Origin of the sequence: Chryseobacterium caseinilyticum, assembly GCF_014837145.1 — a bacterium.
Lineage (GTDB): Bacteria > Bacteroidota > Bacteroidia > Flavobacteriales > Weeksellaceae > Chryseobacterium > Chryseobacterium caseinilyticum.
The window spans coordinates 173,014-228,314 of record NZ_JACYFS010000005.1 but is presented as its reverse complement, the minus strand read 5'-3'; the positions used below and the strand labels follow the sequence as shown (position 1 = coordinate 228,314).

Here is a 55,301-nt window from a genome sequence, read left to right as displayed (position 1 = left end):
TTTTTTCATAGTTTTGTAATGTTTTTAATTAAACGATTCAATCCATTGCTCCTTCCTGAGTCGCCAAACTTATGGGAAGGGGCTTTTTTATTGATCTTTTTTGGTCAGGCTGAGCTGGCCTGTTTCTTATTTCATTGGTTTTGGTTGGTCATATTAATTCGCTGTGATTGGGTTCCTGTTTTTATTCTGAACAGAGGAATCTCTGATGCAATCCCCAACTGTTCAGAAAACAGGGCTTTTATGATACACTGAAAAGAAACAGTAATTAAACTGCTCACTTCAGAGCATACAAAAGCAGTAAATATCAATTAATATGAATGAAAATTTGTCCCGTGAAAGCTTAAAGCCGCAATAGGTTGTACACCCTATTGTATCATATCAAATTTAGGAGAACGAGGTATAATTAATACAACTCTAACCATCTGACTTATGCAGACTAGTAATTTTATTAAACTTTTGAATAAAATCCCTTCGTGCTGAAAATTATTTGGAAAATTGAAAGAAAGCCTGTACTTTTAAGGTGCGAGTTTAAAATGGTACCATGACTTTCCTTTATCTAAATGTAAAGGAATTTCGGAGTGGATTTAGTTGCCCTATACCTCTCCTCATGCATGAGGTGGATTGGTTTAGAGCTGTAAATTTTCCTCTGCTATTCAGGCGGGCAAATAAGCAGAATGATTGAAAATGTCGTTCTCATAAATGTATTTTTATTAATGGAACGATGCTTTTTAGTATGAGAATTACACATGCAAAATAGCATGGAGCGGTCTCGCACTTTCAATCCGTGGGTGTCCTAATACCCTAACAAAGTTAATTGCTTGCAAATGAAAGACGTGAGAACCGCCCACATGCCTTTATACAAAAGTACAAAACTTTTAGGCACGGAGCGATTTCACGATTCTCTCATCTGCTAAATAGGACTTTACGGAATGAGATACATCGTAATTGGCTTTTAAAACCAACCATTATTATAATCGCTTGTACAAATATATAAATTTAATTTGAATGTGGCAATAAAACCACAAAAAAAATTTAACATGGATGAAAAATTTTTAAAAACTTATAGAGATATTGGAGTGACTCTCCGAAAAATAAGAAAGGAAAAAGAATTATCACAAGAACAACTAGGTCAAAAAGCTGGTAATGTTGATCGCTCAAAAATTAGCGATATAGAAAATGGAAAAGAGGATTTTGTCTTTTCTACATTACTAAAACTATGTTTTGCATTGGAAGTAGATGTAAAACAAATATTTAGTAATTCAACAAGTATTAAGCGTCAAGAAGATACTAGGTAAGCTAATTTATGGTAGGACGTTTTCAAAAAAGCGATGTATCGACTGAATCCCAGTGGAGAGCTATTATACTTTTTGGGGTGTCGCCATCGGAGATGGGAATTACCTTTGCTGGTATCTGTGAGAGAAGAATTTTCGTAAAAAAGACTTAATGTCACCAGTAATATTTTCATAAGTGTTTTTACAAATGTATTATAGATTTTTAATTTCAATCATGGTGAGTTGTAATGAATATCGAGTAAAAAGTAAATATTTGTAATATTAAAAAAACACATGTCTAGAGAAAACTTAGAAATTAAATATAATGACGATTACGAAAGATTTGAGTTCTGGGAAATTATATAGGATCCAAAAGATTTACTCTACCCTGTGATTTGGATTTTTTTTCTATGATTTCAGAAGTTCTAGAGCTACAGTAGAGTATATTGCGAAAAAAAAAATTCCCGCATCTTAAAGTGTTTTATTGTATACGGAAAAATTGTAGTATTAGAATATTGGAAATAAATTTATGCAATAAATCAAATTGACTCAAATATTCATAAGGACTTTCTGTAAAAAACACAATAAGATGGTGCCGCTGCAGTTTGAGTATAAATTTTTAGATATGATTTCTAATAGACATCATACTAGTCGTGATCATTTTTTTCAAGTATTCAAAAATGAACAAAATATCGAAACATTTTATAAACGATCTGTTACATAAACTCAATTAGTTTTGTTAGAAGTAAATAATTCTTGATAAACAAAATGGTCACAAATTGAAGAACTATAGTTGGTGATGCATAAATCTTAAAATTTTCTAATTTTAATACTTATATTTGATATATATATATTAATTACTGATGAATATAAAATCATTTAAAGTTTTTAAACTTTTTGGTAAAAAAAACTTTAACCTTCATTTTGAGGATAATAAATTAATTATCGTTGCTGAAAATGGATCAGGAAAAACGATATTGTTAAGGTTATTTTTTTTATTCTTTTCTAAGCAATGGAATGAACTAGTAAAGTATGAATTCGAAGAAATTACTGCTTTAGTTAATGATAAAGAGTTTTCTTTTAAAAAAAGTGAGTATAGATCTACTGAAATTCCTAATTATGTGATAGAAAAGCTCAGTAATCTCTTTCCTACCTACAAGGATTTCATCCGTAAAGGGCTAATAAATTATAAGGTTGAACAAATTATGAATGATGAATTTTTGTTAGGAGATATTGAGGCGAAATATGATGTTCCTCAAAGTCTAATTCTATCAATTCTAAATGAAGTTTCATCAAATAATATAGTTGATAATAAGTATGATTGGTTAGGATCATTTCTTTATCTTCCAACTTATCGCAGAATAGAACGAAGTTATCTTGATTTGTACGGTGATATGGCGAAAAGATTAGAGCAGCATTTGAGACAACTACTTCCAGAAATTGACTTGAAAATTAATGATGAAAAAATATCTAATAATAGTTCTTTTAGCGAAACCGAAAATGATTTACAAAAGGTTTTTGATACTATTTGGTCTAATAGAGATTATGAAAGATGGGCCTTTAGAAAAGAATACTTTAGTATGGAATTGGTCGAATTCGACATGGTTGACATTGAGTATAGAATTTCAAAACTTTTAGAAGATAAAACTTTTTCGTCCTCAGAACTGTTCCAAAGATTTATTGAAAAATCTAATAAATACCTCAGCAATAATAAAATGGTTATTCTTTCAAAAGATGGTAAATCCATTAGAATTAGTATTGACAATAAGACTTTACCCTTAACAGTCTTATCCGCAGGGGAAAAACATATTATATCTCTTTTTAGTTATTTACTGTATAGTCCTCAAAACGTTTGGCTAATTATTGACGAACCAGAAATTTCTCTTTCAATGGGTTGGCAAGAAAATTTGATTAATGATATAATAGACTTTCATATAGATGGAATTGTTGCAGCAACACATTCTCCATTTATAGTTCCTGAAAACTTCAATAATTACACCCATGGACTTAATGAGTTCAAAGAAATTTTATGACAAAGGAATTATTTTTTGCTAAGAAGGAAGCGATAATTCCAAAAGCACGATATTTTATCCTTAAACAAATTTATACGTCATCAGCAAAAGATGTACATGTGTTTACAGAGGATGATGATGATTATGAATTTTATAGAACATCTATCACTAGAATTTATACAGATTACAATCATCATAAATATTTAATGAAGGGTAAGAGTAATTTATTAGAAGTTTATCAATTAATTGATTGGACAAGATATTCAAAATCTAAACTATTATTTTTCGCAGATAAAGATTATGATGATATTATTGGAGTGAAAATGACGTTAGAGCCTAATCTGTTTTACACTAAATATTACTCTATTGAAAATTATTTAGTTACTGAAGAAGTATTTTTAATAATCTTAGATCGATTTTATGTTAATGATATTAGTAAAGAATTACAAAATAAACTGCTTGATTTATACAGAAATTCTTATGAAAAATTTATTATAAAGCTTAGAACTGTGACGTGGTTCATTTTAATAGATAGATTATTATCAAAAAAAGCAGTTTTAGAAGAATTAAAGCTTCAACATTTAATCTATTTCGAAATGATGCAGTTCTGTGAAAAAAAGCTTGTTACAAAAGAAATGTATGAAAGAATAATGCGCTCTGACGATAGTTTAAGAAAATTACAGATTCGTGATGCGACATTAAAGGAAATATTAGTTAATAAATGTGGTGCAGTGAAAAGTGAGTATCATTTCGAAAATATTATGCGAACCAGAGATTTAATTATGCGTATATCCAACCATAAATTTTTTTTAAGAGGAAAATATGATTTATGGTTTCTTATAGAAATTTTGAAAACTGTTGATAAAACTATTGAGAATATTTTTACTACTGAAGGGATTGAGCGATCACAAGAAAATCCTATACCAAGAAAAAAGCTTGATATCACTACTCTGAATATATTTGATTTAGTATGCTCAAAGATGACACAACCTGCTGATATATTAAATTTTTTAACCACTAATTATACTGCTTTAAATGCAAACAATAAAATCAATATTTAATAATAAAATATTTAGAATACCTGATTATCAAAGGGGTTATTCATGGGAGAAAAATAATTTAGACGATTTTTGGCAAGATCTTAATAACCTTCAGCACAAAAAAGTACACTATACAGGTATGATTAGTGTTGAAGAAGTCAGCGAAGAAGAATACATGAATTGGAGTGACGATAAATGGATAATAACAGGAAAGGGTGAAAAACCATATTTTATTGTGGATGGTCAACAGAGGATAACTACAATAATTATTTTGATATGGGTAATATGTCAGAAAATGCCTGAGGGTAGTCAGATTAATTTTAGTAGTAAAGAAGAAATTATTAATAAATATATATTTACAGAAAACAAACAACGACAGGAAAAAAGTTATTTGTTCGGTTATCATCGGGATAATCCAAGCTATGAATTTTTAAAGCGCGAAATATTCGAACAAAATGATTATTCAAACAATGATATTGAAGAAACTGTTTACACTAACAATCTTCTTAATGCAAAACTTTATTTTATCGAGAAGGTTAAAAAAATGTCATTGAATGATTTGGAGATATTATTTAGCAAATTAACACAGCAGCTTAAGTTTGATTTTAAAGAGTTGGAAAAAGAACTTGATATCTTTATTGTTTTCGAAACGATGAATAATAGAGGGAAGCCTCTTTCAAATCTTGAAAAACTTAAAAATAGATTAATATATTTATCAACGCTTTTGAAAGATGAAAGCATCGAGAGAAAAGTAGATCTCAGGGATAAGATTAATGAGAGTTGGAAAACAATTTATAAATATTTAGGTCTAAATAAGGAACGAAAATTAGATGATGATGCTTTTTTGCAAAATCACTGGATCATGTACAAAAGATATGATAGAAGAGAACCCGAATTTTATGCGAATGATGTTTTTGATAGATTTTTTACATCTCACAATGTTCTAAATGGAAAAGAAGATTATGAATCAATACAAAGATATATTAGGAGTTTAACAGAAGGTGTTAAACAATGGTTTTTGATGAATAGTCCAAAACATCCACAAGCAAATGAGATTTGTCAGTCAAAGATTGTGATTAACTGGCTGATGAAACTAAATCAGCTTGGTTTCAAATCCTTTGCTCCTTTGATAATGGGAGCTTTAGTTACAGAAAAGGATAAAGATAAAACTATAAAGCTACTGCAATTAGTTGAATCCTATATATTTTTAATTTTTTCCGTTTCATTTAGACGTTCTAATACTGGAACATATCATTTTTATGCTAAAGCGAGCGAACTATACAATAGTGAAATTGAAATTGAAGATATAATTAAAGACCTTGAACTATGGATATATGGAAAGCAAGATTATAACGGTTATTATGAAATCAGTGGATTTTACTCATTTTTAAGAGATTTATTTTTACGAGAAAATGGAAAAGGTTTTTATGATTGGAAATTTTTGAGATATTTTTTATACGAGTATGATATAGACATAGCCAAAAAAAACAATTTAGAATATGATTCATACGATGACTTAAATAGTGTACAGCATATATTTCCTGAAAAGCCATTACTATTATGTTGGAAAAAAATGGAAGTACAAGATTTCTCTTATCAAGAAATTAAGTCTATTACGGGAAGTCTAGGAAATTTTGTTTTACTTAGAAAAAACGTACATGAACAGGATTGCTTCATTGATAAATTATCTACATACAAAAATTACAATAATGCTAAGAATATAATTGATTTAAATGAATGGAATGAGAAAACAATATTAAATCGTGGGCTTGAGTTGCTAGATTTTATGGAAAAACGATGGAATATTACAATTGGATCTAAAGAGGATAAGATAAAATTGTTATTTTTAGATTTCGTAGAATCATAAAAGAATATCGATGAATGCTAATATAGATAACTAAAAAGAAGTAGATGGCTGTTGATATTATGTGAGATTGGATGGGCAAACAAGAGTTGCTCCTCATTATCTGATTAGTGTATTGATGAAAAGTCAAGATTTCCCAATTATTAGAGGACACATAAGACTTAAAGGCATCTCAATGTCAGAAAATGATGTGTTTGCATATTTTCGATATGTATTGTTCAACACTTCTCAATTTAATAATGAAAAAAATGCCTATTAAAAGATCATAGTTTATCCTGGAAACATCTTTATAAATGAAGATTTTATAGGACATACCTATGAGCATACCGTGCCCATTATCAGTCATGGTCGTCCTATAATGTATAACTTTATGGTACAGATACCATCAAAAGATGCGCACAAGAATTTAGAAATATTATTTCAATTCGGTGGAGAAAAGTCTCTTTCCAAGATTTCGAAATATGAATATAACCTATCAGCAAATTTATTATTAGGTGATGTTACTAACGAATCAATTTATTTAGTAGAAAAACGGGAAAATACGTTGCCTTCAGATTTTTCAAACAATACTGATGATGATCACGTAAACCAACTTTTAGATACGTAAATTATTGTATCCAGAAAATTTAGACACAATCTTCAAAGTCTCCCAACTTTGAAGATTATTAATTCTCAATTTAAGATTAAAGTATTTTCTTTAATTAATTACATAAATTAATTTCTTTGAATATCTAAAAATGTCTCAAGTGAATTACCTTTATAGTACTTCATTATGAGTTTTACAATTCGATCTTGATTTTCCAAGATGGAATTCTGATTCCATTCATCATTTTGCATTAGCACAAAATTTGTGTTAGCTCTAGCTTCAATTGCACCTTTATACTTTGTTTTTTTTGTTTCGTAATTTTTGTTGCTAAGTGAAGAATTTTTGTTTCTATCTATTAATACGAGATTACCAATTTTGTGTAGCCATTCCTTATGAAAACTAATATCAATTGACCATAAAGAATTTTCAATTTTTTGAGGCATTAAATGCTCAATGCTTGATGAATTCTTATTATATTGAATCTGGTTATTTTTACTGCCCATTAAGAGGTCAAGCTTTAACAAAAGATATCTGGTCTTATTAACCTTGGTTCCACTAAATCCACCCCATTTATCATTTTTTAAACTATTTTCCAAATCATCGATATCCAGTGGTTTTTCTGAACTTATACTTTCATCAAAATAATCATACCTTAAACATTCATCACTAATCATCAATTTGCTAGCTTCTTCTTTAGATAGCTCTTTTTTAACAACTTTCTCACTATAGTAATCGATCCTCTTTAAGATAGTAAACGTTCTTGTCATAGATTGTCTGCGGCCTAACAACCACCCTAAGGAAAAAAGATTATCGATTTTTATGATAAATTCTACAATATTATGCTCATCAAAAGATTCTTTGAAATGCATTAGTGGTGTTAAATATTGAGAGCCATATACGCTTGATAATATAAAATTAATATTTGAGAAGAGATATGCTGAGTCCTTTGTTGTAATACTTCCGTTATTTACAGATAAGAAATGGTTAATATATTTCTCAACAATATCTAAAGTTTCGGCACCCTTAACCATTACTCCTTTTTTAAACATATAATCAAATGCCTTTGTAAGCGTTTGGTTATCATCACTTCTGTACTTCATTTTGATAAATACCACTGCCCATAAAAATTCATCAAATGATTTATAAGGGAGATTAATTTTATTCTCAAAGTCAGACCACTTGTTTGCGTATTCACGTCTTATCTTATCGTCAAGAATTACCCGCAGATTCTGAGCTCTTAAAATATCACTGACTTGAAGCTGTAATCCTCTGCTGTTTAGAACAGTAAAGAGATTGTAAGCATCGTCAAGATTATTGGGTGTAGCCAAGTATAGGGCTAATACTTTATTTGATAAATAAGTGTAAAACCTTATTAAAAATTCTTGAAAGTTTTCTGAATCTTCTCTTTCCTTTGCATTAAACCAATTAAGAATAATGCTCATACCATTCGCTAAATTTCTTACTGAAGAGCTATTGTCATAATTGTTTGCTAGCTGTTCAAGTATTTCTGGATTTAGTTCAATCTCATTGGTAATAAACTTATCTATAAAGTTTTTATCATCTCTAATATCGAACTCGATTCTATTTCTAGCAGGTACATTATTAAATTCATCTGCTTCCTGAATAAGTCTATTTTGGACACTGGATTTTAATTTGCTATTAGATGACAGATTTCTTAATACAGCATGTAGTAAAAATAATGTTAAAAATCTCTGTTGACCATCTAAAATATCTTGAAATTTATATTTAATACCGTTAGATTCACTTTCTCGTGTATTCCAAATCATGCAACCTACAAAATATTCCTTTTCTTTATTATTTTCTAAAGCATTGGTGATATCATCTAAAAAATTCTCAATCTGATCAACGCCCCACACGTATGGCCGTTGATATTCAGGTATATTATAGAATTGTTCTTGATTAAAAATATCTTTAATATATTTCTTGCCGGTAAGTAAATTATTATTATCCATTAAATGTTATTATTATATTTTTTTATTTGATGCTGTAGCTTTCTCTAAAAAGTCAATTTCGTAATTCTGTTCCTGCACCACATCTTGGTATAAATTCATCAGACTAATGTTAACTTCATAATGATCTAGTATCTGCCTGTTTTTAAGATGGAGCTGGCGTGTCAGACGGGCAATATACCAAAACACCAAAGTGAAGACAACTAAAGTAATCTGCAAAGTAAGAAGAGCATAGTCAAAGACCTGTGCCACCAGTTTCTCTTTTAGTTCTGTACGGATTTCTTTCACAGATAATGACGTCTGAACATTACTGTCGACCGCTGAGATTTGAGATACAGTGATTTCGGACTTTGTGCCAAAATTATCGTTCAGATACCCTGCCACTATATCGTCATAATGGTTATCAAAATAGTTTCTGTAAGCCTCTTTATCTACAAGAGTACTTATTAAAAAAAGAAATGCAACAGCCGCCAAGGATAGAAAAAGAATCCTCTTACCGATGTAATAGGCGTTGTGATACCAGCGGACGGGTTTTTGCTCTTTTAAATCTGACAGCACCTGCTGAGCGCCACGAATTTCATTTTCAATATAGAGCTTACTTTTTTTCTTTGCGTTGATGTAAGAGATGATCTCGACGTTGTTCATGGTTTGTTAGTTATCCTGATGTTCAAAAAGCTTTCTAACATCAATTTTCAAATATATAAAAAAAAGGTGTTTCACAATTGCGTGATGACGCAAATGGCTAAGAGTATCAGGTAATTTAAAAAAAAATCTTTTTGAAGAGTAAACCCAATAAGAGTAATCATATTATAGTCGATAGACTTCATTTATGTAAGAGTAATTATACGCATTTTACAGCATCTAATTTTTGTGAAGAAATATAAAATATTATATATAGTTTTAATATCAATAAAATATTGACATTAAATGAAAGACTTAGAAGAACTCAATTGGAAAACATATGAATCTATAACTAAATATATCTATGAGACATTGGGCAGAGAATCTAACATAAAAGTTCTAGGACATGGTAACAATTGCAGAGTACAAGGAAGATCGACTGTAGAACATCAGATAGATGTTCTCACTTTTAATTCGGAAACACAAGTTTATACAGCGATTGAGTGCAAATACTGGAACAAAAAAATTAATAAGGATATCGGGATTATCTAAGTAAAGAGACATCAACCACATGACAAAAAGGTGATCTATAGAATTTAAAAATAATTTTATATTACACATTATGTCATTTTCTTAACGTACTCATAACCGTCGACATGTCTGATATATCTACTTCAAATGTAAAATATCATAGACATTGTCAAGATAATGTATCCGCACTCGATAAGTATCTCAACCGCTTTCCCAGCCTCCTCACTTTGGACTTTTTTTAATTTAATGTAAAATCCCGGATTCTGTGAAATCACAACGACGGCTTTACAATTACTCATGCACCGTACCAGATCACAAAAACATATTTATTCAGGAAATAACGATTGCCGAATCTAAATTCATATTACTTCTGCATTATTGGTATTGTGAACCAAAATGTGCTTCCTTCACCGATGTTACTGTCTGCGCCAATTTCACCGCCATGTTGTTTGATAATCTCAGAACAGATATACAACCCAAGTCCCAGGCCTGAATATTCATTTCCTGAATGGCTGGCACGATAATAACGGTCAAAAATTTTCGGAAGAATTTCTTCAGAAATGCCCTCACCGAAATCCTTTACAGAGACTTTAACACAGTTCCCTTCTGTGGATACAGAAAGGTATATCTTATCAGAATCTGATGCGTACTTGACTGCATTGTTTACAAAATTGATAACCACCTGATCTATACGGTGCTCGTCTGCAAATACTCTGATGTCTTTTTCACCTTCAAGAATCAGGCTGTATTTACCCTCAACCCGTATATGATTGCAGGTTACAGAAAGCATATCATACATATTAAACCAGTTTTTCCTGATTTGAAGCTGCCCCTCAGTCAATCTTCTGACATTAAGTAGACCGTCGACCATTTCAGTCATTCTGTCAATACCTGTCAGTGACTGTGAGATCATCTTACGGTGCGGTTCCCCAAAAGGACGGTCTTTAATTCTGTCGAGATACTGTAATGAGGCTTTAAGAATAGTTATTGGTGTTCTCAGTTCGTGACTTGCCACACTCAGGAAATCATCTTTTTGCTGATCAAATAATTTTTTTTCGGTGATGTCCAGCGTCATTCCCACCATTCTGTCTGCATTTCCGTTTTCGTCGTATCTGGGTCTGCCGTGAGCCTGGATCCAGTGCGTACTTCCGTCCCTCCATTTAACAGGATATTCAGCAGTATAAGTTCCGTTTGTTCTGATTGCTTCCTGTACAAGATTTTTCACCCGATCCCGATATTCAGGAAACATAGCTTCAAATAAATCAGAATATTTAAAATCTTCTTCAGGTAAGAATCCGTAATTCTTCTTGAACTGATCTGTGCTTTGCATAGTGCCGGATGCGAGGTGTACCTCTGTAGAACCTAGCTTGCCTGCGTCTAACGCTATTTGAAAACGGGTATTAACATCACTAACAGATTTTCTTGCATTTACCTGTTCTGTGACATCAATAGCCACAATTAAAATATATTTTTCACCATTCTGATCAGGATTTGTAGGTTGGTAGATAAAATTGAGAAAACGTTCTGTGGGAATTCCGTCAACCAGTATAACAGCTCTTAATTCTTTTCCGTGAAAAGGGGTGTCTGTTTCGTATACATTTTTTAGAATTTCAAGAAATCCCTGATCTTTAATTTCCGGTAATGCCTCCTGCAATGGCAGTCCCACAACAGAAATGTTTTTGCCCCAAATTTTCAGTACATGTTCATTTGCAACATCTACAATTAATTCTGAACCTTTTAGAGATGCCATAGCTACCGGTGACTGTTCAACCATAACACGAAACAGATGTTCTTTTTCATTCACAAGCTCCAGCACGCTGTTTAAATTTTCCTCAGAAGTCATCAGTTCTTCATTGGTTGACATTAATTCTTCATTGGTTGCCTGATATTCCTCATTGAGTGCCAGCAGATCTTCAATGAGTTCCTGTTCCTTCAGAGATTTTTCTTCAACTAATCTCCAAGCCTTCATTCTGTCAGAAACTTCGAAAGCAGTATGAAGGATGTATCTGGTTGTACCATCTTCGTTCAGAATAGCTTTATACTCAAAATCAAAGAAAAATTCTTTTACAATACCATCGACTTCCAGCATAGCGGATGTATCTTTAGCATAATAAGTTTTACCAGTTGACCACACTTTTTTAAGTATATCCAGAAAAGGCTGATCCCTGAGTTCAGGAATTGCATCGATGAAGTTTTTTCCGGTTACTGACCTGTCTTTCCCCCAAAGGTTAAGCATCGCCTGATTTGCGGTTAGGATTTTAATGTTCTCACCCTGATACACTGCAGTTGCATTGGGAGAATAGAATAAGACACTGAGCAGTTCTTCAGAATTAATATGTTGGGGAGTGTTCATTCAGTATTGGAAAAAGTATGCAAATTTAAAAATAATTGCCTAAGAATATTTATGAGTGGGATAATAATGCTTTTTTAGCTTCATTTTTAATCTCTTTTAATGTCAGTAAGTTTTGAGAATGTAATAATGTATAAACATGAAGTACGGAAATACAGTCAGCAACTAGCTGAACATATTCTTCAAAGTGATATATAAATTGTCACCTATCCCGACAATTTGTACTTCAGATAATTATTAAGATAAACAATTTTAGCAAACTTACCTTTACTGAAAGACAAAAGCCTGATACAACCTCGTATCAGGCGATATTTGAATCTGACATTAGCATCAGTACCAGTTCAAGGCTGTGTATTAATGTCTGGAAATAAAAGATGTACCTGTGCTCTCACCTTTATCAATTTCTATTACACTATTCTTTAATAATAATGCCGGAAAAAACTGAGATGAATTATCTTTTTCGTAGAATGCACCTTTTGTATTGGAATCATCTGTAAGAGCTTCAGTAATCTGCTCATGAATTTTTATAAAGTCTTCTTCACTTGCAAAGCTGAGGGAAAATTCCTTAAAACTGCTGATAATTTTAATAACCATATTTTTATTTTTCACCCCATGTGAGTGGTGAACCCCAAAAAGCAATTCAAATACGTGCCAAACAACAATCCTTTTTCCTGTCTAGCAGCACAAAATTGGAAGACTTCGTGTAGGGTGTTCAAGATTCAAGATTGCAGATGCGAGATGCGAGGTAAGGGTTGCGGGATTCAAGATTCAAAGTTCAAGATTTAGGACTGAGGTATAGGAGTCATGATACAATATGTTTTGAAAAAATAATTTTTTAAATTTGTTTTATGATCACACTTGAAGAATACCTGAAAGCTTTAACAACAATTAAAGAGTATAAAAAGCAGAAAGAAGCAGATGCTGAAAATTTAAAGAAATCTTTAGATCTAAAGCTACTATCTGATTTTGAAATTCCTTTGCGATTGCGAAGAAAATTCGGAGAAATGTACCTTTAGAATCTTGATAATAAAGCTGCCCATGAGCTTGACTGGCAAGCCTGCTTTAATATGATTAAAATTTCAGATCTTAGAAAGGAACCCTTCACACTGGAAAAATTAAGGCATTACCGTGGTTTTGGTGAGAAAACGATTATGGAGATTAGGAAAATTTATAAAAATATTGGGATTATTAAAAGATGAGAGCGTAAGCCAATGATCCGATTACTATCTCCTTCTTTGAAAAGTACATTATCTGACAAAATTTTCAAATAATAAAGGCAATCATACAGAAAAACTGATTTTGAAAAATAATCAGGGTTTAGCTTGACTTAAAACTTTCATGAAATAAAATTCCGCCCCTTTTCAGAGGCGGAATTATTAATTAAAGGGAAATCTTATTTAATTAAGGTTTCCAGAAAGACCAAACTGTACCGTTGAAAACAGCAAGCTGTCTGCTTACCGTGTCATAAACCATAGTACCTGCTTCCGGACGGATAACGTTCAGATGCGGACTTGGCACTTTAGGCAAAATCATTGCCTGTGTACTGCTTTCCAAAACCAGAATTCCCGGTACATCCGGAGTCGCGGGAGTACCGATACTTGCTTTTGCATTAGGCCCATCAGTCAATGAATTCTGCAAAGAGGTATTCACAGCTCCAGTTGTATTGAAATTGGTGTTAGCACCCACAGTAGTTGTTTCATTTTTAGACAGTGCTTTCCATCCGGTAGTGTCTGTGGACGTGGGAACTTTGTATTTGATGATTTTATCATTTACATCATAAATAATCGTTCCCGAAACAGCGTTGGCAGTTTGGGCGGCAGAATCTACCCATGGAAGCACAATACCTTTACCTTCCTGCGGAACTCCTGAAAAATCCCCAAATTCCAATGAGACAGAAGGGTTAGGGTTACTTGTTGTAGGAATATTTGAAATACTCGCTTTCCCAATAGCTATCTGAGCAAAAGCTAAATTTGCAGCAGCTAACATCAGTATATTTATTGCTTTTTTCATTTTATAACATTTTTAAAATTAATTAGGGCAAGTCTGAGTTCCCATACAATACCATGCGAAAGTAGTTCCTCCATCTGTTGAAGTATACACTTTCAAACAGTTGGCAACTGTATCATACACCATCATCCCTTCAATAAAGTTAGCTACAGGAATACCCACAGGATTTCCTCCTACAAATTCCATTCTGTTGACTACAAAACCTTTTGTTTTGGCTTCAAGAACAGTCCATGCTCCTTGTCTTACTGTTGGCCATTCAGGTGATGCTGTACCCGCTCTGCTTAAAGCTGTAATACCATGTTTTACCGGCTGTAAGGTTGTAGAAGTAGGTGTAGCAGGGGTTCTGTAACAATACGTCTGACCGTCTAACGATGTAAGATAAAGAACTGCTGATGAAGATGCCGTAAGCGCTGCATTACTGATTCTATATGGAACTGCGTAAGTTCCTACGTAAGTTGGCAATGGTGCGAAAGTGTAATTTCCGTTTGCACTGATTGTTACCGTACCAACGTTAGGAACTACAACTACTGTGGGAACAGCTGTAAGGTTATAAGTAACGCCTTCAATTATGGCTTGCGTTGCTGTAACAGCACCACCTGCTGAATTGGTATCATTGGTGATTACTGTACCACTTGCAGGAACACCTTTCAGAGTTGCTTTTGCATCATCGTTTGCAAATACTACAGGCGGTGTAGAGGTTGGTCTTACTTCAATATTTACTGTTGCAGTATTTGTTCCCCCGTTACCATCACTGATTGTATAGGTGATTGGATTTACTGTTCCTGCAAAACCAGCAGCGGGAATAAATGTATAATTTCCTGCTCCGGCACCTGTGCCTGTAAGAGCGAATGTTCCTGCAGTTACTGTTGCACCAGAAGCATTAACACCAGTTACGGTTACAGCAGTTCCTGTATTTCCGATAACAGTTCCCCCTTGAGCTGCACCAGTTACGGCAATAACATTTCCAACATCAGGATCACTGTCATTTCCCAGAACATTAGAATTTAAAGTAATTCCAGTTTTAGTTACTCCGGTATCATTAAGAGCAACAGGAGGGTTATTTCCAGATGAATTTACCGCCGGAAGAACTTTGATCTGCAATGTAGCTGGATCTGTATTTCCTATGGTATTAGTTGCGATGTAATCAACTGTTACCGTACCTACAAATCCTGTTGCAGGCGTAAAGGTATAATTACCTGCTGCATTTAAGGCTAATGTTCCTGCGTTTGGAACAGCTGTTCCTGCGGCATTAACCCCTGAAACCTGAACTGCAGGACCTCCTAAAGTAATAGCAGTAGCTCCCTGAGAAGCAGATGCTACAGTAGCGGTTGTAGAAGAAGCGTCATTTGATGTAACAGATCCTGAAACCGGTCTGTCAATCGGTGTCTGGTTGATATCATTTTTAGCATCTATAAACCCTAAGTCTAATGAGGTAAGGTAAAGCGTTGCAGTAGAAGTATTCCCAAGTCCGTCAGAAATTGTATACACAACAGGAGTTGTACCCACATAGGTTGATAAAGGAACAAAAGTATATGCACCTGTAGTTGGGTTGATAGAAAGTGTTCCTACTCCGGCGATTGTTTGAGCGGTACCATTTACCGTTAATGCTGCACCGTTTACAGTTGCTCCCGTAACTGATAAAGTACCTGTAGATGTTCTAGTATCGTTAGAAAGAATATTCCCGGAAGCCGTAACCCCTTTAGGAGTAGCTTTAGCGTCATCGCTTGCAAAAACTACCGGAGGCGTAGCAGCAGCCTGAACTTCGATGCTTAGATTTGCAGAAGAAGTTCCACCGTTCCCATCGCTAATTGTATAAGTCACCGGATTTACCGTTCCTACGAAATTATTTGCCGGAACAAAAGTATAAGCTCCTGCAGCATTTAGAGTTAATGTTCCAGCATTAGCAACAGCTGTTCCCGCAGCGTTTACTCCTGCAACAGTAACGCCAGTACCAACATTAGCTGCTACACCATTTACAGCACTTACTGTAATTGTATTTCCGTCCGGATCAGAATCGTTTCCTAAAACTGTAGAGGTTAGGTTGGTATTGATCTTAGTAATTCCTGTATCATTCAAGGCAATTGGTGGATTGTTGAAATAGGTATTCACATTCGAAACCACTTTTATTTCTAAAACTGCCGAATCTGTAAAACCAGCACCGTTAACAGCTGTATAATTTACAGGTACAGTTCCGATAAATGTTGCTGTAGGTGTGAAAGTATAAGTTCCGTTTGAGTTGAACGTCATAGAACCTGCCAGTACACCTGCAACAGAATACACGTTAGCAGGGGTTCCGTAAACAAATGCTGTTGCAATACCTGCAGCGTTCAGATAAGTTGGAAGCACTGTAGGAGACACTGCAATTCCTATTGCGATATCATTCGTAAGTACAGAACCGGAAACCGGTGTATTTCTTGGTGTCTCATTAATGTCATTTTTTGCATCTATGTAGCACTCATTTACAGCTGTATTCTGAGAAGTACCAATTGCCTGACCTCCAGCCTGTGTATATCCTGTTGTTCCTGCAGGAACCGCAGGTACACCACTTCCATTTACAGGTGTATTCAATCTGTTTGCTGTGATATATGATGCGCTATTCTGAAAGTTTGCCCCTCCTTCAATTACATCCGGACATCCATCGTTATCTGAATCTAAATCTAAATAATTAAAAATACCATCATTATCAGTATCCAACGTACAGTTCTTATTATAAATCCCGAAAATGATACCATGTGGGTCATTACCCCCGGTAATATTCATTGTAAACGATGCAATATTTTTTGGAACTAAGTAAAATGTATATCCCTGGACAGTATTTGTATTTGTAGAAACAACTGTACCAACCTGACCGGGAGTAACAGACTCAACGCCATCTAACAATGAATAAATATTATTATTTGTAGTATTTACATTACTTACGACAGTTAAAGGGACTGAAAAAGTACTGTTGATTACTCCACCTTCACCTCCTAAACCAGCAATTCCTATTATATACTGGTATTGATTGTTAGCCGTTCCTAAAGACGCAGCTGTAGTTCCGTAATCGATGGTTACGTTTCGAGGTATTCCAGCAGTTGAACCTCCAGCAATAATATCTAAATAAGCTGTCGAAAAACTATTTGACTGTACACCATTCACTGTAATAGTCGCATTTGCTGGTGATGGTGCGAATGTTGCCCAACCATTACCACCTGAAGTTTTTGTTATTCTAACACCTCCGTTAGGTAAAGTTACACCACCAGATGGTACAAGCGGAAAAAGTGCAGTATTAGTACTCGCTAACGTTGATGCAGTTCCACTTGTAATTGATGCAATAGTAACTGTCCCAGCACAACCTTCCTGGTTATCAAGAATTCCGTCATTATCAGAATCATTATCATTCTGATCTGAAACCCCATCGTTATCTGAGTCTGTATCCACCAAAACATGAATTAAACCGGGGGATGATGTTGCCGCAGCACTTATCCCATTTTGCATATAATTGTCATTAATGGTGTAAGGAATAGTTGCTGTACCTTTAAAACCTGTGACTGGCGTAAAAGTTACAAGACCAGTATTAGTTACGGTAAAAGTACCTTGACCAACTACTGTAAATGTTGTCTGAATACCAGCAGTAGCAGGATTTAGATCAACAGTTGCTACATTTATAGTTCCTCCACCCGGGTCTGTATCATTGGTTGAGACATTAAAGGATACAGGAGTAGTACCAATTGTCTGAGCAATATCTGTGTTCGCTACAGGTACAGAATTGATTGCATTTAGCGTAACGGAAATCTGAACAGTTTCTAATCCAATATATGCAGGTGTACTTGAAGCACTGACATTTCCATTAGTACCAGGTCTGATAAGCAAATTATGTGATGTTTCTGTTGCTGTAAATCTCAATTTACTTACTCCCCATGAATTTACATTAACAGAAGCTACTGCTACCGGAGTTACACCACTTCCCACAATTTCTAAAAAAAACTGATCTATATAAGTACCTGCATAATTGACAGATGAGTTTCCGTTGGCACGCGTTACGGCTGTAGCAGAAAAGACAACTAACTCATACGTTCTACCAACAGTTAAGCCTGTAATAGTCGTGGTCACTGATTCCTCAGTAGTTAGTGTACCTACGTCTCTTAAAGAAAGCCATGTTGTATGACCATTCGGCGGATTTGGTAAGGTAAAATTAGTTGTACCCCCTATTGTAGCGGTCCAGTTAGCACCAACTCCTGCACCACCAGCACCACCAGATAAACCAGCTGTTGTACCGTTAGCGATGTCTGGTGTACCTCCATTATTACTCCAACCTGTCGGAGTACAGCTACCACAAGGTGCACTACCTGTAGTAGGTGCGCCATTCGTGGCAGAAATTGCCTGAGCAAACAAATAGTTACAGCTCAGCAAAAAAAGTAAAGAGAATATTATTTTCTCAAATTTTAAATTCATATTTAAAAGTATTAGTTAATAAAATTTAATGAATAACATTTTATAATATCATTCAACAAAAGACTAAACAACTGATACTGGTGGTGGTCTTAATGAATAGGTTTTTGAATATCCGAACGTTTTTGAACGGGTATTAAAATAGAAATTATTCGTTCTAAAAATAAGAATATAGACAGGCGTAATCTCTATTGATTGGGCTATATGACTATTTTGAGAATGATTGTGAGAATCTGGTAGAATAAAATTGATATGCGAAGCATTTCCAGCATTGAAGAATTTATCAGATGCATGGTTTTTAAAAGCAATTCCATTTTCAGCCGCTTTTTTCTCAATTTTTTCAAGCTTTGCTAAAACAGATTTATCTATAGGTGTGATAATCTTCCTTTGAGAAAGTTTTGCATCTTGGGATAAATTTTTTGTCTTTTTTGCTGAAGTAATTAAAATAGCCTGATCATCTGATTTGTAATTGATGACGGCAATAACATTTACTTTTTGACTTGTAAGTATCTTATTAAAAGACTGATCTGAAGAATAAATCCGGGCTTTACCAATGACCGTAATTTGTGTTTCTGACGACTTTTTAGTGAGCAGGCTATCCTGTGCTGAAAAGAAGGAAAAAAGGAAGGAAAAAAATAAAACAAAAAGCCCCCTAAAGGTAGGCAGTTTTTGAGAAGCTACCCAAACTTGAAATTTGAAATCTTTGCAAATGCCTTTCAATACTTTGTTTTTTGGTTTTGCAAAATTAGCAATAAGCAATAAGACAACAATAATTCGTTATTTTTTTCAACAATTAAACATTATTAGGTTATTCTTTTAAAATAAAAAATAAATTCAGTTTAATATTTAAATTAAATCAGTTTATTAATAGAATAATAATTACACAAAAAGCTGTTGAATAAAGGATTTTTATACATTTTTATTTTAAATTATGTTAATATTCACTGCTTTTTACTAAACAATATGGTCCTTGCTTTAATATGAAGAAATAAATTTTATCTATTATATAAAATTAATCTTTTAAAGAATAAAAAAGCGGCAGCAGGCGGCCGTTTTTGTGAAGAAAACATTTTTAAGGTTTAAAGAGATCACCATTATAAACTATAGGCTGATGCTTTACAACATCATTTTAAGATCGTTCCTGCCTTGATCTGCAAATGAAACTTTAAGCTGGAAGATTATGAAGAACTCAGAGGTTACGATAAGCTTCATTTTCCACACAATAGTTTCCGAATTGACAGATAAACCTTTTGCATTTTTATGCCCAGTAATGACACTACTTACTACGAGAATCTAGATTATCAAAAAACTGTAAAAATAAAACAATAACAGATTTAGTAATATCTACAAAAAAAGCGGTAAACTTTCGTTTACCGCTTTCTTATTTTTTTAAACTGAAAATTATTTCAATTCTACTTCAGCACCAGCTTCTTCTAATTGCTTCTTAAGAGCTTCAGCTTCGTCTTTAGAGATTCCTTCTTTAATAGCAGCAGGAGCTCCGTCTACGATATCTTTAGCTTCTTTAAGACCAGCACCAGTTAAATCTTTTACCAATTTAACGATAGCCAATTTAGAAGCACCTGCAGACTTAAGAATTACGTCGAATTCTGTCTTTTCTTCAGCAGCTTCACCAGCACCAGGACCAGCCATTACTACTGCAGCAGCAGCAGGCTCGATTCCGTACTCGTCTTTAAGGATAGTTGCTAATTCGTTTACGTCTTTTACTGTTAAGTTTACTAGCGTTTCAGCTAAATTTTTTAAATCTGACATTGTTGTAATGTTTTTGTTGATTATTGATTGATTTTTTTGAGAGTCTAATTATTCTGCAGCTGGAGCTTCTCCTTCTGCAGCAGCTTCCGGAGCTTCGGTTGCTGGAGTTTCTTCCACTGCTGGAGCAGCAACTTCTTCAGTTGCAGTTTCTGCAGTTTCAGATTTGTTTTGAAGAGCAGAAACAACTCTTTGAATTGGAGACTGAAGTAATCCGATGATTTCACCGATCATTTCTTCTCTAGACTTAATGCTTACTAATGCATCAAGGTTGTTGTCACCAACATAGAATGTTTCCTGTACGAAAGCTGATTTTAAAGCAGGCTTTTCGTCTTTCTTTCTGAAGTCTTTGATTAATTTCGCTGGAGCGTTTGCTGTATCAGCAACCATTAATGCAGAGTTTCCTTTGAAAGTTCCGAACATTTCAGAGAAATCTACTCCGTCAATCTGCTCCATTGCTTTTTGCAAAAGTGTATTTTTCACCACTTTTACTTTGATATTCTGCTTGAAAGCCTGTCTTCTGAAGTCAGAAGATTTAGCAGCGTTCAAACCGTCTAGATCTGCTACATAAACTACTTTAGCATCCTGAAGCAAGTCTTTGATCTCTTGTATTGCTACAACTTTTTGGTCTTTTGTCATTGTCTTAAGGATTATAATTAGTTAACAGATTTACTATCAATTGCAATACCCGGGCTCATTGTAGAAGACAGATAAATGCTCTTCACATAAGTACCTTTAGCAGCAGTTGGCTTCATTTTGATCAAAGTAGAGATCAATTCCTGAGCATTTTCCTTGATTTTGGCAGCATCAAAAGATACTTTACCAATACCAGCGTGGATAATACCGTATTTATCTACTTTAAAGTCAATTTTACCAGCTTTTACTTCAGTTACTGCTTTACCGATTTCCATCGTTACAGTACCTGATTTAGGGTTAGGCATCAAACCTCTTGGTCCTAATACTCTACCCAAAGGTCCTAATTTACCCATAACAGCCGGCATAGTAACGATAACGTCAACATCTGTCCAACCTTCTTTAATTTTCTGTAAATATTCGTCAAGACCTACATAGTCAGCACCAGCTTCTTTCGCTTCAGCTTCTTTATCCGGAGTTACCAAAGCCAAAACTTTAACATCTTTACCGGTACCGTGAGGAAGAGATACAACACCTCTTACCATTTGGTTTGCTTTTCTTGGATCTACACCCAATCTTACAGCGATATCTACAGAAGCATCAAACTTCGTAGTGTTTACTTCTTTCACAAGAGCAGAACCTTCTTCAAGGTTATAGATTCTTCCTTTTTCTACTTTGCTTAAAGCTTCTTTTTGCTTTTTAGTCAATTTTGCCATTTCTTTAAGTATTAAGCGTTAAAAGTTGGTTTAGTTCCTGTTACTCTTAATCCCATAGATCTAGCAGTACCTGCAACCATAGAAACTGCAGAATCCATAGTAAAACAGTTAAGGTCAGTCATCTTGTCTTCAGCGATCTTCTGAACCTGAGCCCAAGACACAGCACCTACCTTGTTTCTGTTTGGTTCTCCGGAACCACCTTTGATTTTAGCCGCATCCATCAACTGGATTGCTGCAGGAGGAGTTTTGATTACGAATTCAAAAGATTTGTCTTCGTACACTGTAATTACTACAGGTAAAACTTGTCCTGGCTTATCTTGGGTTCTTCCGTTAAATTGCTTACAAAACTCCATGATGTTCACACCTGCAGAACCTAATGCCGGACCTACTGGTGGAGATGGGTTTGCTGCTCCTCCTTTTACCTGGAGCTTAACCATTTTAAAGACTTTTTTAGCCATTGTTTGTTTTTTAAATTTGAATAATTAATGAGTTTGGAAGCATTTATTATTCAGCAGGTTACCGCACTCACATAAAGTAAACCTACTTTTCGGACTGCAAAATTATGAAATTATTTTTAATTACCAAATACTTAGCACATTAAAGTTCAGAAATAAAATTAAATTATTTTAATCCCGTCATTTCATTTAATTGTTTACTTTTATCGCAAATCTCCACACCATGAGAAAATTTAAATTTTTAGCATTATTCGCTACATTATCTATGATGCAGTCTTGCTGGCTCTTTAATTTCGAAGACGAGCCTGCAGGCGTGCAACAATCTATATACGAACCCGTATATGCTACAAGAGCTCAACTGTCTGACATCAAGATTCAAAATCCTAAACCTACAACCAAAAATGCTAAAATCTATCTTAAAGATCAGTACATTTTTGTGAATGACAGCCGCGACGGTTTCCATATTGTAGATAATTCTGATCCTGCCAACCCGAAAAAAATAAAGTATCTGAAAGCTTTAGGCTCTACAGATGTAGCAATCCGTAATGATGTACTCTACGTGAATCAAGCTACCGATCTTGTCGCTTTAAAAATAAGTACTTCAACTGATGAAGTGCAGGTTTTAAAAAGAATAGAAAATGTGTTCCCCTCCATTCAGTCTCCTGATGGTTTTATAGGCGAACCACAGACTGATAAAATAATTGTTGACTGGAAACTTAAATAAAACACCATGAAAAAATTTTCTATTTTACTTCTTATATTCTTTCTTTTTGGCTGTAATAATGATTCGGCAGATAAACAGGGCAGTGACGGGAAAGAAGGATCCACAGCAACTTTCATTCTGAAAAACAACAATATGTATGTGGTTGATCATTCTAACCTGAATGTCTTCAGCATTAACAATCCTGAAAATCCTGTAAAAGTACGGACAGTAGAAGTTGGATTTGATATTGAGACCTTATTTTCAAATGGTGATTATCTTTTTATAGGTTCCCGCAACGGTATGTTTATTTACAATATTGCTGCAGAACCTGAAAATCCTAAATATGTGTCTAAGGCGTTACACCTCAGAGCCTGCGATCCGGTGGTTGCCAACGGTACTCATGCTTTTGTTACCTTACATTCCAACACGGTTTGTGGTGCTGCAAATAATGTATTGATGGTGTACGATACTACAAATATTCAGCAGCCAAAGCTTATTACCCAGCGCGACCTTGCTGAACCAAAAGGTTTAGCTTTGAATGGTAATTATCTTTACATCTGCGACAAAAACGATATTGTAATTTTTGACATCAGCAATCCGCAAAACCCGAATGTGGTTAAAACCATAGCCAATGTACCTGCACGGGATCTGATCATCGACAACAATCATCTTTTTGCTTTTACCAATTCAGATGTGAAACAGTACAGCATAGATCCTGCGAATATTCAAAACATCAGTTTAATCAGTTCGTATACTTTATAAATTTTAAAAGAAATTTGGAGTCAGTTTCTTTAATGGAAGCTGCACTCCAAGTCTCACCTGTTCATAAGGGAAGTACCGTATTCCGTGCTGAAACTGGAGAAATAGTAAAGTTCCGTTAGTGGTTTTGAGATTGAGTTTAGATGCCAGAATCATAGGTTTATCACCATAATCTTCCACTCTTGTTATCCAGCCATTGTAGCCTGAAAATGTATTTTCCCAACTGATATTTTTGTGTTTTAAAATCAGTTTCCCTCCGTACATAATGGCATCATCCTGCACATTATTTTGCGGCGTCAGCACATCCCACGAAAAGAATCCAAGGTTTCCAACCAAACGAATTTCATCAATAAAAGCTTTCATTTTAAAAGATTTCCCTAATTCCACATCAAAATAATATCCTGCAGTGTTGAAGAAGCGACGGTTTTTGAAATCACTTCCTGAAGCGGTTTTTAAAGTTGAATTTAAAACTAAATCTGGTTTGAACTGAGTTTCTGTTAATAATTTAATTCTCGTCTGCACATAAAAATCACCTGTAGCCATACCTTTTTTCTTCTGCATCTGTCTTCTTGCAGCGATCTCATCTGACACAGAGTAATGTTCTATAAGAGTTTTCCAGACTTTTACTGAAACTTTTTCAGCAATTAGAGGAACTTCAATTCTGGTAAGATTTGAAAATGTTTCGTCTCCGTGACCGAAATAATAATCCCCTGTAATACTTATCTGGGTAAATTGGGGAATAGTAGCGTCTGTAAATTCTGGAACAGGATTGGCATTTGGACCAAAATAATTGGTGGTGTGGTGAATGAGATTTTGTGCCAGATAAAAATGAGCTGAAAAGAATATCAGCAAATGGAGCTTTTTCACAGTTTTTAGTTTTAGTTTTAGTTTAAACAAATTTAAAAAAAGTGAAAGAACAATAGGGATAAATTATAAAAAATAAGAATAATTTAATCTTAACAAGCAAAAAGACCAACCCTTTCGGATTGGTCTTGTGTATATTTTAAAAAGTAATTAAACTTTCTCAACCTGCATGAAGCTAAGCTCCATTGGTGTTTTTCTTCCGAAGATCAATACAGAAACTTCAATTTTCTTTTTGTCTTCAAGGATTTTTTCTACTGTTCCGTTGAATCCGTTGAAAGGACCATCGATCACTTTTACATTCTCTCCTACGATGAAAGGAATTTCAAGATCAGTAGCAAATTCTGAAAGTTCATCCATTCTTCCGAGCATTCTGTTGATTTCAGATTTCCTCATTGGAACAGGATCACCTCCTTTAGTTAAACTCAGGAAAGAAATAACTCCCGGAATGTTTTTAATGACATGGGGGATCTCTCCCATCAAATCTGCTTCCACCATTAGATAACCAGGATAATATGGTTTTTCTTTTGGAACTTTTTTACCGTTTCTAAGAACGATTACTTTTTCCATAGGAATCACTACCTGAGTAACATACTGCTCAAACCCTAAACGTTTGATTTCTGTCTCAATATAGTTTTTTACTTTATTTTCCTGTCCGCTGATGGCTTTCAGCACATACCATTTCAATTCACTCATTATGGGAAAATCCTTTTTTAGTTGAACATATTGATTAGCATTCCGATGATGTTGCTGATTGCTTTAGAGAAAAGCTCATCAACTCCAAAGGTAAACAATGCAAGAATCACTGTAGCTATAGTCACTACAATTGTAGAAGACTGAAGATCTGACCATTTCGGCCATTCAACTTTATGTCTGAATTCGTTATAAGAACCTTTTATAAAATCAACAAATGAACTCATAAATTATATTTGCACGGGCACAAGGATTCGAACCCTGATCAACGGTGTTGGAGACCGGTATCCTACCATTGGACGATGCCCGTAGATTAAAAAGTTCCGTAAGTTTCCTTACGGAACTTTATTTATTTTAAGATGATTAGTCTAAGATTTCAGTAACCTGACCTGAACCAACTGTTCTACCTCCTTCTCTGATCGCAAATCTAAGACCTACGTTAAGAGCGATTGGCTGTAACAATTCTACAGTGATCTCTAAGTTATCACCAGGCATTACCATTTCTACACCTTCTGGTAAGAAGATCTCACCTGTAACGTCAGTAGTTCTTACGTAGAACTGAGGACGGTACTTGTTGTGGAATGGAGTGTGACGTCCACCTTCTTCCTTAGAAAGGATGTAAACAGAAGCTTTGAATTTCTTGTGAGGCTTCACAGAATCTTTCTTAGCGATTACCATACCTCTCTTGATGTCAGTTTTTTCAATACCTCTCAACAATAGACCTACGTTATCTCCAGCTTCACCTCTATCTAGGATTTTTCTGAACATTTCAACTCCTGTAATAGTAGAAGTTAATTTTTCTTCACCCATACCGATGATATCTACAGGATCTCCTGTGTTGATAATACCAGCTTCGATTCTACCAGTTGCAACAGTACCTCTACCTGTAATAGAGAATACGTCTTCGATTGGCATCAAGAAAGGCTTATCAGTATCTCTTGGTGGTTGCTCGATCCAAGTATCAACAGCATCCATCAATTCTTCAACTGACTTGAACCATTTATCTTCAGTATCAACTGTAGCAGCAGTAGCAGCAGTAAGAGCTCCTAATGCAGAACCTTGAATTACTGGAGAGTTATCTCCGTCGAATTCGTAAGTAGACAACAAGTCTCTTAATTCCATTTCAACAAGCTCTAACAATTCAGCATCGTCTACCATGTCAACTTTGTTCATGAAAACAACGATTCTAGGTACGTTTACCTGACGACAAAGAAGGATGTGCTCTCTAGTTTGAGGCATTGGTCCGTCTGTAGCAGCACATACAACGATAGCACCGTCCATCTGAGCAGCACCAGTTACCATGTTCTTTACGTAATCCGCGTGACCTGGACAGTCAACGTGAGCGTAGTGTCTTTTTTCAGTTTCGTACTCGATGTGAGCAGTATTGATCGTGATACCTCTTTCTTTTTCTTCAGGAGCAGAGTCAATAGCAGAGAAATCTTTTTTCTCAGCAAGACCTTTGCTCGCTAATACAGCAGAAATAGCTGCAGTAAGTGTAGTTTTACCATGGTCAACGTGACCAATAGTACCAATGTTCAAGTGTGGTTTGTTACGATTAAACGTTTCCTTTGCCATGATTTAAATTATTTATTTTATTGTTATTCAAATTTTCGGTGTGCAAATATAACGATTTTTTGAATATCAAAAACTTTTTATTAAAAAAACTTTCAATACTAAACCAAAATACTCGCAAACCATAAGTTTTTCCGCAATGGAAATGCAAATTTAAACAAAAAATTGAATTAAAAAAATCTGTTTCTAAAACCGATTCTAATTTTATCTCGTATATCTGTGTATTATTAAACCAAATATTAAACATTATGAACAAACTTCTCTCTCTGCTCCTTTCTGGAGTAATGGTCGCAACAGTATTATCCTGTAATGACGACGATGTAAACGGAATGGAACCCATGGTACAGGGACCTGATCTTTTGGTATATGGACTGACGGACAGTAATGAAATCACTTCATTCAATGCCAAAAATACCGGAACTTTTATCTCTAAAACTGCAATAACCGGTATCACAGCTGGCGAAAAACTGATGAGCATCGATTTCAGACCTGCAACCGGTGAGCTTTACGCATTATCCAGTGCCAGTAAACTGTATGTTATTAATACCACGAACGCATCGGCACGAGTAGTAAGCACAACAGCTTTTACTCCGGCAATTGCAGGTACGATTGCTTCAATTGATTTCAATCCTACGGTAGACAGAATCCGTTTGGTTACCAGTACCGGACAAAATTTAAGATTACATCCTGAAACCGGAGCAACTGCCGCAACGGACGGCGCTATTGCAACAACTTCATCAATAACTGGAATTGCATACACAAACAGTACATCTGGAGCCACAAGCACTACTTTATATGATATTGATGTAACTTCAGGAAAGTTATTTAAGCAAGACCCACCTAACAACGGTACTTTGGCAGAAGTAGGAAATTTAGGTTTTACTTTTACAGGTCAGGCTGCTTTTGACATCAGTCCAGATAATAAAAATGCATTAATGGCAGTAACAAGTGGCGGACAAAATGCTTTATACAGTGTAGATCTTGCTACAGGAAAAGCTTCAAGCATTGGTGCTTTACCATCAAAAGTAGTTGATATTGCAATCCCAACTAATCCTGTAGCTTATGCTATTAATAACGCAAATGAGTTACAAATCTTTAATCCTAATGATCCTTCACAGGGACTGGTTTCTAAAGCTATTGGAGGTCTGCAAACCGGTGAAGGCATTTTAGGAATTGACTTCAGACCGCTAAACGGGCAACTTTACGCTTTAGGAAGTTCAAGCAGAATTTACACTATTAATCTTGGAACCGGTGCTGCAACTCAGGTTGGTACAGGTACACTTACAACACCTTTAGTAGGAACTGAGTTTGGATTTGATTTTAATCCTACGGTTGATAAAATAAGAGTAGTGAGTAATACAGGACAAAATTTAAGACTGGATCCTGTTACCGGTGCCGTTACCGCGATTGATACTATGCTGAACCCAGGAACGCCAACAGTAAGTTCAGCAGCTTACACAAACAACTTTGCTGGAGCAACAGCTACAGAGCTTTATGTGATTGATCATAATACTGATAAACTGTATCTTCAAAATCCACCAAACGGAGGTGTTTTGGTTGAAAAAGGAGCTTTAGGAATCAACATCACATCAGCGAACGGTTTTGATATCGGTGCGATGTCTCAGAAAGCTTATCTTTTAGCCTCTGTTGGTACTGATAATAAAATCTATGTTGTAAATCTTACAACGGGAGCTACGGCATCTTCAGCAACATTCCCGAATCCTGTAAAAGGATTTACAGTTGGTTTAGGATTCTAATTCAATTCAAAAATAATTCAATAAAAAAATCTCACGGAAATGATCCGTGAGATTTTTGTTTTTTTTAAGACTAAACCTGAACTTAAATTAAATTGTTGTCAGTCTTAAAGTATTTGTCTTGCCTCCTTCGAACGACGGTGTAGCATTGATGTTGATTACAAAATCACCAGACTCGATATAACCGTAATTATGTGTCAACATGTTGACCTGAATAATGGTTTCGTCAGTCGGTTTGTTCATATCATAATAATAGGCTCTTACTCCCCAAAGAAGATTCAGCATATTGATTACTCTTTTATTTCCGCTGTATACGATGATGTGAGAATTTGGTCTGTGTGCAGAAAGCTGGAAAGCTGTATAACCAGAATTCGTTAAAGTTACAATCGCAGAAACGTTTGTTGTTTTGGCAATTCTTACTGCGGCAAGACACACACGGTTGGTTATAAACCTTTCATCAATACAGTTATAATCTTTTTCGATAGGCTCATTTTTGCGCTGATAGAAATTGGTCATTTCTATATTCTTTACAATCTTAGCCATATTTTCAACAACCTGAATAGGATATCTTCCTACCGAAGTTTCACCGGAAAGCATTACGGCATCAGCACCATCCAAAACAGAATTGGCAACATCATTTACCTCTGCCCTTGTTGGAGTAAGGCTGTTGATCATGGTTTCCATCATTTGAGTAGCGATGATTACCGGTTTTGAGAAGAATCTTGCTCTTTCAACCAAATTTTTCTGAATGGCAGGCACTTCTTCCATTGGAACTTCCACACCAAGGTCACCACGCGCAACCATTAATCCGTCACATTCCAATAAAATTTCGTCTATATTTTTTACTCCTTCAGGCTTTTCAATTTTAGCAATAATCGGAGTTTTAAACTTACCGTTAGGGTGAGTCGCAATTAATTCTTTCAAATCAATGATATCCTGAGCATGACGAACGAATGAAAGTGCGATCCAATCAACCTCCATATCCATCATAAAGTTGGCATCCTGAATGTCTTTTTCTGTTAAAGCAGGAAGAGAAACGTTGGTATTCGGAAGGTTAACCCCTTTTTTAGAACTCAAAGGTCCCCCCTGAATAGTTTTTGCTTTTACTGTATCAATCTGGTTAGTCTCAAGAACTTCCAACATCAGTTTACCATCATCGATCAAAATTCTTTCCCCCACTTTTACGTCCATAGGGAATTGCTGATAGGTCATATAAACTCTTGTAGAATCTCCTTCGATTTTTTCGTTGGTAAAGGTCAATACATCACCAGGGTTAAGATAAGAACCCTCTTTTACTACCCCTACTCTCAGTTTCGGGCCCTGAAGATCTCCAAGAATCCCTACTGAATATCCGTATTCTGCATTAAGTTCTCTGATAATATTGATATTACTTCGAACTAAATCGTAATCTGCGTGTGAAAAATTTATTCTGAAAATATCAACACCAGCCTTCATTAATCCCAACATGACTTCTTTTGAAGATGAAGCCGGACCCAGCGTTGCAATAATTTTTGTCTTCTTTAAATACTTATTCATAATACTGTATTATTTGATAAAGTTCTTCTTCAGAACTCAAAATATAATCCTGTATAGGAAATACAAGATTTTCAGGGAGCAAAATTACGGAAAAATCAGCATACTGTTCCGAACTGTGCAGAATATATTCCACATCGGGCTGATTATTTAATAAAAATTTAATGTTATCTTCTTCCGCAAAGAGCTCGGTCTGAATTTTTTTTTGCCTACTTTCAGATGATCTGTTTGATATGAAAGTGTAGCATGTTTTTGTAAATTTGTGATATGCTTCAAAACGGGGAAAGCAGTAATCGTAGTAGGAACCATTAAATATGAGATCCTTTATTCTGGAGAAACTCAGATGAGAATTCCTGTTTATTTTAAAGAAAAACTCGTGATCGTGCATAGACTTTACCAACCTCACCAAGCCAATGGTGATATCTTCGGATTCTATCTCATCAAGATCATAAAGTTTTTGTACTTCCAAGAATATTTTCCTTTTTGTTTAAAATATAAAACGCCCGCTGCGCAGCTTTCTCTTCGGCTTTCTTTTTTGAAGTTTCTGTGGCATTGGCTATTTTTTCGTCACCAAAGCAGACATGACATCTGAAAACCACCGCCTTGTTGGGCTGAATTTCTTCGCAGGTTTCGTATTTTATATTCAGTTTCTTCTTCTGAGCCCATTCTAAAAGAAGACCTTTGTAGCTTACAATTTTGTTTTCAAGCTTGATAATTTCAGACGGAGTCAAAAGTCTTTCCAGCACAATCCTTTTGCAGGTATCATACTGAAAATCAAGATAAACCGCACCAACCAGAGCTTCAAACAGATTTCCGCAGATATTTTCTCCCAAAGCCATTACAGCAGTGTGCTTCTGCAGGAGCTGTGTAAGTTTCAGGTCTTCGCCCAGTTTATTGAGGTTCTTACGGTTGACGATTTTAGATTTCATCTGCGTAAGATATCCTTCATTGGCCTGAGGATAGTTTTGAAATAAATGGCAGGAAATAATAGTTCCCAAAACAGAATCTCCCAAAAACTCAAGTCTTTCGTAATTTCTTTCGCCGTTTTTAGAAGAACTTTTCAGCGAAAAAGCCTCACGGTAAAGGTCGACATTATTCACCTCAGCACCTAAAATTTTGTATAATTCTGTACTGAGGAAAAAGTCTCTCTCTGTGAGTATTCTTTTTCTTTGTTTGAGTAGGAATTTAGAAAAATATTTCTGTAACTCCATTTGTAAATTTAGATTTTCTTAAAAAGAACGCAAGCATTGTGTCCACCAAATCCGAATGTATTGCTCATGGCAACCTTCACATCTTTCTTCGCCGCTTCGTTAAAGGTAAAGTTCAGTCTGCTGTCGATTTTTTCATCATCGGTAAAATGATTGATCGTTGGCGGCACAATACCGTTTATGATCGTTCCGATAGCAGCAATTGCTTCAATTACACCAGCTGCACCCAAAAGGTGACCGGTCATTGATTTTGTAGAATTAATCTGAATATTATAGGCATGCTCGCCGAGTAATCTTGAAATTGCATTGGATTCTGCGATGTCTCCCAATGGCGTAGATGTACCATGCATGTTGATATGATCTACATCATCAGCAGTTAAACCTGCATCTTCCAGACAGTTTTTCATTACAAGATAAGCTCCCAAACCTTCAGGATGTGGCGCAGTCATGTGATGTGCATCAGCACTCATTCCTCCACCCAATAACTCTGCATAAATTGTTGCTCCACGTTTCACAGCGTGCTCATACTCTTCAAGAATAATACATCCCGCCCCTTCGCCCAGTACAAATCCGTCTCTGTCTTTGTCAAAAGGTCTTGAAGCTGTTGTAGGATCATCATTTCTTGTAGAAAGCGCCATCATAGCGTTAAAGCCTCCCACTCCACTTGCAGTAACGGCAGCTTCAGAACCTCCGCACACGATTACATCTGCCTTTCCGAGCTGGATCAGCATTTTAGAATCGATAATAGCGTTGGCAGAAGATGCACATGCTGAAACCGTAGTATAATTCGGACCGTGGAAACCATATTCGATAGAAATATGTCCCGGTGTGATGTCCGCAATCATTTTAGGAATAAAGAAAGGATTAAATCTTGGAATATCCGTATTTGCCCAACCCAAAACTTCTGTTTCGAAAGTTTCAAGACCGCCAATTCCGGAGCCCCAGATTACTCCTACCCTCAGTTTATCTACGTTATCTTCAATAATTCGTGAATGAGCTACAGCCTCTCTGGCTGCAACCATTCCGAATTGTGTGTTTCTATCCATCTTTTTAGCTTCCTTCTTGTCGAAGTGCTGAAGAGGATCGAAGTTTTTTACCTCGCAGGCAAATTTTGTTTTAAAATTTGTGGCATCAAAAAGAGTAATCGGAGCGGCACCGCTCTCACCTTTTACAAGATTTTCCCAGTATTCCTGTGCATTGTTGCCTATTGGCGTTAATGCTCCGAAACCAGTTACAACTACTCTTTTTAATTCCATAAATTTTCTTTAAAGTTCTTTGTTGAAGAATATTATTTATTTACTACTTCTTCGATATAAGCGATAGCGTGACCTACAGTAGTAATTTTTTCAGCCTGATCATCAGGGATTTGAATATTGAATTCTTTTTCAAATTCCATGATTAACTCAACTGTATCTAGTGAGTCTGCTCCTAAATCGTTTGTGAAGCTAGCCTCAGGAGTCACTTCTGTTTCTTCAACGTCAAGCTTATCAGCGATGATAGCTTTTACTCTTGATGCAATGTCTGACATAGTAAATATTTTTTTTATTGTTAGATGGTGCAAATATATAAAATTCTTTACGATAAAACATTTTTTTAGTCTTTTTTGTCGGTAGACTATGCTTATTTTATCACCATGGGTTTTAGTGTTTTCGTAATCAAGGGATTAGAATTATTGTTTTTTTTCCTACATAACGAAATTAAAACATTCACATAATTCGTAAAATGAATTAGAACTAGTTTAATATTTCCTATTTTACATATAAATACACTTGGCAATTTATCATACTTTGTAAACAAATTGAGGCACTTAGGTTTTTATAAAATAATTGCTAAGCAAAATGCCTCAAATTTTTCTACATTGCATTCTATTGAGTCCTTTATTTATTAATTAATGGGAGATTTAAATGTAAATAAAAACTATGAATCAGGGAATTTATGAGGAGTTAGTGACGCAACTCATCAGTACAAAATTAAATGCGCTTGAGAAAGATCATTTTCAGGTGAAGAAAATTTCGATTGACAAAGCAGAGGCAGCTCACTTATTATCTCAGCATATTGGTAAAACAATTAAACAGGCCTTTAATTTGATAAAAGGCGAAGACATTCTAGAAATTCAAATTGAGATTGCAAACAAAATCATTCTATTTTTAAAAGAAGAACTGAAAAAAGAAGAGTTTGAAGATGATTTAATTGAAACTGAAGGTAAGATTCTGAAAGCAGTTTTTACAAACGTTGATGCTCATTTTACAGACTTAGATCTTCATTTAAAAGAAATTACTCCGTATACCAGATTAGTTCACAGCGAACTTTTTACTGGCGGAAACTCAGGCACAACTTTGGAAAGTGAGCTACGAAAAGAAATACTATCGTCGGATAAAATTGATCTTTTAGTTTCATTCATAAAGTGGAAAGGTATAAGAATTCTTGAGCGTGAGTTGAGAGAGTTTACTGACAGAGGTGGAATCTTGAGAGTCATTACTACAACTTATATAGGAGCAACAGATGCAAAGGCAGTAGAATTCCTTTCATCGTTAAAAAATACAGAAGTCAAAGTTTCTTACAATACGGGAAATGAAAGATTGCACGCGAAAGCTTATTTGTTTCAACGTAATACAGGTTTTCATACAGGTTACATCGGCTCATCTAATTTTTCGCGCTCAGCATTAACTGATGGCTTGGAGTGGAACTTAAAAATCACAACCAGAGAAGTTAGCCATATCATCGATAAATTTAAAAAGACTTTTGAAGCATATTGGCAAAATTCAGAGTTTGAATCTTATCAACAAGACACTCATTCTGTAAAATTAGTTGATGCATTGAAGGAAGGAAAATTTTCAAAAGAATATAATTTTACAACATCATATTTCGATATTAAACCTTTTCATTATCAAAGAGAAATACTTGAAAAGCTGGAAGTTGAACGTACTGTACAAAACAGAAACAGAAATTTATTAGTTGCTGCTACAGGTACTGGAAAAACTGTTATTTCGGCATTTGATTACAAAAACTTCAGAAAAAATAATACATCGGCAAAACTGCTTTTTGTTGCACATCGAAAAGAAATCTTGCAACAGGCAAGAGCAACATTTCAAGGTGTGTTGAAGGATAATAATTTTGGTGATTTGTGGGTTGACGGCCTCGAGCCAAGATCGCATGAGTATTTATTTGTTTCTGTACAGACTTTAAATAATAGGTTAAAAGATCTAAATCTTTCAAAGGATTATTTTGATTTTATCATCTTAGATGAAGCACATCATGGTCCAGCTTCCAGTTACAGACCATTTTTAAATTACTTCCAGCCCAAAGTCTTGCTTGGATTGACAGCTACACCAGAAAGAATGGATAATGAAAATATTCTTGAAGATTTTTGTAACCGTGTGGCAGCGGAAATTAGACTTCCCGAGGCTCTGAATAAAAAATTATTAACTCCTTTTCAATATTTTGGTATTACGGACAGTATCGATTTAACAAATGTGAAATGGGAGAAAGGAAAATATGCAGTCAGTGAGCTCGCTGGTTTGTATATAAAAAATGAAACGCGAGTAGGCGAAATCATTAATAATCTTCAGAAGTATACAACAGATTTGAAGGATGTTCAGGCAATAGGTTTTTGTGTAAATATTGATCATGCTGAGTATATGTCTCAAAAATTCAATCAAGCTGATCTAAAATCTGAATTTCTAACTTCTAAAAATGCTAGCGACAGAGATGTACTTCGAGAAAGATTTAGAAAAAAAGAGTTCAACTACTTGTTTGTAGTTGATATATTCAATGAAGGTGTTGATATTCCGGAAATTGATACTGTTTTCTTTTTGAGACCTACTGAAAGCTTAACTGTTTTTCTTCAGCAGTTAGGTCGTGGTCTCCGCTTAGCAGAAGGAAAAGATTGTTTAACAGTATTAGATTTTGTTGGAAACGCAAGACCTGAATATGATTTTGAAAGTAAATTCCGGGCTCTGATAGGGAAGACCACAACTTCCGTACAAAAGGAAATTGAAGACGATTTCCCACATTTGCCCTTAGGTTGCTCAATAGTTTTAGAGAAAAAAACGAAAGAAGTGATTCTTACAAATATCAGGAAAGCCACTTCTCTCAATGTTAATCAAATAATTACCAAAATAATAAATTTTCAGCATCAGACTACTTTGCCATTGACACTTAGGCACTTTACAGAACTGTATCATATTCCGCTTGAAGTTATTTATAAAAAAGGAAGTTGGTACAGACTCTGCCAAAGAGCTGGTGTCATCGAAGATTTTGAGGATGAGGATGAGAAACAAATTTACTCAGCAATTAGCAAGAAATGGTTATCAACCAATTCTGTGAGTTACTTTAATTTTATTTTAGAAATTGCAAAAAGGTCCTTTGATATACGAATTGAGGATTTTACTGAGAAAGAAAAAACAATGCTTTTAATGCTTCATTACGACATTTGGCAAAACGCAGGAGGTTTCGGAAGTTTAGAAGAAAGTATCAGACAAATAGGAAAAAATCAGACTTTGATAAATGAAATTATAGAAGTTCTGGAAATTTTAATTGATAATATTGGGTTCAAGGAACTCGACATTGATTTGCCTTATGAACAACCTTTAAAGTTACATTCGCGATATACCAGAGATCAAATTTTAGTTGCATTTAAAATGTCAACATTTGAAAAAAAATCTTCAAATAGAGAGGGAGCGGCAGAGAATAAAAATTTGAATACAGAAATACTATTTATTAATCTCATCAAATCTGAAGAGGATTTCTCACCTACTACAATGTATGATGATTACGCAATTAGCGAGACACTGTTTCATTGGCAATCTCACAATGCATACGGTCCGGAAACTACTAAAGGAAAATCATACGTCAGTCATGTAGAAAATGAAAAAATAATTTTGCTTTTTATAAGAGAGCGAGCAAATGACGAAAATGGTAATACACTTGGATATGTATTTATAGGAGAAGGTACTTTTAAAGAAACAGAAGGCTCAAAGCCAATGAGTATCAAATGGGAGCTAAATGAGCCTATACCTAACTATTTATGGAAGGAATCTGCAAAAATGTCTGTTGATTAAAAATTTAACTGCAGATCTCGTTATAAATCAGAAATTGATACAAAATTAACATAATTAGTTCACCGATTATTGGAATTAGAAATAAAAAATTTACAATTTAAAGGATATTTATACTTTTCATATTCAAAAACTTATTAGATAAACAAAAATAAACCACTGAAATTCGGTGGTTTATTTTATTCCTGTGGAGTTGGAGGGATTCGAACCCTCGTCCAAACAAGCAATACATAAGATTTCTACATGCTTATTTTACTGTTGGTTTTCGACTGGAGGCAGAGAGCAAACACCCAACTTCCAGCTTATCTTCTGAGGTTTTCGAGTCTTGGTCAAAGCTCCCAAAACCTTATTTCTGCATTACTATATCTCAGAATCAAACGCCGCAGAACAGAGCATTTGTGAGACATCTTGCTTCCTTACTATCTTCGGGAAAGCGCTTGAAATCTTACTTTATTCGGATTAAGCTGCAAGAGCGAACTCTTCGTTGCCAGTTAAAATTGTGTAGCAAGGGATTTAAGAGATCGCGCTACGGTTCTCTGCATGCTTACTTACCCATTGACCTTGCTGTCGAAACCAGTCAACCCCATGTTTAAGTGAAGGCAAAGATACAAAAATCAAACTAACATTATACTTTGCCTGAAAAATTTATTTTTTGAAGAATTTCCACATACTTTCAAGCACATTTTGCTAAAGTTAAGTGATCCGGCAAAACTGAAATCAACCCGGTGAAATAGTGAAAAGAATTTTAAACAACCAAAATTACTTCCCGAAAATCCGGAAAAATAATTTTGGTTTAAAGCATTTATACTCAAAGTAAAATCAATCTCTGTTTTTAAGCAAAATCCATCCTGAAAACATAACATTTTTACGGGATAAGCGATCCTGCCAGGAAATTTTATACCAGTAGGTACCCGTAGGAAGCGGAGAACCTAAATATTTGCCATTCCAGATAAAGTTTTTAGGATTAATTTTATAAACTACTTTGCCGTAACGGTCTGCAATTTCACCTTCAAAATCCTTATTGGAACTTACCTGGGTAAAATCCAAAACATCATTCAGCCCATCGTGATTTGGAGTAATGGTATTAGACATAAAAAAAGTGTAATATTCAACTTCCGAATTACAGCTGTTATTTTTATTTCTTACCCGCACAGAATACTGTGCATTTCGCATCACGGTAAAAACATTTGAAGCCTGCCAAACCACTCCCCCGTCTATCGAATATTCGAGTGCACTGTTCCCGTAGTTGACTGCATTTATGGTAAGGAACGGATCTTTATAGGTTACTTCTTTGATTTCCGGAGGAGAAATATAGCTCACCACAGCAGAAAATGTTTTTGTACAGGTTCCGTTATTGATGACAACAGAATAATTTCCGGCATTTGTTACGTAGATATTCTGAGTAGTTTCACCCGTATTCCACAGATAAGTGTATCCTGCACCGGCACCGGCATTCAGTATTCCGCGGTCCCCTTTGCAGATCTGTATATCATTCAGAGAAGACTCTATTTCCGGAACAACAATGACTGTTACATTTGCCGGTGTAAGCGAAACACATCCGTTGGCACTTGTACCTGTAACAGAATATGTTGTAGTAACTGCCGGTGAAACGATTTGTGTACTTCCGTTACCTGAAAGTCCCTGCCACGTATATGTTGCAGCACCTAAAGCTGTAAGAACTGTGCTTTCTCCTTTGCATATTTTCAATTTTGCTGAAATTAAAGATACGTCAGGATATACTGTATTAGCAGTTACATTTACTGATGCCTGCTTTACACAACCCTGTGGCGTCGCACTTGTAATTGTCAAAGTGTAAGTACCGGCACTGCTGACTGTAGGCGTAAGTGTATATCCTCCCGAAACAATATTTCCTCCTGCAGATGCCGTCCAGCTTAAAGTAGCCCCTGCAGCATATACTGAACTGGATGCATCCAGAATTACCTGAGGTGTTGTGCAGGTAATCTGCCCGGGTGCCGCAACAGAAACCACAATAAGAGGATCCATGATGACATTTACTGATTTTTGATACTGGCATCCCTGGCTGGTAGTAACCGTTACAGAATAAGAACCTCCCACGGTAACATTATTAGCAGCTGTTGTTACGCCATTGGACCATAAATAGGTATTTCCTGTTCCCGCTGCTACTGCAGTAAGAATATTTGAAGAGCCCTGACAGAAAGTAAGATTTCCGGTAATCTGCAAGTTCGGATCTACACCAGCCTGAACAGTATAAGAAACCTGGTCGCCCGTACAAATACCATCATTATTGGTAAGTGAATAAACACCTGGAGTTGATACAACAATACTTTGTGATGTCTGCCCCGTAGACCAAAGATTTCCGTTAGGCAAACTTGAAGTTAAAGTAACAGGATTTCCACTGCAGATTGCAATTCCTGTGGATGAAATTGTTGGTGCAGGTTTTACGTTTACAGTAAGCTGAAGCTGAGCAATTTTAAAGCAGGCAGAAGATTTAATTCTTACATAAATAACTGCCGATCCGGAAGAATGTGCAGCAGGATTGGCAATTACATTCGTATTTCCCGCTAAGGCATCAGACTGATTGAGATAATAAGCGAAAGTCACTCCCGAAGTAGCACTCAGATTAGCCTGAGCTGAAGTTAAATTAAAGACAGCAGTTGAACCGTTTGAGCAAATACTTAAGGAAGCATTCTGAACTGCCGGAATCACTCCTTGACTTACTACAACTGATTGAGTATATTCGCAGTTTGAAGGTGTCTTTACAGTGACAGTGTAAGTTCCGGCGGTCGAAACTGTAATATGATCTGCCACAGATCCGGTAGACCACAAATAAGTATTTCCTGAACCAGATGATGAAGCCGTTAAAACTGACGGCGTTTCACAAATTATTAAATTTCCACTGATCTGAACATTTGGATTGGCTTCAGGTACAATTGTGACAGAAGCCGGCGCACCCGAACACTGTCCGTTGACAGAAGATAATGTATAGGTTCCTGCCGCAGTAACAGTGATAGACTGAGATGTAGCTCCTGTAGACCATAAATTGCCTGATGCAAGATTAGAAGTAAGTGTTACATTGCCACCAAAGCAGATGGTATTTGACGACGCGGTAATGACAGGAGCCGCTACTACAGTTACATTTAACTGAAGCTGAGCGATTCTAAAGCACGTTCCTGTTTTTACCCTTACATAAACTAAAGCATTCCCAGAAGAATAAGAACTGGGATTAGGAATAAAATTAGTATTTCCCGCAATTGCATCTGCCTGATTCAAATAAAAATCAAAACCCGTACCTGAAGTTGTGCTGATATCAGACTGTGCCGATACGAGATTAAACAGTGCCGTACTTGTTGCTGAACATTGATCTAAAATACTGTTTTGTACTGTCGGAACAACACCATCAACTACCGTTACGGATTGCATGTATGAACAGTTGGCTGTAGTTTTTACTGTAACCGTGTATGTTCCTGCATTAGAAACTGAAATTGAGCTGGCAGTAGAGCCGGTGGACCAAAGATAAGTATTTCCTGTTCCGTTTGCAGTAGCAGTCAGTTGAGTCGGGGCACCACATACAATGAGATTTCCTGCAATCTGAACATTTGGATCACTTTCTTTGGTAACAGTGATTGAAGCCGGCAAACTTGTACAAATTCCATTATTAGTAGTAACAGTATAAGTTCCAGCATTCGTGACTGTGATTGAGGCTGTTGTTTCTCCTGTAGACCAGATATTTCCTGTAGAACTGCTTGACGTCAGAATGATACCCGATCCAAAACAGATTTTGTTTGAGGGAGTACTGATTGTTACAACAGGCCTTTTATTCCTAAAAACAATACTTCCGGTCTGTTTACAGCCGTTGATTGAAGAATTAGGATTTGCCGGATCAATGTAAGTGATATTATAATAATAAGTATTTGTGGTATTTACAGTTACAGGAGCTGTAATAGGATTTGTACCCGAAGCCGCATTGTTTGCTGTAGTATAATAAGTTACAGCAAAATTTGAATTTCCATTCAGAATACCGGCAGAAAGACTGCTGAAGTTAAATGTTGAAGTCGTTCCGCAAATAGAAATTTCTCTTGGTGCTGTAGCGGTTGCACCTGGACTTCCCGGAGGAATAAAAGGATTTGGCGCAGTCGTTGAGTTTGCAAAAGGAGAAGCCAAAGTCGCCGTTCCGCCCCAAGTTAAATTAAAAGTATACACCGTGGACGAAAAATTATCAATATAAAGATAATAGGTCTGCCCCGCAGTCACGTCAAGATACCTGCAATACGGACTGTCACTATAGGTAGATGAAGTGTTGGTATTCGTCATATTCAGTCCGGTACTTCCTGTAGTTTCAGCATAGTTGCATCTCACAGGAGCTCCCCGGTTTGCACATGTTTTATTGGGACCATACACTGCCCAGTCATAATCAACAGCTCCGGTGGGCGTGATATTAAACGTTAATGTTCCGCTTGTTGAAACAGTAAATTTGTACCAGACAGAGTGATGTTCGCCCAAAAGCAGACAGCCGCCAAGAGCCTCATTGCTGTTTCCCACACCAGATGGAGTGTAGTTGATAGCAGAATTCCCGCAGGCATTGATTGCAGTAGCACAATCTTCCTGCGCAAACAACGAAATATGAAAAATTATTAAAAAAGAAAACAGTAGCTTTTTCATCATATGTAAGTAAAAAAAAGGGATTTATTATGAGTGGAGACATGCAAAGCACAGCTGAAATCAACCATTAATGGCTAATAAATGCTTTTTGACTAAGCTGAACGTAAATTATTTTGAAAATAACAACCTGACAGAATTATCCAGGTTACTGTAAATAAGCTTCATAGGTATTAGTTTTATCCAGCAAATTTAATAAAAAAAATAATTTGAGTATATTAATTTTAATATATACTGGTGACTGAAAATAAACCGATAAATTTCAAAGTTTAACTTATTCAAAAACAAATATTTTTTATATTTAAATATTTGTCAATTATAAAAAAAGTCATATATTTGCAATCCAAAATGAGATGTAATTTATGTTAATAATTCCAGTAAAAGACGGAGAGTCTATCGACAGAGCACTTAAAAAATATAAGAGAAAATTTGACAAAACAGGTACTGTTCGTCAATTAAGATCAAGACAGGCTTTCATTAAGCCGTCTGTAACTTTAAGACAGGCAAGACTTAAAGCTGCTTACAAGCAAGTAAATCTTAGCAAAGAAGAGCAGGCTTAAGAAATTTTCTTAACACGCATACTAAATTCACTCTTTAAATAGTTATATTTATTGAGTGAATTTTTTGTTTTTACACTTTTTTATGATTGACAAGTTTCTTCAGTACATATCGTTTGAAAAACGCTATTCTTCACACACCGTAACGAGCTATAAAAAAGATCTGGAAGATTTCTATGAATTCTACCTTCGTACTGAAGGTTCAGAAAATCTTTTAAATGCAGATAAAAAAATCATCCGCAACTTCATTGTGGAACTCAGCGAAAAAAACATTGCCAAAAGAAGCATCAACAGGAAGGTTTCTACCCTCCGCAGTTTCTATAAATTTTTACTGAAAATTCAGGAAATTAAAACTTCACCCGTCGAAAATATCAGTTCACTTAAATTTTACGCAGAGAAGCAAATTCCGATTTCAAGTGATGAAATGAAAAATCTTGATGAGAAAATTTCTCTTGAAAAAGACAACCTGCTGGAACACTGCATCATCGAAACACTTTACCAAACCGGCATCCGGAAAGCCGAACTTTGTGGCTTGATATTTGGAAATGTAAATCTGGAATCACAGGAGCTGAAGATCATAGGAAAAGGAAACAAGGAACGCTATGTTCCCATTTCAGAGAAACTTACCCAACTTTTATCTGATTATCTCGGTATCAGAAATCCAAAGGAGGATTTTGATGAATACTTTTTCGTCAACAAAAACGGTAAAAAACTCACAGAAAAATTTGTTTACCTTGCCGTTAATAAGTATCTTAGTCTTGTAACATCCAAAGAGAAAAAGAGTCCTCATATATTAAGACACAGCTTTGCTACACATGTTTTGGATAATGGGGCGGAAATTTCGAAAGTAAAAAAAATATTAGGACATTCAAGTCTTGCCAGTACTCAAGTCTATACGAATGCCAATATAGAGCAACTAAAAAAAGTGTTTAATCTGGCTCATCCAAGAGCCGCAAAAAAAGAAGAATTATGAAGATCACAGTACAGTCAATTGGTTTAACACCACATGCACCATTAGAAGATCACATTGAGAAAAAAGTAAACAAACTTGCTACGTTTTACGACAAAATTCAGGATTGTAAGGTTTTCTTAAAAGTAGAAAACACTTCAGACAGAGAAAACAAAACCACAGAGCTTATTTTAGCCGTTCCGGGTGACGATATCGTTGTAAAAAAGACCTGCTCAAGCTTCGAGGAAAGCTTAGACCAGTGTGTTGATACAGCTAAGAAGCTACTAATCAAGAAAAAAGAACTGGCTTAGTAAAAAAGTCAAAAAAAACATACTAAAAATTTGAGAATTCAAAAAATCCGTTCTATATTTGCACACGCAAAAAAGGAACAGCGATCTTTTGAATTCTTTTTTATTATGCTTCCATAGCTCAGCTGGCCAGAGCACGTGATTTGTAATCTCGGGGTCGTGGGTTCGAATCCCTCTGGAAGCTCATTTTTAATATAAACTCGGGGAGATTCCAGAGTGGCTAAATGGGACTGACTGTAACTCAGTTGCTTCGGCTTCGTAGGTTCGAATCCTGCTCTCCCCACGGTTTATATTGATAAAAAAACTTGCAGGTTTCAGAAGATTTTTCTAGATTTGCAAACCGTTACCAATGATTTTGGAAACAAAATTGCGGAAGTAGCTCAGTTGGTAGAGCGTCAGCCTTCCAAGCTGAATGTCGCGAGTTCGACCCTCGTCTTCCGCTCAAAGAATCACACCTCATCAGGGTGATTTTTTTTTCACTGCTGAATTGTTGCAGAGTAGCTTTTCTCTCAGCCTTCAGTTTAGAATTATTAAATGCTTCCATAGCTCAGCTGGCCAGAGCACGTGATTTGTAATCTCGGGGTCGTGGGTTCGAATCCCTCTGGAAGCTCATTTTAATATAAACCAAGGGGAGATTCCAGAGTGGCTAAATGGGACTGACTGTAACTCAGTTGCTTCGGCTTCGTAGGTTCGAATCCTGCTCTCCCCACAGTTTATATTCAAAAAAAGTTTGCAGATATTGGCCAAAAAGCCTAAGTTTGCAAAGCGTTTACCAATAATTTTGGAAACAAAATTGCGGAAGTAGCTCAGTTGGTAGAGCGTCAGCCTTCCAAGCTGAATGTCGCGAGTTCGACCCTCGTCTTCCGCTCAGTAAAAAATCACGCTTCTGGTGTGATTTTTTGTTTCAGGCCGACTTAGCTCAGCGGTAGAGTGCTTCCTTGGTAAGGAAGAGGTCACGGGTTCAAGTCCCGTAGTTGGCTCACAGCAAATCCCGATTTCTTCGGGATTTTTTTGTTTTCTGAAGGTTTGTAAATGATTTTTTTTGTTCAGATATTGTTCACACATTTTATTTACTTTTAATTTGAATCTACATCCATTTTAAAAAAGTTTTATGAGTTTATTTTAGTTGTAATAGACTTGTCCGGCTTATTTGTCATTCCGCAGGAATCTCAGCACAATGAAATAAGCGGTTTAGATTCCTACGGAACGACAAAACTACTGTGAAATCAGCTTAAAAAAACTTAAATTATTTCTGAAGATTTATAAAAATTTAATCATAATTAAAATTTAATTAAACCTTTCTCTCAAATCCCATTTTCAAGCCACATCAAAATTATTTTTTCTAATTTAGTAAAAAATTAGTTCCAATATGAATATCCTTTTACTGGAAGACGACCTTATCCTTTCTGCAGAGTTGTGTAAATTTTTAGAATCCAATCAGATTACCTGTGCGAAGGTTTTTGATGGAGAGACTTTTCTGAGAGAAATTAAAAATAACACCTACGATCTTTATCTTTTAGACATTAATGTTCCGAAAATGAACGGCCTTGACGTCTGCCAGACTTTAAGAACTTTCGACAAAACCACGCCTATCATTATTCTCTCGGCTTACGGCGACCTTTCAGATAAAAAGGATGCTTTTACAAGACTTGCTGATGATTATCTCGTGAAACCTTTCCAGTTTGAAGAACTTTTACTGAGGATCAACTCGCTTCTCCGCAGAAAAACACAGTCTGATAACATTGAGCTCGACGTTATTACAGTGGAAGACCTCATCATCAACAAAACCGAACAGAAGGTTTTCAGATCCGGGAACGAAATTGCTCTTACTTTGAAAGAATTCCAATTGCTGGTTTATCTTGCCGAAGCGCAGGGCAGAACAGTTTCCAAACAACAGATTACAGAGCACGTATGGGAACATAATTTTAATACCAACACCAACACAGTCGAGGTTTACATCAACTTTTTAAGGAAAAAATTAGATAAAGATTTTCCTGTAAAACTCATTCACACAAGATCGGGTTTTGGGTATTATTTAAGTCCTTTATAAATGTCGTTAAAACGGAAAATTGCGCTTACTTTATGTATTTCATTTTCGATTCTGCTGGGGATCGTGATGGTGATTATTTATATTCTGTTTAATGATTTCAGAAGAGAAGAATTTAAAGAAAGATTTGTTCAGAGACTTGAATTTACCTCACACTTTATTTTAAAATCAAAAGATTTTGAAGAAGAAGCTCCTGTTTTCTTTAATGAAAATTCAGATAACGTTCTTTTAAATGAAAAAATTCTCATTTTCAATTCTGATAAAGAACTCGTTTACTCAACCATAAAAGATCAGAAAGTAACCTGGGACGCCAAACTTCTGAGCGACCTCGACAAAAAAAAGGCTGTCTTCACCGAAAAGACTTTTCCCGAAATTTATGCCGCCAAAAGAAACATCAACGGCGAAAATTACTACATCATCACGAGTGCCTACGACACCAACGGGAAATCTAAACTTGCCTACCTGAAATATCTTCTGATTACCGCCTACATCGCAAGCACCCTCCTGATTGGCTTTTTCAGTTATTATTTCATGGGGAAATTCCTGCATCCTCTGGAACAGCTTAATCAGGAAGTTTCTGAGATAACGGCACACAAGCTTACCACCCAGATTCCGGTGAACAATTCAAAAGATGAAATCAGCATTCTCGCGCAGTCTTTTAATACCATGATCGTAAGGCTGAACGATGTTTTTCAGTCACAGAAGGATTTTACAGCAAGTGCTTCCCACGAAATCCGTACTCCGATCACGAGAATTGCCTTTCAGATTGAAAACCTGATTAAACTCGAAGAACACTCTCCCACTACTCTTTTGGGGCTGCAGCAGATGTTGAGGGACGTTTACCTTCTTTCAGACCTTACCAATTCACTTTTGCTGCTGACGAAATTTGACAAAGAAAATATTCAGACCATTTACGAAGAAGTACGTGTGGATGAAGTTATTTTTGAATCTTTCGACCGTCTCCAGAAAAGTTTCCCAAAACTTAAAATGGATTTCAACATTTCTGAAAAATCTACAGAAGATGCCCTTCTTACCATCAGCAGCGTGCAGTCTTTGCTCGTAATAGTATTTGTAAATCTTCTCAAGAATGCTGCAATCTATTCTGATAATGAAGAAGTGGATGTTCTGCTTAATGAGGATGAGAACAATATCACAGTTGACGTCATTTCCTGTGGAGACACGATCCCCGAAAAAGAACAGCCACGGTTGTTCGACGCTTTTACAAGAGGTAACAATTCTCAGAATATCTCCGGTTCAGGATTGGGTTTAAGAATTGTGAAAAGAATTTTAGAATATCACGGAGCTGCTATTGTGTACTCGTCACCTGCTGAAAATTTAAATAAATTCACCGTTATTTTTAATAAATAATTTACCGCGTATTGATGCACCTTTGCAGCTGCCTGAAAATTTATGCGGATGAATTACTGAATTCATGCAGGTGAATTGACAACTTTATGCGGATGAATTTTTAAGAACAATAATTATTGGCTTCCTCAGAACTATAAATAAGCAATCTGCTTATATCAATTTTAACTGATCCTTAAAATTCTTAATCCTTTAACTGACCTTAATGGTTCAAACTTTTTTTTTAAAACAATTCCCGTCATTTTTATAATTTAATTTTATTTTAAGCATCTTTTAAGTTCCTTTTAATCGTGTAGCCGCACTTTTGTCATCAAAATAATGATAATGAACAAATTTGCAGGGCTGTTGATTGTTGTCTCGTCTTTCGTGGCCGCACAGCAGCAAATGTCGCTTCAGGATTGTGAGGAAGCCTTTCACAACAACAACCTTCAGCTTTTGGCGGAGCAGTATAATATCAACATGGCGGATGCGGATATTATTCAGGCTAAAATCTGGGAACTCCCTCAGCTAAGCGGTTACATCAATGCCTATAACCCCGAAGATAAAAGAGCTTTTGATGCCGGAAGAGCCAAAGGTGCCGAAATTACACAGCTGATCTATCTTGGCGGAAAGAAAAAAAACGAAATCGCTTTTGCCAAGTCCAATAAAGAACTTGCACGCCTGCAGTTTACACAGCTTTTAGCCAGTTTAAAAACAGAACTTCACATGGCTTACTTCAATCTGTACTATCAGAAAGTAAAGCTGGAAAGCATTACCAAACAGCTTGGATACATGAATGAGCTTTTAAAGGCGTACAAAGTACAGTCGGCAAAAGGAAATGTGTCTTTGAAAGATGAAGTAAGGCTTCAAAGCATCGTTGTACAGCTGAATGCAGACAAAACCGACATCAACCGGGAAATTCTTGAAGTACAGCAAAGCCTGCAGATACTCACCGGGATTAATAACACTATCGAACCACAGATCGCTGATTCTGAAGTGAAAGAAATTCTGGCGTCACAGCCGTTTGGAGATCAGGAAACGCTCAAGGAAAAAGCCCTGCAAAATAATGCGGAGTATCAATATAATTTAAAACTGATTGACAACAGTAAACTCTTTGCCCAATGGCAGAAGTCATTAAATGTTCCTGATCTTAATCTGGGTGCGCAATACGATCAGGCCAGCGGAACTTTCAGAAATGAAATCAATCTGATGGTGGGCATCCCGATTCCTCTCTGGAAAAGCAATAAGGGAAATGTGGAGAAAGCAAAATTTGCGATTCAGCAGAATGAGAAGAATGCAGAATTCCAGAAGTTTTCTCTCGAAACAAAAGTGCAGGCCGCGTTCAATATATGGAAAAACAATTATGATCAGCTTTCTGAAATCAGAACCAAAGACCAAAACAATCTTGAACTGGTTTACGACGGGATTCTCAAAAATTTCAGAAACGGAAACATCAGCCTGATAGAGTTTACAGATTTCATGGAAACCTACCGCCAGACTGTTCTGCAGGTTTATGATATGAAAAACGACCTGATTCAGTCTGCCGAAAACCTCAACTTACTTGTACAAACTAAAATCTTCTATTAAAATGAAAAATTTAATTATACCCATATTTTCAATATTTCTTGTATGGTCATGTTCAAAAAAAGAACAGCCAAAAACGCCGGAGCCTAAAGGTTTTGAACTGAGTAACACCATGCTTGAATCTATCTCCACAGCCAAAGTGGAAAATACAGTCATAGAAGATTTTTACAGCTTTTACGGTAAAATTTCTGCCGACAAAAATTCCTATATCGACGTTTTTCCACTCGTTGGAGGAAATGTGATGAGCGTAAATGTTGAACTGGGCGATTATGTAAGAAAAGGTCAGGTTCTGGCGACTATCAGAAGTACCGAACTGGCTGAAGTACAGCGTGAAGTGAGTGATGCAAAAACAGATCTGGTCGTTGCACAGAACAATCTCCGTGTTGCGAAGGAAATGTACGACGGTAAGCTGAATACTGAAAGAGAAGTTCTGGAAGCAAAAAGCCAGCTGCAGAAAGCACAGGATCAGCTGCAGAGAGCAAGTGCGGTGAGTACCGTTTATAATGTGAAAAACGGAAATATCTACAGCGTTCTAGCGCCGATTAACGGTTACATCGTTCATAAAGACATCAACAAAGATATGCAGCTGCGAAGTGACAGAAGCGAGAACATTTTTGATGTTGCCAATACCACCAACGTCTGGGCAATTATGAACATCAACGAATCTGATATTGATAAAATTACGCTCGGAATGCCTGCCCAGGTTTCCACACTATCTTATCCTGACAAAATTTTCAACGGTAAGATTGATAAAATATTTAAAATCATCGATCCTGAAACCAATGCAATGCAGGCGAGAGTTGTTTTAGACAATGCCAACGGATTGCTGATTCCCGACAGTAAGGCGACGGTAAAAGTTTCAAAATCCGACAACAAAACAGCTCTTTCTATCCCTTCGAAAGCGGTCATATTTGATGATAACAGAAGCTATGTTGTGGTTTTTAAATCAAGAAATGATATTAAAATTAAAGAAATTCAGATTTTAAAACAGAACAGAGATGTAACCTATATTTCTGAAGGTCTGAAGGAAGGTGAAAACGTGATTACCAATAATCAGCTGCTCATCTACAGATCTCTGAACAATTGATTTCAAAGCCATTGAGACATTTTACAGTAATTAAGTTTTATAGGTATATCCTTTACTTAACCATTCTCATAGCTTCGATGCTGCTTATTTAATTTAAATACACTTGTTCTCAATGGTTTTTTAATCATTCAGATTTCATTCAACATTTAGTTATTCATTCAATATCTAAAGCTTAACCTTTAATTTCTATCATGAATAAATTCATAAAAAATATTATCTCATTCTCACTGAAAAACAAGGCATTTACCTTTATCTGGGTCGCCGTTTTGGCAGTGGCGGGATTTATCAGTTTCAAGAATATGCCGATTGAGGCGTTTCCTGATGTTACCAATACCCAAATTGTGATTATCACACAGTGGGACGGCCGTAGTGCTGAAGAAGTGGAACGTTTTGTAACGACACCGATCGAGCTGGCGATGAGTCCGGTTCAGAAAAAAACAAGCGTGAGAAGTACCACGATGTTTGGTCTTTCCATTGTGAAGATTCTTTTTGATGACGGTGTTGACGATATGTTTGCCCGGAATATGGTCAACAATCAGCTCAGGAATATCAGTCTTCCTGAAGGGATTGATCCAGAAGTGCAGCCACCTTATGGCCCGACCGGAGAGATTTTCAGATATACATTAGAAAGTAAAAAGAAAGATTCCCGTGAACTTCTGACGTTACAGAACTGGGTGATCGACAGAGCACTTCGTGGCGTTCCGGGAGTGGCAGACATCAATGTTTTCGGTGGTCAGGATAAAGTTTTTGAGCTGAGTATCGACCCAAGAGCTTTGGATAAATACAATTTGACACCACTTCAGGTTTATGAAGCTGTGACGAAAAGTAACCTGAATGTTGGTGGAGATGTTATCGAAAAAAACGGTCAGGCCTATGTCGTTCGTGGAATTGGTTTGGTGCAGTCTACAGATGATATCGCCAATATTACCATCCATAATGACAACGGAAACCCAATTTTGGTAAAAAATGTTGCTGAAGTGAGAGAAAGTTCGAGACCGCGGGTAGGACAGGCCGGATTAAATAATCAGGATGATACCGTAGAAGGAATTGTGGTGATGCGGAAAGGTGAGAATCCCCGTGAAGTTTTGGTAGGTGTAAAAGCTAAAATTGCCGAACTGAACGAGAAGATTCTTCCGAAAGATGTGAAAATGGTAACGTTTTACGACCGTGATCACCTGATGGATTTTACTACAGAAACCGTAATGCATAACTTGCTGGAAGGAATTATCCTTGTGACGGTGATTGTATTAATTTTCATGGCAGACTGGCGTACAACACTTACTGTTTCTATCATTATTCCGCTGTCTTTGCTTTTTGCTTTTTTATGTTTAAAACTCTGCGGGATGAGTGCCAATTTACTGTCACTGGGAGCTGTCGATTTCGGAATTATCATTGACGGAGCCGTCGTAATGGTGGAAGGTATTTTCGTAATGCTTGACCATAAGGCCAAGAAATACGGCCCGGAAAGATTCAACAAAATGGCAAAAGCCGGGTGGATCAAACAAACAGGAACTGGTTTGGGAAAAGCTATTTTCTTCTCAAAATTAATTATCATCACTTCACTGATCCCGATTTTCGCATTCCAGAAAGTGGAAGGTAAAATGTTTTCACCTTTGGCATTTACTCTTGGTTTTGCACTGATGGGCGCTTTGATTTTCACCCTTACTTTGGTTCCGGTTTTGACGCATTTGCTTTTAAATAAAAATGTAAGGGAGAAGAACAATCCGTTTGTGAATTTCTGGGACAGAATTGTTTTAAGAGGTTTCAGATTTACATTTAAAAATAAGAGAATAAGTTTAATTGTTTCCATCTCGGTTGTTGCCGTAACTTTATTTTCAGGAAAATTTTTAGGAACGGAATTCTTACCGCAACTCAATGAAGGTTCACTTTGGATTACTGCCGAAATGCCGATGAGTTCTTCTTTAAATGAATCTTTAAAAACCGCAGATATTTTAAAGAAAGACATTATGAGCGTTCCTGAAGTGACTGATGTTCTGGCTCAAACCGGCCGAAGCAACGACGGAACAGACCCGAATGGATTTGGATTTGTACAGTTCGCTGTTAATCTAAAAGATAAAAGTGAATGGACCCGAAAGATTACTTATGAACAGCTAACGGAAGAAATAGATAAGAAACTGAGCAAATATCAGGGAATCACATTCAATTATTCCCAGCCGATTTCCGATAACGTGGCGGAAGCTGTTGCAGGATTTAAAGCCGAAAACGGAATTAAGATTTACGGTGATAATCTTGAAACTCTGGATGAACTTGCCGATAAAGTTTTAAAATCAATAAAAGATGTTGACGGCGTGCGTGATGCCGGAATCATTAAAAATATCGGTCAGCCGGAAGTCAATGTGGTTTGGGACAGAAATAAAATGGCAGCATACGGCGTAATGCCCGAAGATGCACAGACCGTTCTGGAAATGGCTTTCGGAGGAAAAACGGCTTCAGAAATGTATGACGGCGAAAGAAAATTCCCGATTCGTCTGAGGTATTCCCACGAGTACAGAAAAGATGAAAACGATATGGCGTCCCTGATGATTCCTACGCAGGACGGAACAATGATTCCTCTGAAGGAAGTGGCGACTATCGAAAGAAACAACGGTGCCGCATTTATCTACAGGGATGATATCAAAAGGTATATCGGAATTAAATTTTCGATCCGTGACCGTGATTTGGGTGGAACTATTGCCGATGCCCAGAAAGAAGTTTCAAAAATAAATCTTCCCGAAGGATACAAAGTAGGCTGGACAGGCCAGTTTGAAAACCAGCAGAGAGCAACGGCAAGATTAACGCAGGTTGTTCCGATCAGTATTTTAGGAATATTTTTCCTGCTGTTTATTCTTTTTGGGAATATGAAAGATTCATTTTTGGTTTTGGCGAATGTACCTTTTGCTTTAATCGGAGGAATTATCGCACTGCATCTTACCGGAATGAATTTCGGTATTTCTGCCGGCGTCGGAATGATCGCCTTACTCGGAATATGTATTCAGAACGGAGTCATTCTGATTACCGAATTCCATCAGAACATAAAAGACGGACTGTTGCTTGATGATGCCGTTCTGAGCGGAGTAAAATCCCGGACAAGACCTGTAATTATGACTGCACTGATGGCATCCATCGGACTTTTACCTGCAGCTTTATCCACCGGAATTGGTTCTGAATCTCAAAAGCCTTTAGCCATCGTCATCATCGGCGGATTGATTACAGCAACCGTTCTCACCTTACTTATTTTTCCAATTATATTCTGGATTTTTAACCGAAGTAAAAAATCACAGGAAATTGTATAATTCATTTTTTAACCTAAAAAATCTCCCGATAGTTTCGGGAGATTTTGATTTTTATGACTAAATTTTTGAACCGTTAAGAGCAGTAAGTTGTTAAGAAATTTTGATGCAGATCTAGCAAGTTACCAAGGTAAATCATTAAGCGGAGCGCTTAAACAATTTTCATTGATTCTTAACCAATAATGTCAGCTTACAAATATTAACGGTTTAAATTTTAAATTGTGAGATCTACTTTCCAATGATGGTTTTGATATTTACAAATTCTTTCAAAGCATGTAAAGAAAGCTCAGTCCCATAACCGGAAGTTTTAGTTCCTCCAAATGGAAAACGCGGATCTGAACTCGTCATTCTGTTAATATTCACAGTTCCGGATTCCAATTCGTCAATAAAAAACTGCTGTCGTTCTTTATTATTTGTCCAGACTGAATTAGACAAACCAAACGGAATATTATTGGCCATCTCTAAGGCTTCATCATCATTTTCCGCAATCATGATCATTCCCAAAGGTCCAAATAATTCTTCCTGCAAAATTGGATTTCCTTCTTCCACTCTTATCAGCCCTGGATTAAATTCATTTTCAGAAATTCTTTCTAATGGAATAATCGCTTCTGCACCATGATCCAGAGCTTTCTGATATTGTTTTTCCAGATCATCTGCCAGATCAGGTCTTGCCATTCCACCTAATTTTGTCTCTTTCAGTTTAGGATTAGCCGGAACGTATTTTTTATATTCTTCAATAAATTTCGGGAGGAAATCGAATTCAATATCTCTCAGAATAATAAATCTTTTTGCCGCCACACAGGTTTGTCCGCAATTTTGAAGTCTTGCCAAAGCACCAACTTTTGCAGCTTCATCAAGATCAGCATCATCCAAGACGATGAAAGCATCGCTTCCACCTAATTCCAATAAAGATTTTTTAATATTTTTTCCGGCGATGGCAGCTACTTCTGCTCCGGCTTTTTCGCTTCCGGTAAGACTTACACCTTGAATTGCTTTATGTTCCAAAACTTCCTGAACTTCTCTATGCCCAATTTCAAGATTCTGGAAAACACCTTCCGGAAAACCGGCTTCTGCAAAAACTTCTTCAATAGCATTTCCACTACCGAAACAGATGGATGCGTGTTTTAAAACCACTGTATTTCCAGCCAAAATTGCCGGTGTTGCAAATCTTAGAACCTGCCAGAATGGAAAATTCCACGGCATCACACCGAGAATTACACCTTTGGGAATGTACTTTACTTCTGAAATACTGTATTCGGAATCAATTTTTTCCGGACTTAATATATTTTCTGCTTCTGCATAATAATTCATCATCAGAGCACATTTTTCAACTTCTGCAATGGATTGCGAAATGGGCTTATTCATTTCACCGGTTATGATTTCACCAAATATTTCTGCTTTGGTTTTAAAAATTTCTGCAGCTTTTGCAATAAGTTTCTGCTTTTCTTCAAACGGAACATTTTTCCATTTCTGAAAAGCGTTGTCAGCTTTTAAAAGCTTGTTTTCTATTAAATTTTCCATGTTAGATTTCCATTTTTAAAGATTCGGTTCAGAATCTTCTGCTTTTGGATAAAGCATTTTTAAGGCAACAAATGTTGTTCCTTATACCGTTTTAAATTAATGATAAATTCTATGAAATTGATTTATTATAAAGAAGAAAAATTTAAGTTTAATTAAAATATATCTTCCGCAGATTTAAAAGTTCAGGCAGATTTATTAATGTAAAAAACTGAATCATTTGCCAAATCTGAAAGATCATCGATCCTTAAATCATAAACCACTCATTCGCCAGACTCGCCGCCAGTCTCGCTGTACGCTCCTGAATATCAAAATGCGGATTTACTTCTGCAATATCCAGTGCCAACAGTTTTTTATTTTTGAGAATATGTCTGTAGATTTTCATAAACGCTGCGTCTGCAAAAATTCCATTGTAGGCAGCAGCAGAAACTCCGGGCGCAATTGAAGCATTGAAAACATCCATACAGATTGTTACATACAAAACGTCCACATCATCAATGAGTTCGCTTACTCTTTCGTATACCGACGGTAGATTTTCAAAAAATAATTCGTCTGCCAGAATATATTTCATCCCGAACTGATGTGCCGTATCAAACAGTTTTAAAGTATTTGAATTTTTCTGAATTCCGATATGCAGAGAATTGATTTCACCTTCCTGAGCAATCTGCCAAAAACCTGTTCCAGAGCTGGCTCCTACTCCATTTTCGGGCTGCCTGTTGTCAAAATGGGCATCAAAATTAATAATTCCTATTTTCTGTTCCTGAAAAGCTGTTCTCACACCACGATAATGGGCGAAAGTAACTTCATGGCCACCACCAACAACTAGAGACTTTCCACCTTTCAATAAAACTTTGGAAACATTTTTCGCCAGCTGATTCTGTGTATTTTCCAGATCGCCATCTTCACAGGTAACATTCCCAAAATCAAGCAGTGAAAAATCCGGACGGATTACCGGAAAATTAGACATATTTTTCCGGATAACATCCGGTGCATCTTTAGCACCCTGTCTTCCTTTATTTCTGCGAACACCCTCGTCTACGGCAAATCCATGTAAAACGAAATCGTTAGTTGAAACAGAATCGTAGTTTTTTTCTTCTTTTACTCTTTGAAATATTCTGTGATGCAATAATTCATCACCATCATTTCTTCCCTGCCAAATCATGATAACTGTTTTAAATCTATTCTCTAAACTTCCCTCTCAAAGCAGGAATTATTGTTTTCAAAAATAGTCCTAGAAATAAAGTGGATGCCAAACCAAATTTCAATTGAAGACTACTATTTCGTCCCATACCCAAAGTAACTAAAAGTAATGCACTAAATGCAACACCGTAAAAAACGGAATAAAGATATCCGTTTCTATTTTCGTACTTGAACTCACCTCCATTTGCAGAAAACATCTCATCTATCATGTTGTTAGCTAAATCAGAATCAACATTTCTCACATCAGAGGTTAAGTTATTTATAATAACATCCCTTTTTTTTCCAGCTTTTACGGCTTCAAATGCATAAAGAACATGTTTTTCCTCAATACCTAAAGACAAATACTTTGATTTTATTTCACTTATCTTTTTCATTTTTAATCTAT

The 55,301-nt window shown here is 36.0% G+C and carries 43 protein-coding genes, 8 tRNA genes and 1 other RNA gene; 26 read left to right on the top strand and 26 right to left on the bottom strand.

The window, feature by feature from the left end; translation table 11 throughout:
* The 6 genes from IC610_RS20040 to IC610_RS15760 all read left to right on the top strand — a co-directional run.
* Nucleotides 1–252: hypothetical protein (locus tag IC610_RS20040; protein WP_228462947.1), on the top strand; the 252-nt coding region annotated here is incomplete at its 5' end.
* A gap of 785 nt (nt 253–1,037) precedes the next feature.
* Nucleotides 1,038–1,295 carry a helix-turn-helix transcriptional regulator gene (locus IC610_RS15780; RefSeq protein ID WP_191737699.1) on the top strand — a complete coding sequence of 86 codons (258 nt, stop codon included), beginning with the start codon at nt 1,038–1,040 and terminating at the stop codon, nt 1,293–1,295.
* An 839-nt stretch (nt 1,296–2,134) separates the two neighbouring features.
* Complete coding sequence (locus IC610_RS15775; RefSeq protein WP_191737698.1) at nt 2,135–3,304, top strand: AAA family ATPase; 1,170 nt, start codon at nt 2,135–2,137, stop codon at nt 3,302–3,304.
* The gene (locus IC610_RS15770) at nt 3,301–4,344 is read left to right on the top strand and encodes a DUF4435 domain-containing protein (RefSeq protein WP_191737697.1); all 1,044 of its coding nucleotides are present in this window, start codon (nt 3,301–3,303) and stop codon (nt 4,342–4,344) included. The genes IC610_RS15775 and IC610_RS15770 overlap by 4 nt, the downstream gene beginning before the upstream one ends.
* Nucleotides 4,319–6,190: a DUF262 domain-containing protein gene (locus IC610_RS15765; RefSeq protein ID WP_191737696.1), complete on the top strand. Its 1,872-nt coding sequence runs from the start codon at nt 4,319–4,321 to the stop codon at nt 6,188–6,190. The genes IC610_RS15770 and IC610_RS15765 overlap by 26 nt, the downstream gene beginning before the upstream one ends.
* A gap of 367 nt (nt 6,191–6,557) precedes the next feature.
* Entirely contained in the window at nt 6,558–6,794 is a 237-nt protein-coding gene (locus IC610_RS15760) for a hypothetical protein (protein ID WP_191737695.1), read from the top strand.
* A gap of 107 nt (nt 6,795–6,901) precedes the next feature.
* On the opposite strand, the gene IC610_RS15755 is transcribed toward IC610_RS15760, so the two are convergent.
* From IC610_RS15755 to IC610_RS15740, 4 genes are all read right to left on the bottom strand, one after another.
* On the bottom strand, nt 6,902–8,746 hold the full coding sequence (locus IC610_RS15755) for a DUF262 domain-containing protein (RefSeq protein ID WP_191737694.1): 1,845 nt from the start codon (nt 8,744–8,746) through the stop codon (nt 6,902–6,904).
* 12 nt (nt 8,747–8,758) lie between these two features.
* Complete coding sequence (locus IC610_RS15750; RefSeq protein ID WP_191737693.1) at nt 8,759–9,388, bottom strand: hypothetical protein; 630 nt, start codon at nt 9,386–9,388, stop codon at nt 8,759–8,761.
* 871 nt (nt 9,389–10,259) lie between these two features.
* Nucleotides 10,260–12,248: a PAS domain-containing sensor histidine kinase gene (locus IC610_RS15745; RefSeq protein WP_191737692.1), complete on the bottom strand. Its 1,989-nt coding sequence runs from the start codon at nt 12,246–12,248 to the stop codon at nt 10,260–10,262.
* Nucleotides 12,249–12,599: 351 nt separating this feature from the next.
* Nucleotides 12,600–12,839, bottom strand: coding sequence for a hypothetical protein (locus tag IC610_RS15740; RefSeq protein WP_191737691.1), 240 nt, complete (start codon nt 12,837–12,839; stop codon nt 12,600–12,602).
* 254 nt (nt 12,840–13,093) lie between these two features.
* On the opposite strand from IC610_RS15740, the gene IC610_RS15735 reads away from it, so the two are divergent.
* Nucleotides 13,094–13,261 carry a hypothetical protein gene (locus IC610_RS15735; RefSeq protein WP_191737690.1) on the top strand — a complete coding sequence of 56 codons (168 nt, stop codon included), beginning with the start codon at nt 13,094–13,096 and terminating at the stop codon, nt 13,259–13,261.
* A gap of 385 nt (nt 13,262–13,646) precedes the next feature.
* Here IC610_RS15735 and IC610_RS15730 read toward each other — a convergent pair whose 3' ends face one another.
* The 7 genes from IC610_RS15730 to rplK form a co-directional block, all read right to left on the bottom strand.
* Entirely contained in the window at nt 13,647–14,255 is a 609-nt protein-coding gene (locus IC610_RS15730; protein ID WP_191737689.1) for a hypothetical protein, read from the bottom strand.
* 18 nt (nt 14,256–14,273) lie between these two features.
* Nucleotides 14,274–18,686, bottom strand: coding sequence for a beta strand repeat-containing protein (locus tag IC610_RS15725; protein WP_191737688.1), 4,413 nt, complete (start codon nt 18,684–18,686; stop codon nt 14,274–14,276).
* Nucleotides 18,687–18,749: 63 nt separating this feature from the next.
* Complete coding sequence (locus tag IC610_RS15720) at nt 18,750–19,403, bottom strand: hypothetical protein (RefSeq protein WP_191737687.1); 654 nt, start codon at nt 19,401–19,403, stop codon at nt 18,750–18,752.
* A 681-nt stretch (nt 19,404–20,084) separates the two neighbouring features.
* Nucleotides 20,085–20,453 carry a 50S ribosomal protein L7/L12 gene (gene rplL / locus IC610_RS15715; RefSeq protein ID WP_056074815.1) on the bottom strand — a complete coding sequence of 123 codons (369 nt, stop codon included), beginning with the start codon at nt 20,451–20,453 and terminating at the stop codon, nt 20,085–20,087.
* 48 nt (nt 20,454–20,501) lie between these two features.
* A complete protein-coding gene (rplJ, locus tag IC610_RS15710) occupies nt 20,502–21,089 on the bottom strand; it encodes a 50S ribosomal protein L10 (RefSeq protein ID WP_191737686.1) in 588 nt (195 codons plus the stop codon).
* A 17-nt stretch (nt 21,090–21,106) separates the two neighbouring features.
* Nucleotides 21,107–21,799: a 50S ribosomal protein L1 gene (gene rplA, locus IC610_RS15705; protein WP_056074820.1), complete on the bottom strand. Its 693-nt coding sequence runs from the start codon at nt 21,797–21,799 to the stop codon at nt 21,107–21,109.
* Between the two features lie 11 nt (nt 21,800–21,810).
* A complete protein-coding gene (gene rplK / locus IC610_RS15700; protein WP_034679146.1) occupies nt 21,811–22,257 on the bottom strand; it encodes a 50S ribosomal protein L11 in 447 nt (148 codons plus the stop codon).
* A gap of 220 nt (nt 22,258–22,477) precedes the next feature.
* On the opposite strand from rplK, the gene IC610_RS15695 reads away from it, so the two are divergent.
* Together IC610_RS15695 and IC610_RS15690 are read left to right on the top strand one after the other, a co-directional pair.
* On the top strand, nt 22,478–22,978 hold the full coding sequence (locus tag IC610_RS15695) for a hypothetical protein (RefSeq protein WP_191737685.1): 501 nt from the start codon (nt 22,478–22,480) through the stop codon (nt 22,976–22,978).
* Nucleotides 22,979–22,984: 6 nt separating this feature from the next.
* Nucleotides 22,985–23,719 (top strand): LVIVD repeat-containing protein, encoded by a 735-nt coding sequence (locus IC610_RS15690; protein WP_191737684.1) that lies wholly within the window; start codon nt 22,985–22,987, stop codon nt 23,717–23,719.
* 3 nt (nt 23,720–23,722) lie between these two features.
* Here IC610_RS15690 and IC610_RS15685 read toward each other — a convergent pair whose 3' ends face one another.
* From IC610_RS15685 to tuf, 5 genes are all read right to left on the bottom strand, one after another.
* Complete coding sequence (locus IC610_RS15685; RefSeq protein WP_191737683.1) at nt 23,723–24,583, bottom strand: hypothetical protein; 861 nt, start codon at nt 24,581–24,583, stop codon at nt 23,723–23,725.
* Nucleotides 24,584–24,730: 147 nt separating this feature from the next.
* Entirely contained in the window at nt 24,731–25,273 is a 543-nt protein-coding gene (gene nusG, locus IC610_RS15680; RefSeq protein WP_056034714.1) for a transcription termination/antitermination protein NusG, read from the bottom strand.
* A 17-nt stretch (nt 25,274–25,290) separates the two neighbouring features.
* The gene (gene secE, locus IC610_RS15675) at nt 25,291–25,497 is read right to left on the bottom strand and encodes a preprotein translocase subunit SecE (RefSeq protein WP_056074831.1); all 207 of its coding nucleotides are present in this window, start codon (nt 25,495–25,497) and stop codon (nt 25,291–25,293) included.
* 12 nt (nt 25,498–25,509) lie between these two features.
* Nucleotides 25,510–25,580: transfer RNA gene (locus IC610_RS15670), tRNA-Trp, on the bottom strand.
* Between the two features lie 53 nt (nt 25,581–25,633).
* Complete coding sequence (gene tuf / locus IC610_RS15665) at nt 25,634–26,845, bottom strand: elongation factor Tu (protein WP_055983809.1); 1,212 nt, start codon at nt 26,843–26,845, stop codon at nt 25,634–25,636.
* Between the two features lie 245 nt (nt 26,846–27,090).
* Here tuf and IC610_RS15660 point away from each other — a divergent pair, with 245 nt between their 5' ends.
* On the top strand, nt 27,091–28,599 hold the full coding sequence (locus IC610_RS15660; protein WP_191737682.1) for a DUF4394 domain-containing protein: 1,509 nt from the start codon (nt 27,091–27,093) through the stop codon (nt 28,597–28,599).
* Between the two features lie 87 nt (nt 28,600–28,686).
* Here IC610_RS15660 and pyk read toward each other — a convergent pair whose 3' ends face one another.
* Genes pyk through IC610_RS15635 form a run of 5 tightly spaced genes read right to left on the bottom strand, consistent with a single transcriptional unit; the run spans nt 28,687 to nt 32,865 of the window.
* Nucleotides 28,687–30,132: a pyruvate kinase gene (pyk, locus tag IC610_RS15655; protein WP_191737681.1), complete on the bottom strand. Its 1,446-nt coding sequence runs from the start codon at nt 30,130–30,132 to the stop codon at nt 28,687–28,689.
* Nucleotides 30,125–30,598, bottom strand: a complete 474-nt coding sequence (locus IC610_RS15650; RefSeq protein WP_191737680.1) for an IPExxxVDY family protein — start codon at nt 30,596–30,598, stop codon at nt 30,125–30,127. Before IC610_RS15650 ends, pyk begins: the two co-directional genes overlap by 8 nt.
* Nucleotides 30,576–31,340, bottom strand: coding sequence for a ribonuclease III (rnc, locus tag IC610_RS15645; RefSeq protein ID WP_191737679.1), 765 nt, complete (start codon nt 31,338–31,340; stop codon nt 30,576–30,578). The genes IC610_RS15650 and rnc overlap by 23 nt, the downstream gene beginning before the upstream one ends.
* A gap of 8 nt (nt 31,341–31,348) precedes the next feature.
* On the bottom strand, nt 31,349–32,593 hold the full coding sequence (gene fabF / locus IC610_RS15640; RefSeq protein WP_056074840.1) for a beta-ketoacyl-ACP synthase II: 1,245 nt from the start codon (nt 32,591–32,593) through the stop codon (nt 31,349–31,351).
* A gap of 32 nt (nt 32,594–32,625) precedes the next feature.
* Complete coding sequence (locus tag IC610_RS15635) at nt 32,626–32,865, bottom strand: acyl carrier protein (RefSeq protein WP_002976354.1); 240 nt, start codon at nt 32,863–32,865, stop codon at nt 32,626–32,628.
* 391 nt (nt 32,866–33,256) lie between these two features.
* On the opposite strand from IC610_RS15635, the gene IC610_RS15630 reads away from it, so the two are divergent.
* Nucleotides 33,257–36,397: a DEAD/DEAH box helicase gene (locus tag IC610_RS15630; RefSeq protein WP_191737678.1), complete on the top strand. Its 3,141-nt coding sequence runs from the start codon at nt 33,257–33,259 to the stop codon at nt 36,395–36,397.
* A 182-nt stretch (nt 36,398–36,579) separates the two neighbouring features.
* Here the strand turns inward: IC610_RS15630 and ssrA are convergent.
* Together ssrA and IC610_RS15620 are read right to left on the bottom strand one after the other, a co-directional pair.
* Nucleotides 36,580–36,979: a transfer-messenger RNA gene (gene ssrA, locus IC610_RS15625) on the bottom strand.
* A 234-nt stretch (nt 36,980–37,213) separates the two neighbouring features.
* Nucleotides 37,214–41,035 carry a T9SS type B sorting domain-containing protein gene (locus IC610_RS15620; protein WP_191737677.1) on the bottom strand — a complete coding sequence of 1,274 codons (3,822 nt, stop codon included), beginning with the start codon at nt 41,033–41,035 and terminating at the stop codon, nt 37,214–37,216.
* Nucleotides 41,036–41,394: 359 nt separating this feature from the next.
* Here IC610_RS15620 and rpsU point away from each other — a divergent pair, with 359 nt between their 5' ends.
* From rpsU to IC610_RS15545, 15 genes are all read left to right on the top strand, one after another.
* Entirely contained in the window at nt 41,395–41,592 is a 198-nt protein-coding gene (rpsU, locus tag IC610_RS15615) for a 30S ribosomal protein S21 (RefSeq protein WP_056028873.1), read from the top strand.
* 82 nt (nt 41,593–41,674) lie between these two features.
* Nucleotides 41,675–42,562, top strand: coding sequence for a tyrosine-type recombinase/integrase (locus IC610_RS15610; protein ID WP_191737676.1), 888 nt, complete (start codon nt 41,675–41,677; stop codon nt 42,560–42,562).
* Nucleotides 42,559–42,849 carry an HPF/RaiA family ribosome-associated protein gene (locus IC610_RS15605; protein WP_056074857.1) on the top strand — a complete coding sequence of 97 codons (291 nt, stop codon included), beginning with the start codon at nt 42,559–42,561 and terminating at the stop codon, nt 42,847–42,849. Before IC610_RS15610 ends, IC610_RS15605 begins: the two co-directional genes overlap by 4 nt.
* 107 nt (nt 42,850–42,956) lie before the next feature.
* Nucleotides 42,957–43,030 (top strand) — tRNA-Thr (locus IC610_RS15600).
* An 18-nt stretch (nt 43,031–43,048) separates the two neighbouring features.
* Nucleotides 43,049–43,129 (top strand) — tRNA-Tyr (locus tag IC610_RS15595).
* 86 nt (nt 43,130–43,215) lie between these two features.
* Nucleotides 43,216–43,288, top strand: a tRNA-Gly gene (locus IC610_RS15590).
* A gap of 94 nt (nt 43,289–43,382) precedes the next feature.
* Nucleotides 43,383–43,456 (top strand) — tRNA-Thr (locus IC610_RS15585).
* 18 nt (nt 43,457–43,474) lie between these two features.
* A tRNA-Tyr gene (locus IC610_RS15580) sits at nt 43,475–43,555 on the top strand.
* 86 nt (nt 43,556–43,641) lie between these two features.
* Nucleotides 43,642–43,714: transfer RNA gene (locus IC610_RS15575), tRNA-Gly, on the top strand.
* 40 nt (nt 43,715–43,754) lie between these two features.
* Nucleotides 43,755–43,826: transfer RNA gene (locus tag IC610_RS15570), tRNA-Thr, on the top strand.
* A 389-nt stretch (nt 43,827–44,215) separates the two neighbouring features.
* The gene (locus IC610_RS15565; RefSeq protein WP_191737675.1) at nt 44,216–44,896 is read left to right on the top strand and encodes a response regulator transcription factor; all 681 of its coding nucleotides are present in this window, start codon (nt 44,216–44,218) and stop codon (nt 44,894–44,896) included.
* Nucleotides 44,897–46,261 carry an ATP-binding protein gene (locus tag IC610_RS15560; RefSeq protein WP_191737674.1) on the top strand — a complete coding sequence of 455 codons (1,365 nt, stop codon included), beginning with the start codon at nt 44,897–44,899 and terminating at the stop codon, nt 46,259–46,261.
* 321 nt (nt 46,262–46,582) lie between these two features.
* Nucleotides 46,583–47,824, top strand: a complete 1,242-nt coding sequence (locus IC610_RS15555) for a TolC family protein (protein WP_082482328.1) — start codon at nt 46,583–46,585, stop codon at nt 47,822–47,824.
* A gap of 1 nt (nt 47,825) precedes the next feature.
* Complete coding sequence (locus IC610_RS15550; protein ID WP_191737673.1) at nt 47,826–48,908, top strand: efflux RND transporter periplasmic adaptor subunit; 1,083 nt, start codon at nt 47,826–47,828, stop codon at nt 48,906–48,908.
* Nucleotides 48,909–49,099: 191 nt separating this feature from the next.
* The gene (locus IC610_RS15545) at nt 49,100–52,201 is read left to right on the top strand and encodes an efflux RND transporter permease subunit (protein ID WP_191737672.1); all 3,102 of its coding nucleotides are present in this window, start codon (nt 49,100–49,102) and stop codon (nt 52,199–52,201) included.
* Nucleotides 52,202–52,426: 225 nt separating this feature from the next.
* Here IC610_RS15545 and IC610_RS15540 read toward each other — a convergent pair whose 3' ends face one another.
* From IC610_RS15540 to IC610_RS15530, 3 genes are all read right to left on the bottom strand, one after another.
* Nucleotides 52,427–53,719, bottom strand: coding sequence for an aldehyde dehydrogenase family protein (locus IC610_RS15540; protein WP_191737671.1), 1,293 nt, complete (start codon nt 53,717–53,719; stop codon nt 52,427–52,429).
* Between the two features lie 244 nt (nt 53,720–53,963).
* Complete coding sequence (hutG, locus tag IC610_RS15535; protein WP_191737670.1) at nt 53,964–54,878, bottom strand: formimidoylglutamase; 915 nt, start codon at nt 54,876–54,878, stop codon at nt 53,964–53,966.
* A gap of 16 nt (nt 54,879–54,894) precedes the next feature.
* Complete coding sequence (locus IC610_RS15530; protein WP_056074871.1) at nt 54,895–55,290, bottom strand: hypothetical protein; 396 nt, start codon at nt 55,288–55,290, stop codon at nt 54,895–54,897.
* Nucleotides 55,291–55,301 lie beyond the last annotated feature (11 nt).

What these genes read in the sequence shown, in the direction of transcription:
- IC610_RS15780 (WP_191737699.1), top strand. Translation starts at nt 1,038, where the DNA reads ATGGATGAAAAATTTTTAAAAACTTATAGAGATATTGGAGTGACTCTC.
- IC610_RS15775 (WP_191737698.1), top strand. Translation starts at nt 2,135, where the DNA reads ATGAATATAAAATCATTTAAAGTTTTTAAACTTTTTGGTAAAAAAAAC.
- IC610_RS15770 (WP_191737697.1), top strand. Translation starts at nt 3,301, where the DNA reads ATGACAAAGGAATTATTTTTTGCTAAGAAGGAAGCGATAATTCCAAAA.
- IC610_RS15765 (WP_191737696.1), top strand. Translation starts at nt 4,319, where the DNA reads ATGCAAACAATAAAATCAATATTTAATAATAAAATATTTAGAATACCT.
- IC610_RS15760 (WP_191737695.1), top strand. Translation starts at nt 6,558, where the DNA reads ATGGTACAGATACCATCAAAAGATGCGCACAAGAATTTAGAAATATTA.
- IC610_RS15755 (WP_191737694.1), bottom strand. Translation starts at nt 8,746, where the DNA reads ATGGATAATAATAATTTACTTACCGGCAAGAAATATATTAAAGATATT.
- IC610_RS15750 (WP_191737693.1), bottom strand. Translation starts at nt 9,388, where the DNA reads ATGAACAACGTCGAGATCATCTCTTACATCAACGCAAAGAAAAAAAGT.
- IC610_RS15745 (WP_191737692.1), bottom strand. Translation starts at nt 12,248, where the DNA reads ATGAACACTCCCCAACATATTAATTCTGAAGAACTGCTCAGTGTCTTA.
- IC610_RS15740 (WP_191737691.1), bottom strand. Translation starts at nt 12,839, where the DNA reads ATGGTTATTAAAATTATCAGCAGTTTTAAGGAATTTTCCCTCAGCTTT.
- IC610_RS15735 (WP_191737690.1), top strand. Translation starts at nt 13,094, where the DNA reads ATGATCACACTTGAAGAATACCTGAAAGCTTTAACAACAATTAAAGAG.
- IC610_RS15730 (WP_191737689.1), bottom strand. Translation starts at nt 14,255, where the DNA reads ATGAAAAAAGCAATAAATATACTGATGTTAGCTGCTGCAAATTTAGCT.
- IC610_RS15725 (WP_191737688.1), bottom strand. Translation starts at nt 18,686, where the DNA reads ATGAATTTAAAATTTGAGAAAATAATATTCTCTTTACTTTTTTTGCTG.
- rplL (WP_056074815.1), bottom strand. Translation starts at nt 20,453, where the DNA reads ATGTCAGATTTAAAAAATTTAGCTGAAACGCTAGTAAACTTAACAGTA.
- rplJ (WP_191737686.1), bottom strand. Translation starts at nt 21,089, where the DNA reads ATGACAAAAGACCAAAAAGTTGTAGCAATACAAGAGATCAAAGACTTG.
- rplA (WP_056074820.1), bottom strand. Translation starts at nt 21,799, where the DNA reads ATGGCAAAATTGACTAAAAAGCAAAAAGAAGCTTTAAGCAAAGTAGAA.
- rplK (WP_034679146.1), bottom strand. Translation starts at nt 22,257, where the DNA reads ATGGCTAAAAAAGTCTTTAAAATGGTTAAGCTCCAGGTAAAAGGAGGA.
- IC610_RS15695 (WP_191737685.1), top strand. Translation starts at nt 22,478, where the DNA reads ATGAGAAAATTTAAATTTTTAGCATTATTCGCTACATTATCTATGATG.
- IC610_RS15690 (WP_191737684.1), top strand. Translation starts at nt 22,985, where the DNA reads ATGAAAAAATTTTCTATTTTACTTCTTATATTCTTTCTTTTTGGCTGT.
- nusG (WP_056034714.1), bottom strand. Translation starts at nt 25,273, where the DNA reads ATGAGTGAATTGAAATGGTATGTGCTGAAAGCCATCAGCGGACAGGAA.
- secE (WP_056074831.1), bottom strand. Translation starts at nt 25,497, where the DNA reads ATGAGTTCATTTGTTGATTTTATAAAAGGTTCTTATAACGAATTCAGA.
- tuf (WP_055983809.1), bottom strand. Translation starts at nt 26,845, where the DNA reads ATGGCAAAGGAAACGTTTAATCGTAACAAACCACACTTGAACATTGGT.
- IC610_RS15660 (WP_191737682.1), top strand. Translation starts at nt 27,091, where the DNA reads ATGAACAAACTTCTCTCTCTGCTCCTTTCTGGAGTAATGGTCGCAACA.
- pyk (WP_191737681.1), bottom strand. Translation starts at nt 30,132, where the DNA reads ATGAATAAGTATTTAAAGAAGACAAAAATTATTGCAACGCTGGGTCCG.
- rnc (WP_191737679.1), bottom strand. Translation starts at nt 31,340, where the DNA reads ATGGAGTTACAGAAATATTTTTCTAAATTCCTACTCAAACAAAGAAAA.
- fabF (WP_056074840.1), bottom strand. Translation starts at nt 32,593, where the DNA reads ATGGAATTAAAAAGAGTAGTTGTAACTGGTTTCGGAGCATTAACGCCA.
- IC610_RS15635 (WP_002976354.1), bottom strand. Translation starts at nt 32,865, where the DNA reads ATGTCAGACATTGCATCAAGAGTAAAAGCTATCATCGCTGATAAGCTT.
- IC610_RS15630 (WP_191737678.1), top strand. Translation starts at nt 33,257, where the DNA reads ATGAATCAGGGAATTTATGAGGAGTTAGTGACGCAACTCATCAGTACA.
- IC610_RS15620 (WP_191737677.1), bottom strand. Translation starts at nt 41,035, where the DNA reads ATGAAAAAGCTACTGTTTTCTTTTTTAATAATTTTTCATATTTCGTTG.
- rpsU (WP_056028873.1), top strand. Translation starts at nt 41,395, where the DNA reads ATGTTAATAATTCCAGTAAAAGACGGAGAGTCTATCGACAGAGCACTT.
- IC610_RS15610 (WP_191737676.1), top strand. Translation starts at nt 41,675, where the DNA reads ATGATTGACAAGTTTCTTCAGTACATATCGTTTGAAAAACGCTATTCT.
- IC610_RS15605 (WP_056074857.1), top strand. Translation starts at nt 42,559, where the DNA reads ATGAAGATCACAGTACAGTCAATTGGTTTAACACCACATGCACCATTA.
- IC610_RS15565 (WP_191737675.1), top strand. Translation starts at nt 44,216, where the DNA reads ATGAATATCCTTTTACTGGAAGACGACCTTATCCTTTCTGCAGAGTTG.
- IC610_RS15560 (WP_191737674.1), top strand. Translation starts at nt 44,897, where the DNA reads ATGTCGTTAAAACGGAAAATTGCGCTTACTTTATGTATTTCATTTTCG.
- IC610_RS15555 (WP_082482328.1), top strand. Translation starts at nt 46,583, where the DNA reads ATGAACAAATTTGCAGGGCTGTTGATTGTTGTCTCGTCTTTCGTGGCC.
- IC610_RS15550 (WP_191737673.1), top strand. Translation starts at nt 47,826, where the DNA reads ATGAAAAATTTAATTATACCCATATTTTCAATATTTCTTGTATGGTCA.
- IC610_RS15545 (WP_191737672.1), top strand. Translation starts at nt 49,100, where the DNA reads ATGAATAAATTCATAAAAAATATTATCTCATTCTCACTGAAAAACAAG.
- IC610_RS15540 (WP_191737671.1), bottom strand. Translation starts at nt 53,719, where the DNA reads ATGGAAAATTTAATAGAAAACAAGCTTTTAAAAGCTGACAACGCTTTT.
- hutG (WP_191737670.1), bottom strand. Translation starts at nt 54,878, where the DNA reads ATGATTTGGCAGGGAAGAAATGATGGTGATGAATTATTGCATCACAGA.
- IC610_RS15530 (WP_056074871.1), bottom strand. Translation starts at nt 55,290, where the DNA reads ATGAAAAAGATAAGTGAAATAAAATCAAAGTATTTGTCTTTAGGTATT.